Consider the following 57671-nt stretch of genomic DNA (forward strand, 5'->3'; position numbering starts at 1 on the left):
CAAGCACTTTTTATCTTTTCTTATAAATAATTTATTATATGTGGAAAAGAAGCTACATAATTTGGCACGTCTATTCAACGAACTCCATTTCAGTCGTTATTATAATTTGGATTCATATGCAGATTGATTTGTGATGTCTTCAAATACTTGACTCCCAATAATGTAGTATCCATGAAGTGCAGCCTCTTTCGAAGCGTCTACCATACGGAAAGAAGAAATTTCACCTTGCATTTTTTCAATTCGTTTTTTGTGGAGATCTACTATTCCTCCTGTCCAAATAATAGTATCATACTGTTCTAACTTAAATTGTTCTTGTAATACACGCATGACGTCTTGGAAATGTGCATCCAACTCTTTTTGAATCAAAGTATGAACCTGACTTGTCTCATGATTTTCTTCTCGACATTCATATCCTTTTTCTAATATGTTTGGCATGTCGTTAATATGCAATTGATTACTTTCATCCGTATGATTCTGCACGATATTCTTAATATTTTTCAAAGGCTTGCTACATCCTAGTTCCGTCTCATAATGATTTAAAATGAGATTCTGTTTCATATCTGTCATTTCTAATGTACGAAATCCGCCATCAATAATTAAGATGCGATCTCGTTCCTGAATGATTCCCTCTTTTAAGAAATAGGCATGTAAAGCGACCGGTTGCTGAAGAATCAAAGCATTTTCCACCGTAATATTAATAAATTTCCCATCAATTTGCACGGAAGTTTCTTTTTTTAGTGCACGTTGTAATTGCTCCTGCTGACTACCAAAACAAGTGATGGGAAGCCCGGTAACAACTAGAGGTAACACGACATTTTCTTTATAATCCTTTGCAATGCAACCAAATATTTGTTGTTTAAATCGTTCGCTTTCATAATAATTTTCTATTTCTTCGTCAAATGGAGGAAGAAACGAAGCGTCAGATTGATGTGCTTCATTTCCCATATAGTATGCAAAATCTAAGTCTATAAAACTTACCTTTGTTAAATCTTCACTTTCAGCATGATTAGGTACAGGGGCTAGTGTGGAAGCTTCACTCTTGATCGTCATCTCAGAATCTACATCCTGTCGATATGCCCTTTTGGTAAAGCCAATTCCTACATCAATTGCATACAGAGATTTCATACTTTTTTCCTCACTTTCTATTTTTAGAGTTACATCTAGGCACTCTCTTCTTTCCCTTCTTTCACATATTTCTTTTCATTTTTCGTTTTTTCCCCATCTAAGTTCTTACTATTTTCATTTATTTCGTAATCCTTTTCATCTGTTTTCTTTTTGTTATTTTCGTTCTCTGTTAAGTCTTTAATGGTAGAAATGACAACTGGTGTGGCTGTAAGCAATTGTGGTAATGATTGTTTTGCAACATTAGCTGCAGTTGCAGAGAATTGTTTACTTGTCTCAGTTACCTTCTCTAATGTTTCCTTTATGTTTCCTTCTTGTAGTTTTTCTTTTATGCTTTTTCCTTTTGTTTGTATAGCTTTCCGATTTTCTTTTTTTAATAGGGAGACTATGACTCCGGTCGTAATCCCAATCACAGCATACTTAAATATTGTATGTTTCATTTTTCTCACCCTTCTCTACTTTTATTTTCTTCCATGCTACAACCTAAAACAATTAACTTATCTATTTATCAGATGTTGCAAGCTATTAGAGAGAATGATAGTTTTGCAGCTGCCTATCACTCGCCGTTGGTGTTTCAGCTGTTACTAGGAGTAAAATCTTCCCTTGATCTAATTTTTCTTCATATAAATTAGCTTCCTCCTTCGACAACCCCATTTCTTCCATTTGATTTCGAAGTTCGTCTCCTTTTTTGGAGAAAAAATTGATAATACTTGTGCCCAATCCTTGTTCTTTTACTCCAATCGTATTTGTGTTTGTATCATCTGCAATCTTTTTTGTTATATGTTTTTCATGTGTTAAGACGTAAATGTCATCTTGGTGAATCCCTTGCAATTCTAGCTCTTTTACTTTCATAACTACTTCCTGTTCATTTTGATATTCATAAACCACCGGTTTTCTTTCATTCTTATACATGGTATCTTTCCTCCTTTAGATTTTTTTATTTAGTTGTTATGTAATATGTAATACACCTATTTTAAAGATGTTAAACCTAAATTTTCAAAAAACTTCATACAATAGGTTATTAATGCTTTTGAATATCATAGAAATGTCACGAACACTTTGCTTTGATAACAGTGTTACAAATAACGCTTTGTTTGGAAGGTAAGCCCATTGTTTTATAGAAAATTTCTATTTAAAAAACGTTACAAAAGGAGTACAACATATTTTTTTTCGTTAATTAAATCAAAGGAAAATAAAAAAACACTCTTTTAAAAAGAGTGCTAAAAAACATATAATCTAATAATGTTTCTAGTTTGATGACAGAAAGAAAGTCTTTATTAAAACATATAGTTACTAATTTAATTGCGATTTTCCTTGCACCCAAGCAGCAATATCATTTATAACATACTCAGGAATATTAGCAGGACTATAATATTCATCTGGTTTACTTATTTCTCCATCACCTTCTGTAAAGAAATGATTTAACTTTGGATATAGCTGATAATCAACGTTATCTCGTTCTTTTAATTGTTCTTTCCAAAGAGGAATTTCGATTTTTGATTGAACTTGATAGTCTCTTTCTCCTTGAATAATAAGAAGTGGTGTCTTTTGTTCTTTTGACATTTCTGCTGCTTTAATTTTCCGAATAGAATCCCAAAATACTGCTGATCCTAAGTAAAAATCTTTTGGGGGATTCTGCCCAGAGAAATTGGGATCATTTAATAATTCAAATTGCGATTTGTAGAATTTATATTGATCCAGGTTCATTGCTCCAATAGAAAAAAGATACTCAAATTGATCTAAAACAACGTCTTGGATTGTACGAGCTGGCCCTCCCATTACAATTGCTCCAGCAATATTTTTATTTTGGTCTTTTTCAATCATTTTCGGAAGCATCATTCCACCTTGACTATGACCAAGAATATATATTTGATTCTTATTTATTAGAGGCTCATTTTTAAGAAATTGAGTTACAAGAAGAGCATCATCTGTTGTCTCTTTATCAACTGTATAAAAGGGACTGAATTGTGTTTTCAACCCATGTTCATACGTTCGTTTATTATAGCGAAGGACAGCAATTCCCTTCGATGCAAGACCTTCAGCTAAATCGCGAAATGGTTTTAAAGCAAACGCTGTTTCATCCTGATCAGTTGCTCCTGATCCTTGAACAAGAATAACCGCTGGAAAAGGACCATTTCCTTTTGGAACCGACAATGTTCCTGGTAATGGAAATGCACCACTTCCAACTACTACTTCTTTATCAACAAATGATTCAGGCTTACTATATGATGGACGCTCTGCAACAGGACTAAACGACATGCTGAGTTGAAAATCGTCTATTTTTCCAGATGGATCTAGTTTAATTAGTAAAGGTACAGTCATTTTTTCAAAAACTAATTGAATCTCCACATTTGTATGAACAGGATTTGTCTCTTTTTGTGTAACCTCTCCAATTTCTATAAAAGAACCTGCTTGTAATTGCACTGGGAGTCCCTCCCAATAGCTCTTCAGCCATTCTTTGGATATTATTTTCTGTAATGACCTTGAGGTTAAATCAAATGCAGATTTATAATCTTCACTATTCATATGGCGAATAAATGAAAGAGTAGTAGATATAATAGGATTTTCATCATCTCTTTTGTCTACTTTTTTTATAGTTGTGTTTGCTTCCTTTAATTTCGAAATAAATTGTTGGTTAAACGGATAATTATATGTATCAGGATATAAGCTTGTTTTCAATACTGTCGTATTCCGTCCCTCATACAAATTTGAAGAACTCTTAAAATTTTCAGGTGAAATTACTTCCTCCGCATATGAAACTGAGGGAATTGCTATTGTAAAAATTGCACCGACAAGTAATAACTTATTACTTATTCTTCTTTTCTTACCCATACTTATTGATTCTCCTTTCAAAATTTAAAATTTCTAATACAGTATGCCAACTATAAGGAAAATAAAAATTATCAAAGAGATTAATAATCTATTTTACGATCCCCCCTAACTAATTAAAAATCTATCATTAACAAACTTCAATAAAAAATGCCTTCCCCCTCTTTTTTATCATTGAATTTTCCAAGGACTTAGAAGCACAGCACTAAATTACATGTAACCGACCCATGAGATTCTCTGTTTCAAAAGAAAAAAGCACCCCACTAGATGTTTTCTTTAATTGTTCTCACTATCATTTATTTAGATAATTCTCTTATTACTGTAAGATACATTTATTCTAAATACTAAAACTCACTTATTTCTTGATAGGTTCTTAAGAAATATCAAAAAATAAAGAAAACAAGTTATTTGGTTATTCATTCCGTAAGCTTAATGCTCTATTTAGTTTTTTTCACAAGGTGAAACTTTATTAAAAAAACTTTAAGGAATTTCCCTCTATATTTATAAGAATTTTTTTCTATACTGAATGATGTAAATGAACAAGAGGAGAAACGATAATGAGAAAATTTGTAATTTGCATATTAGGAATAGGCCTCCCTATATACTTACTACCTTTCATATTACGCGGGGATTTAGACAGATTTAATCCGATTGCTGAAGAAAAAAATGTATACGCCGTTGCGAAAGGATATGGTGTTCCAGATTATCATCATAAAGGACGAGCTATGTACACCATAAAAGGTGTTGATGAATCAGGGAATGAGAAAAAATATACAGTAGGAACTAGCACCCCTAATGATTTTATAAGAAAAACTTACTTAAAAATTCATGTGAAAGGAAAGTATGTGTATTCTTACGATATTATTTCTAAAGAGGATATTCCGGAGAAAATAAGGGGACAATTGGAGATAGCAAATAAATAAAAGAGCCAATTCGTACGTTTTGGCTCTTTATTATCTCTCCCATCTACCGTCGGGAAAATTCTTTCGGTAGATTTATTAAATTTGTTATCATTGTTTCAATAACCATTCTTCAATTACTTTCACTGTTTCATCTCGTTGTGCTTTTGACGTAATTAAACTAGCATTATCACCTTTTTGCTCACCATACATGCCAAAATGAGCATGATTGCCCCCTTTTATCATGTGCATAGTTTTATTTTTCGACATTAACTTTTTATTGTTCTCTATTTTTTCTACAGTTGCTAAAGCATCTACTTCCCCATAAATTGATAACATTGGAATCGATTTTGTAGAAAAGTCATCTGCAGGATACGAACCTAAGAAAATGATCCCGTCTACCTTGTCTTCATGTTGGAAGGCATACTTAGAAATCATAGCTCCTCCCATTGAATGCCCTGCAACATACCATTTTTGAACTTCCGGATACTTTTCAATTACACTGTCTACCTCATTTATTCCAAGTATCGCTAAATTTAATGGTAACTTAGGCATTACTACAAAGTGCCCATTTTTTGCAAGAGCTTCTCCTAAGTAACTATAAGCCTCAGCTTCTACTTTAGCTCCTTGATAAAAAATAACCCCTACTTTCGCATCTTTCGCTCCAAAAACGATATTATCTTCATCTTTTTTATCATCTACTAACGACAAAGCCTCTTTCGTCGGTTTATAAGTAAACTGAGACCAAGTCAAAAAAGTAATACTTCCTATAATTAAAATAGCTAGTAAAGAGTACAGCGTAATTTTTATCCATTTCTTCACAAGGATGACCTCCCTAAGATGTATATATTCCATATTTTAGATTATCATTAACACACATAAAAACTCGAGCATTTTTATTATGCTCAAGTTTTTAGTTCCGTCTTTAATTTATACTATAAATTGTCCAAGATAAATATGTAGCAAATGCAGACCATAAAAAATACGGAATTAGCAACCATGTCGATACTTTAGATAATTTGGAAGAAACCGCTATGAGAAGTAACGTAGTAATAGCGACAAGTAAACAATCTACTGTTGCTAAAAACAAATTCTTTTGACTGAATTGAAAATAGCTGAACGCTTGATTGCACATATAATTTAAAAGGAATATAAACCAAAATGTTTTTGGCTTAAATCCATATTTGTTGTAAATAATTGCAACTGATAATGCAATGAGTCCATATAATACAGCCCAAACTATGCCGATTGTCATACCAGGAGGTGTCCAAGACGGCTTTTCTAACGCATCATACCAAGCACGATCAATAGGAAATAAAATACTAGAAACATAAAACAAACCATATGTTAGTAAAAATACTATAATACTAGATTTTTTCATAAACATTCTCCTTTTTTAATAGAAGGTTTTAGAAACTCTATTTGATTCGTGTGCTCTTTCAATGAATAAAACTTTAATGTGTAAATAGATATTCCTATACTTTGCATTGTAACCTTTACATATGAAATTTATATTGATTCATTTATTTTATACAAGTTCTTTCATACTTTTATATGCACAAAGTGCTCTCTCCCGTGCTGCCTTATGATCAACAACTGGCAAAGGATATGTATGACCAAGTTTTATATTGGCTTTTTGCAAAATATGCTCAGGTGCTTCCCAAGGTTTATGTATATACTTATTCGGTATATCTCTTAATTCTGGTACCCATTTTCTTATATACTCTCCATTTTTATCAAACTTTTCTCCTTGTGTGATAGGATTAAAAATACGAAAGTACGGTGATGCATCTGCTCCACTTCCAGCAACCCATTGCCATCCCATTGTATTATTTGCAATATCCGCATCTAGTAGTGTATCCATAAACCATTTTGCTCCTTCCTGCCACGAAATTAACAAATGCTTTACAAGAAAAGAGGCTACAGCCATTCTTGCCCGATTATGCATAAAACCTGTTTGCCAAAGCTCCCGCATTCCCGCATCAATAAACGGATAACCAGTTTCACCTCTCTGCCATACTCTTAATAACTCCTCTTCCTTATTCCATGGAAAATGTTCAAAGTTTTTATTAAGAGGTTTATATACTGTAAACGGATAGTGATATAGCAAATAATAAGAAAACTCTCTCCAAATTAATTGGCGTATAAAACTAATCACTTGTTTTTCAAAAAGACTACATTGTCTTTCGGTACTTTTATTTATTAAGTAGTGATACATTAACTTCACTGGTATTTGGCCAAATGAAAGATATGGCGCCAACATCGAATGAGCATTTTGATTTGGAAAATCTCTTCCTTCACTATAAAAGGCTAATTTGCTAGAGAAAAATTTCTTAAATACTTTATATGCCCCTTCTTCTGTCGGATCCCATATTGCTTCCATATGAGATGTCCACGGTATAGTCGGCAACAAGTGTAATTCTGAAACAGATAAGCTTGCTGGTAAAGAGCTTCCCCACTTTATACTCTGCACTTTGCTAGTAGGTTTAGGTATTACCTGCTTTTGAAATGCATTGTAAAAAGGTGTAAACACCTTATATTCAGTGTTATCCTTCTTTTTTATAATCCACGGTTCTAATAATAAATGCGAATTAAATTCCTTACAAATAATACCTTTATCTTCTAATATCATTTTCATTTTTTGATTAGATTTTAACCTGTCTGGATCATAACAACTATTCCAATATACAGCCGTTATATCTAATTGTTTTATGAGAGAAAGTATTTCTTCCTGTGTATTTCCTTTGCGGATTATTAAAGTAGAACCCAATGCCTCAAGTTGCTTCTTTATATCTATTATAGCATGGTGCAACCACCACTTTGCCGCACTTCCTATTGAAAAAGTTTCATCTTGTATATATATAGGAAGAACCTCACCAGACTGAACAGCTTCAAATAGAGCTGGGTTATCATATAAGCGAAAATCTTTTTGAAACATAACGATAATTTTATTTTGCATGGCTATCCTTTCTTACTCTTAAAACATAATAGATTCTTTATGTGAATAATCTTCTTTTTTGCTTTTGCATTATTATATTAATAATTCTTTGTAATCATAAACAAACGTTTCCATGGTTATTGGACTTCTATCTAGTAAATTCGATAAATCTGATGTGACTTTTTTAGCTAACCCTAATTTTGCAGTTGTATATATTCCAATCATAACCCAAATAAAGTCACTGTTAAGTCCCTTTTGAATCATTCTTTTTCTAAATTTAAATATACTTGGATTTGTATAAGTAATATCTTTATTTATTATTTTTGAAATAATAGCAGCAACTTCATAATATGTTAATGCCTCATTTCCCGTTAAAGAATAGGCTTTAAATTCATGTCCCTCTTCGGTTAATATTTTAGCTGCAACTTCTCCAATATCCCGTACATCTATAAAACTTGTTTCCCCTTTACCAGCAGGTACTTCAATTATTTTTTCATTTCTTAATTCATCACCATGTTGTGATAATAAATTTTGCATAAAAAAACTCGGTCTTAGGAATGTGTAAGGGATCCCAGAAGACTTTATCATAGCTTCAATTTTAGCATGAGGTACTATCGGATTTTTTTCTACACCTAATAAAGATAAAAATACAATGTGTTTTATACCTATTTCTTTTGCAGCATCTACAACAGGCTGGAAATACTTTTTTGCATCAGCTAGATGTGGTGGTCTTACTAGAAAGACTTTAGTAACACCTGTTAAAGCCACCTTTACAGATGAGGGGTTTTCAAAATCAAAATACACTCCTTCAGTTTCTCTACTGCGCGTTGTGACTTTGAAAGTAGCATTTCTTTTTATTAGGCATTTTACAACCTCTTTTCCTACATTCCCTGTAGCACCTGTTACTAAAATCATTTTAATCACCCTTTATTTTTTTGTAAATTTTGAATCATACTTTGCAAAACTCGAACTGTATTTTCTACTTCCTCTTTAGGAATACTAGCTGTAGCATTTTTTATAACTTCATCGCTTACATTTTCTATCTCCTGTATTAATGCCTTAGTTTCATCTGTTAAAAATATTAAATGTGACCGTTTATCTTTAGGATTATGTTTTATAAGAATCCATTCTTTTTGCAATAATCTTTGTATAATTCCGGTTACTGTTGGACGGTCTGCTAAGAGCCTTTCAGCAATCATAGCCGGGGTGGTTCCATTTGGATAAAGAGATATATCCTTTAACACAGACCATTGCTGAGCTGTTATTTTATATTCTTTTAATTGATTTGATAATTCTGTTTTCGTCATTATACTTACCTTGTGTAATAAATAGCCTAAATTATTCATATAACCTCCAATATAGTTAGTACACTAATTATATAGTTAGTATACTAACTATAATGTGTAATTACAAACTTCAATTAATAGTTTATATATAAAAGATATATCAAATTCTTATTTTGTACTATTTCATATTATATTTAAAATCTTCTTTAATCCTGTTTTGCATGTATTGTACACTCTATATAAAAAGGTTATTCCTTGCTGTTACTTTAAATAAGCATTTACAATTGTATCTAGCATAGGTATTTCTTATTGTACGATTAGTCATATTTATTCTTAATTCTGCAAAATAAAAAAGAAAATGGAGCGAAAGATGAGAAAACAATTTGATACACAATCAAACTTAAATACATTTATTGATTCAACAATCCTATGGACTTTTCAAAACCAAAATGCTATAAATACACTTTTGAATGAAGATAAGCTTATAGCCAATCCTATGTTTGTTAGTAAAGAAGATATCACAGCATATAAATACATTGTAAGACATATGAAACAGAATAGTATTAACTTTATTATAGATTTACCCATTTGGGCATGGCATTCATGCAATGGTTACCAAAAGAAGCCTACTTTTGAAACTGCAAGGGAATTACTATCAGATATTCAATTAGAGAAAGAAATATACCTCATCGAATTCACATGTCCTAATTTTTTATTTATGTTAACAAACTATAGCGGATGGTGCGACATTTATTTTAAACTTAGTGGCAATCCTAAAGCAAGTGTAACAAATGATGAAGAAAAATACTTATTTAACCTTTATCCTACCATTGAGGAAGAATGGGAATATCATAATATCCAAGCAACTCTACCCTACCTAAAAAAAGAATGGATTATACAAATAACAGAACTTAGTAAGATGAATGGATTTAACAAATAATATTGTTTATGAATGCTTTATTTAAGCATTCATAAACATAACAAATAGTCACATTAAACTAATGCATTTAAAATAGCGCTTTTTATATGGTACCCTAAATACTATGATTTTGCATACGTGCAGCTTACTCATTTAGTTTTGGTCTAGTTTGTAAATATAAATTCAAATCCGGACTTGAACCGCTAATAATTACATCTCGAACAATTTTAGAAAGTACCATACTATATACTAATCCATTATCTCCATATGCATAGATAAAGTGACAATTTGGAAACTCTTCATACATTCCAATTATAGGTAAACCATCATGAGTACCACCATAAAAAGCACTTAAATAAAATTCAGGTTCAACTGTTATATTTGGAAAGAGCTTATTAAATTCATTTACTAATTTCTCTTTTTTATGAATTAATTTTGAATCTCTTTCTTGAGCAATGTTTGTATCTTCATCTAATCCACCTATAATAATCCTGTTATCTGCAGTAGTTCTCATATAAATATATGGTCTCGCAGTTTCCCAAATAAGAGTACGCTTATACCAAGAAGATAAATCTTCCACAGGATTAGTCACAATTGCATATGAGCTAATCAGTGTAGCGTTCTTCTCCTTTTTAAATTCCAAACCTTCATATCCTGCAGCCACAATTACTTTGTTGGCAGTAATAGAATTGCCCCCTTTTGTATAAAAAACAGCACATTCTTTCTCTAACTTTTTGCCAACAATCTCTGTATCTTCATAAATCTGAACTCCTTTATTAGAAGCTTGTTTTAATAAACTATGTGTAAATTTATAAGGATTTATTTCACCATCATTATACGTATAAATAGCTGCACGTTTTTTAAATGGATATCTCTGTCCAATTTGTTCCTCTGATAGCCAAGTCGCTTTAAAATCATGCTTATGTAAATAATACAGTTCTTTTTCTAATTTCTTTATATCCTCTTCATAACTTGCATAATATAAACTGTCACGTCGTTTAAAATCAGAGCAATAAGGCAAGTTTTGATCAGCATATTCAATATCATTAATAGCTTGTTCACATAATTTCATATGCTTAACTGCATACTCTTCTCCAAATGTATTTACAAGTTCAAAAAACATCTTATCTCCTAAATATTGAATAAGTGCTGTATTTGTAAGGTTACTTCCATGTCCTACCTTTCTTTTATCAACGATAACAATATTTAAATCTGATTCACTCAAATAGTATGCTGATTGAGCACCTGAACTTCCTGCTCCTATTATTAGTACGTCACATTTTATATCTTCGTCCAAACGAGGATACGAAGGTGTATTAGAAAAAGTTGTGTTCCAATAGAATTTCCCTTTCTGTAAATCCATTTTAAGTGCACCATCCTAAATAAAATAGTTATATCCCCATCTGTATCTCCAAATCATTCTAACTATATACTTCTTATCAAAATTATTCTTATATCATTTTAGTTTTTAACTGTTTTATTCTCATAACAAAAGAATCTCCATTCTTTTTCATAATAACCTTAAAATAAAGTGAAACTTTAATCAGCCCTCACCAATAGGGCTGCCCGTTAAAGCGGGATAAATCACAATATACACTTCTATTTTACTATTAACTTTATTATCACCTGCTAATCCGCATTTAAATTTTCATGCAAAAATTTATATATTTTTATTTTGTTATGTATTAAGTGTCTCGTATAAAACACATTAAAAATCCAAACAAAAAAAGCAAAAGATCTCCATTTATAGAAGATTTCTTTTGCTCTTTGTAAAGGACACAAGTCCAAATAAAAGTTGCTTATCTATCGATAACTTACACATAAGAATGCATTTGTTTCACTACTTTATTAGCAGAAACTTTAACAACCGTTTCTTTTTCACCCGTTCTATCAATTATGAAACCATGAACTTCAATATCAGAAGGTACTAATGGATGATGACGAATCATATCTATACTCTTTTCAATATTTTCACTAACATTTTTTTGTCCACTCAGCCATTGATTAAGGCTACCACTTAAAAATTCAGGCATGCAATTTTTAAAGAGATAGTCTAATTCTATATTATCTTTTATGAAATCACGTTGAGTTTGTAGATTAACTGAAGACGTTTCTTTATCCTCTATTCCGACAACAAAAATTTCTTTAACATTTTCTTGATAAATAGCAATAATAATAGATCTCATTATATCTCCATAAGGATGTACAATTACAGAATCATAGCTGTGTATAGTCAACATGTTTTCTTGGTGAATGTTAGTTACTTGTTGTATACTAGGCTCTATTCCGTGTTCAATGTCTGTTAATAATAAAACTTTTTTATTCTTTGAATTCATATGGAGCACTCCTTCTTCATTATTGTATTTATGAAACTTTTAAGCTAGTAACAATAATAATTGTTACCAGTTTTTCCAGCGTCCCTCTGGATCAACACTTGCAAGTCTAACCCATCCATTTTGAACTTTTTCTCGAAATGTGAAATCATTATTTAACAAACGTTCTATATATTCAATAGGTGCTTGAATGACAATTAGTAACCGAAGTGGTGAATGATACGTCTCACTATCTGACTGCATAACAGATTGCCAAGGTAAGCCTGGCAACAGGTCACTAGCATTCCCTTGCATAACACCGAGACCCGCCGTTACGGTTTGGGTTGTTTTATTTCCACTACCATAATAATGAGGAGCTACAGTTGATGCGTAATATTGTAGATTTATCCACTGCGCAACTGTTCCTGGTCCTGCAATAATGTTAGCTAATATATCGCCACTTTCATCCTGTTTCCAATCATAATTATGAAGGAAAGCCCTGCCTTCTAAGTCACAATCTTGAGTTAATTCACGCTGTCCGATAATAAAAGATGCATTACGAGCTAATCCCCATTCTGGACGTATTTCACTCCAATCTTCTGCAAATCGATGTGCCTCTTTACTAGGATTGTTTATTTCCGTTTTAAAATTAGGTAATTGCATTAAACGCTCTCTATTTGCATGTTGGCTCACATTTGGCATAATTGACTCAATACAATCAAATGCTTCTTGCGCAGTTTCCGAAAGTTCTGGGACGTAAATCCATTCCAATTCGTCCACTGTTGTTTTATGTTCAGCTGCTGCAAAAATGGTATCCTCAGGAATTTTAATGCCTTCAGCAGACAACGCCTCTCTTACTTCTGGAAGATTACATAAAGTAGCGAAAACTCTTGCATTGAATCCTCCTGCTGCTCCTCCACAAGCACCACACTCAAGTGCTGCAGCATAAGGATTGTTCGTACTTTGACTACTATGTCCGCACATTACAACTAAAGGAGCAAATTTTTCTGTCAGTCCCACCATTTTTAAAGCTTGACGCACATAGTTCACTTTTTCTTCTTTCGTAAAACCGATAGGTATCTCGCCCTTTGTGTCATGAACATGATTAAGCGAGAATGTTGTATCAGGTTTTTGTAACATAGTTTTACGAAGGTTACGAATGAAACCACCAACTCCTCTTGGGACAAAGCTTCTTGTCACCATCTGTAGACCAAGTAAAGGACCACTTAACTCAGGTAGCGCCATACTTGTCAGTACGTTCTGTTTCATCGTTTTAAATGTATAACGCACCGAACTGCCTACCCTCTTACGTTGCTCATAAGATTTAAATTCGTTTTCATCTGTGAGCTCTTTTATTTGATGCTTCGGTTTTAATATAACTGGCAAAGAAGGATGGCTGTCATTACTACCTAGTTCACTAGTCGCAATTGGTAATCCAAAGAAACCAGCTATTCCAAACGTTTCAAACGGACCTAGTTTTTCTAAGTGGCGACGAAACGGTTCTGAACGTACATCAATACAAAATGCTAATTGAGCTAATACATGCTTTTTATCATTAGTTACACGCTGTTTAGAAGAAATCTTCTCCCTTAATTGCTCTGCATGCGTCTGTTCCCAAGCTTCGAGCCAAAGTTTTCTGCGAATATTTTCATCAAAACGATATGCAAATGCTAACAATTCGCTTTGTTCAGCAGCAGGCATTTGTAACCATTCCCGTGTTGAAATATCTCCCCAATAGATCCAAGAAGCTATAAGCGGGACGAGTGCAACTTTTTTCTCAACCTTTTGATGTTTTAAAGGTAAATAAGGTTTTGCAATAGCCAGCTCCATAGAAATTCGAACTGCTAAATATTCTATTAGGAGTTCCTGTTCCTGAATTGATTGTTGTGAGCGCCATCGTATCATTCCTGCCCACCCAGGCAAAGAAAGTAAGTGCCCTTCAAGGTAAGCTTGTATGTTAGATTCAGAAATTCCTAGTTCAAATAATGCTCTCGCTAAAGCTACTTGGGCATCTTGTGGCCAATCTTTTAAAACTTTACGCTCATTTTTACTGAGCGCTGGATCAAATTTAATAAGGTTTTGCCATGCACGATAAAAACCTTTCTCTCGATTTGGCATCGTCCAACTTGATCCGGAGTCATCAAGATATAATTTACACCATTTAATGATATGATAATTAAGAATATCAGATAGGTTTTCACTATTGTGATTCTCTATAAGCGAACTTATTGGCTGCATAACAGAGGCTTTCATACTCCCTGTATTTATATAACTCATTTCGTCTGCCAGTTTATTTAATTCTGGCGATGATAATAGACTAGAAGGTAATTTCTCTAACTTTAAAGCTGCTTGGCAAAATCGCTCTGCTTTCTCTCGCGGAATATGAAAAGATTGTGAATCCAGCCAACGAGACAAACTACTTTGTAAAAATGATTCCTCAATCTCACCTTTCGCTTTTGCCGAATGAATCATGGAGGCACTAGGATAAATATCCACATTACGAGCTTCTTTTAACCAATTTGCGACTTGTTCAAATGATTGCTTTTCAAGTCCCATCCAAGGGTGGTGAGCTGCAAACGTAGAGATAGGCCAAAGTGGTGCAATCACTCGGCTAGCAGATGCAACTAAATCATTTATATTATTTTCTTGCATATCAATGTTTGTATTTTTCTTTAATATTGACGTTATGCTCATCACGAATTACCTCCCTTTGATACATAATGTTTCAGATAGCTTGGGTGACTTTCTACTGACTTTCTTCTCGCCTCACCTACTCGAACTAACCAAAGATAAAGTACAGCGAATAAAGTAGAAGATTGATTACGAGTAACGAAAGTACTAATAGCACTACTAAATAGTAAAATACATATAACAAAGATAACGGCTGGAACTGAAGGTTGAACACTTTGATAAATGTCAGTATGCAACCATTTATAAAGAGAATTATGAACAGTAAAGTAAATGAGAGAAAATCCAATCAAAACAATTAAGCCAGCAATTCGTCCCATTCTTCCCTCTCCAAAAACAACAAGCTGTTTCCATGAAAAGTAAAGTGACCAGCCTAAGATTAACGCACTAACTAGTTGATATCCCTCTCCAGAAGTCATAAACCAGAAAGTAATTGCTATAAATAATCCTAAAACACGCCCGAATATAATCCATAAATTGGGCATTTTTTCATTAGACTGATTCACTACCCCAAAACGTTGCACTGAAGAACCAGCTTGTAAAAACAGTGTAGCTTTAAACAAACCATGTAAAATTAAATGAATAACAGCCGCTAAATAGGCGCCTAATGCACATTGAATAAGCATAAATCCCATTTGCGCAATAGTTGAACCTACTAGCTGACGTTTATAATCAACTTGGACTAAACTAATTCCTGTTCCGATTAAGACAGAAATACTAGAGAAAATAAGTAAAATGATTTGTGCAATATCATCATGAAAAAGAGGCGAAAATCTAGTTAACATGATACCACCAGCATTTACTAAACCCGCATGCATAATAGCAGAAACAGGAGTTGGAGCAACAGCAGACTCAATTAACCATCTTTGAAAAGGCCATTGTGCTGCTGGAATCATTACCGCTAATATAATTAATAAGTTAATTCCTGTTCCCTCCAATGTTCCATGTAGCGCTACATTTTCATTCGTTAAAACTGATGTTAATTGCCACTGTCCTGTTACTTGAAAAAGCCAAATGATAGCTGATAGCAACGCAATCCAACTTATTGTAAATAAATAGCCAGAGATTTTTGTTGCTTCGCTAACTACTTTCCACCCTTTATTTAGCCCTATGAGTAGAACCAATCCTATAAGCGTTGCTCCCCAAAAAATGAGCATTAAGCGAAGATCATCACTTAACCATGCAACCGAAGATACACCTGTAGTAAATGTAAAAAGTACAAAGTATTTTCGATATGAGCGGTCTCCCATTAAGTAACGTACAGAAAAACGCTGAATGATTAAACCAATTGTAAGAACAAAGAAAGCCATTAACCAAGCTAAAGTATCTAGATGCCAAGGCCCTACAACTCTATCTCCATTGTTATTAACAAGTGCGAGTAAAGAAATCAATGAAGGCAAAGCAGCGATACCAATATGGATATGAACAAAACGTAAAGGCATCCTTGCATTTAAAAACAATAATCCACTTAGCCAAGAAGCACTAAGCGCCATAAAAAATAATGTTAACAGTGTTGATGAACTCAGCGAAATTAACATGTTAAATACTCCCTTCTAAGCGAAAATAACCTATAAAAATTCCTTTTAATTAAGATAATTTTTTAAATTTCAATTTTCATTCACTCTTTTTAGTGAATCGTTTTTTCCCATAAAAAAAACCGACAACTTCCATAATTCAATGATTTTATATCATCATTGAATTATGGAGATTGTCGGTTTCACTTCAACTAACTTCAATAAAGTTTTTTGAAGAGCTCCCATTTTATAGAGGATAGTAATGTATGTATTACTCCTATTAAAAATAACAGTATATCTCTGATCTCCTAGATTATGCAATCAATATATCAATTTATGTTATGCGCTATCTTTCAATTAAGAAACTTTTTCATTTAGTCAATATTACATATTAAAAAAATGCTAAAGCCTTAATTATAGCAAACAGTTAAAATAAGCATCTATTAATTTTTTAAAACAATTATAAGATAAACTATATTAAGCAGTTTGTCAATTTATTTATTAATTTTTTAGAGTAATTCGAGTTAAGCTTTATTACATTTAAATAACTTAATTTTTATTATTAGCATGTTAATAAAGTTAAATAAAGCGCAAAACTTGTAGACTTCTGAATCCTCCCGCTACATTTTCAGTTTATTCCCCCCTAATCTTAAGCTGTTTTTTATTTTTAAAACTTTTCCTCAAGATTATTAAACAATTTAAAAATCATTACTCGTTCACCTGTACGGGAGCTTATATCCGTATGAAAGCTTTTCACTTTTTCTCCAGTTAATTCTAGAATAATCTCTTTCAAATCTTCAATTCCAGATTCAACTAGCTCCGAACGATTTTTCTTTATCGTTAGCATACCGTCTTTTGTTTCGCAAACAGTATATTCAGCCGGCGTTAAAATACCTTGTAAATTTACGATAATCATATCCCGCAATATATCTGTCTTAACGGATATAGATCCGCGTCCTAGGTAGTCCTTTTCCCAGTGAGTAATTGCTTTGCTTATCTCTGATTCAATCGAGCCTTTTGAGTTTTTCATCTATGTATCCTCCTTCAATAAAATGTAATTACATTTATAATTACAATAACAATATAATAATCTGGATTGATTTTATTTTCAATTATTGAGAAGAATTTATACGAATCGTTGTCATGTATCCTTTAGTATTAAAGTGAATTTTTATATTGCGATATGCGTTTTTTGATTATCCCCAACAAGATACTCTTACTATAAAGGCTCTGTTGCATAGATTTCTAAAAAAGACATTCCGAAGAAAATAAGGAAACTCTTGTAACGTAATATACAAACAAAAAACCCTACACTTATGAGTAGGATTTTTCTCTTTTTATATTATTCAAAAACCTAAAAGTATACCTGCCCTCCAAACATATTACCGATTGGGTTTATGCATATTTCCTTCGAATTTTGCCAACCACCAATAACAGTAAAGGAATCCCTAGCTCATAAATAGGAAATGCAATTGGAATTACGAAAAATATGTAGTAATAATGGGTAAATGTCTGGATATTTTTAACTGACACAGCTATGATAAACGAAATAGGAGCAAGAACTAACGCTACTTTTCGCCAATCCTTCAAATGAAATATTTGTGCTGTTCCATAACAAGCGATAAACATGTATAACGCCAATTTCACAAAAATACTAAAAAACCAAATAATAACTATCAAAATATCCACATTTTGAATGAACTCCATGACAGATATGTATCGGCTCAAATCGTAAACCGGATACAAAAAACTTGAAGATAAATTCGGACCGAATGTTAAAATGACCGCTAATGTTCCGATTGTTACCATGAAAACGGCTAATCCTACCCCCAACATCGCCCTTGATGACGCTTGCTCTGGTTTATCCATAAAAAAAACGAACATCATCATCATAACAGCCTCTCCAAAAAATGCGGCTACAGGGGTATAGGAACCTTTAAGGATGGGAAGCCAGCCAGAATCGTGATAAATAGGCCGCATATAATCCCAATTCATATTGCCAACATTCAAAATGATTACAAACGTTATCATTAAAAGTACAATTGGCCCTATGATTTCACTTAAACGTCCAATACCTTCCACCCCTCCTTGGTAAATGATAAAAATGAGCAATAACATCGCAGTAAAGACAATGACCCACAAAGGTGTATTATGAAACAAAGCGATAATAATGAATTCACCAAATTCACGGACGGTTATCCAAATTATCATGTACCACCCAAAGAAGTAAGGAATCATCAGTAGCTTTCCTAGCCATTTACCAAGAATAGTTTGACTAAATTCAATGAGAGTTTGTTTCGGATAAAGCGAACCAAGTGTAGTTGCCAAAAAAGTAAGAGCAACCCCTATCACTCCTGCAATCAAAATCGAGATCCACGCATCTTGTTTGACAGTACGAATCGTCGCTGGAATAACTAGAAGGAGTGATTGTCCCACTTCAAATGTGAACATCATCCAAAAGATTTGCCTGCCAGAGATTTTCATCGAATTTCTCACACTCTATATTCCTCCTTATTTTTTCATTTCATTTTTCTTCAACTGCAACGGTGGTCCAGTCAGTCCTACTCGCCGAATAGTAAGCTTTGTATGAACAGAAACCTCCACTTTTCGAAATTGTTTACTCCAATTCTTTTTTAACCCTTTCCATTCGGATGGATATTTTTGATGAATGGCTTCTCCAAATCCAAAGATATCGGTTCCGTATTGTTTTTGAACCTTTTTAATAGTTTGGAGAGCTTCCTTATCGGACTGTTTTTCCAATACATGTTCTAAAAGAGTAAGATTTTTTGGCTTCGAAAGATCTAAATTCGTATTGTTCTCCTGAATTGTTCCTTCACCAGAAAAAACAATGTCACACTTAATTGTGTCCCCTTGTATAGTAGGTATGATTTTTCTATTGATCTTTGTCATATATAAACTTGCACTACCATTTCCTTTAGAGGCCGTTGCTGTAACTGTCTGTTTACTTAAACGATTCACTATCCAAAGAGTAGTTAACCATTCCTGCATGTTCAAGTATCCTACCAATTTGAAATCGTTGTTAAATATAGCACCGCCTACAATTTGAAACCCTTTGACCACGGTTTTACCTTTTTTAGGAGACACATTTAGTTTAATAACGGGCAAAATCGGGGTGATTCCATCACTCGTACCAGCAATAAGAAAATTTAACAAAGACATATCTCCCGCTGCCTCTATTTGCATATGCTCTTTAAGTGCCCCAAGTGCCGGAATAGACTCTAAAGGGATGGATGCTTTCAGAAAATCTTTTGCAGTATTCCCTTTTATGACGAACACACCTACTCGTAATCGAATATCAGGATCGCGGCTATATGCATCTAAAACTGGAGCAAGACCACTTTTAGCCATTTTTTCTCCAATCAATATTACACGCTGGTGCCCTCGAAAAATTTCTCTCGACATTTTTGTTTGCATCATTTGTATAGCTTCATGTGTATCCTTTCCCGTTCCCGATTCTGTAAAAAACGCTTTTCCTGCATTACTTCTTCCGCTCTGTCCCATTCCCATTTTTGATGGAATAATAAACTGAGCACTAATTTCAATCTTATTGTTCTTCGCTTGATCAAGTCCCCATCCTAATTCTATTGCCAAATCATTTAATTCTGTCCGATCCCAACATCCCGTCAAGAAGCATAAAGAAATGACCAGTATCATACAGAGTGCCTTGTGCAGGCTCATTCTGTTTCCCCTCCCCGTTTCTCATCTGGCTTTTGTCCACCTGGAAAACGGACTTTCTCTTCACCAGATACCATTATTGGGCGGTGGGTCATATTCCAACGAGGTGTTCGGAGAAAAACATCCTTTAAATCACGAGGAGTCTGAGGTGCAACTGGACTTAAATACGGAATGCCAAAAGAACGAATGTTAGTTAAATGAATCAAAATCGCAAGGGTACTTATTGCAACACCGTATAGCCCGAGCATTCCTGCCAATAACAGCATAGGAAAGCGTAACATCCGGTAAGCCGTTCCTAAGTTGTAGCGTGGGAACGCAAATGACGCAATACCGGTCGTCGCCACAACAATGACCAAAGGTGCCGAAATAATACCTGCTTGCACAGCAGCTTGCCCGATAACAAGTGCTCCGACAATACTAACTGCGGATCCAACAGGTTTTGGTAACCGAACCCCCGCTTCCCTCAAACCTTCAAATAAAAACTCCATCATTAGCGCTTCTATGACAGCCGGGAAAGGAATGCCTTCTCTCGCAGCTGCAATACTAATAAGCAAATTTGTCGGAATTAATTTAGGATGAAAGGTTGTAATAGCAACATAGAGAGAGGGAAGAAATAATGAAATATTAATTAATATTAAACGTATCCATCGAACAAAAGTTGTGTAGATGGAGCGTTCATAATAATCCTCCGCTGCTTGCAGACCTGTCCAAAATGTCATAGGAACAATCAAAACGAAAGGTGTGTTATCGACTAAAATAGCGACTTTCCCCTCTAATAAACTTGCACAAACCGCATCTGGCCGCTCAGTATTTTGAATTTGTGGAAAGGGCGAAAAGGGTTGGTCCTCAATAAACTCTTCAATGAAAGCTGACTCCAACACTCCATCAATTTGAATTCGCTTTACCCTTTGGCGAACTTCATCCAAAACCAAATCAGGTGCAATGCCCTCAATATAGGCAATTACCACATCTGTCTGTGACAATTCCCCAATCGAATAAGGTTCCATTTTTAGTTTTTGGCTTCGAATTCTTCGGCGAATCAGGCTCGTATTGACCCTTATCGTTTCCGTAAACCCGTCCCGAGGGCCACGAACAGAGATCTCGGCCGTCAGCTCTTCAATACCTCGTTTTTCAAAACCTTTTAAATCAGCGACTAGAGCTTGACTCTCTCTTTCTGTTAAAATAACGATATTCGCTTTCAATACCGCTTCTATAACCTCACGAACTTTTGAAATTGTCTTTACTTGAGAAACCGCAATTAGCTGATTTTGTATAATTTCTCCTACCGAATCCACACTCTTTACTCCACTAGGCAGACCTTCGAACATCATTGGTTTCAAAACAACTTGTTCCACAACTTTAGTGTCAATTAATCCATCTATATAAATAAAAAGAATTTTATTTTGACTATCTATGATTATTGGACGAAAAACAATATCGGAACAATTTTCAAAAACTTGTCTCAAAACTTCTTCATTCGCAGATACACTCTGCTTGAGTTCGCACTCTTGATCATTTTGGAGTAGCATACTTGCACTCTCAAGTTCCTGAATATCTTTTCTCAAACGCTTTCTACTAAGTTTTTTCATCATACTACCCCATTTATCGAATGGTTTATGTTTTTATACTTGAACTTTAGTGTTAGGATTTCTTGACAGAAACGCTTTAGAAACCGTTCCACTATAATGTTTTGGGTAAGTAATCATTTATCTAGAAAACAAAAGGAAAATATCTCCTCTATATCCTTCTTAAAATCTCCTTACACATGAAAATTATTCAATTTTTTCTATAAGTTAGTTATTTTAAAATGAGGTATCCATAAAGTAACTTGTAACTGATGCTTTGTTAAATTGGTAATAATGAGGTTATAGAAACAAGCAAAAAAAGCATGTCCTGAAGAAAGATGAATCAGAACATGCTCTTAATTTATTTATTTGATACTATAGACGTTGATCTTTCTGGAAATTTAGTTGAAAATGATCCGCTTCATTGTATACCCCGAATTCATACCCTTTTTCCTTATAAAATTTAATAATTTCCGGAAGCGCTTGTAATGTCTGTGGTTTTTCATGCATTAGAACTACTTCCACATCTTCTGTTGTTGTACGCTTTACATTTTCTATAATTTGCTGTGGGTTACCTTTTAGTTTCCAATCATTTGAATCTATTGTCCAATCCCAAACTTTTATTGCTGCTTCTACAATTTGATTACGAATTTCCTCACCCTTTAATCCCGGTGCAGATCCATATGGCGGACGAACTAGTTTAGGAGTTGTACCCGTAATATTATGGATCAGAGCTAACGTTTCTTTCATCTCCGGTACAAATTGTCCCTTTTTGTATAGCTTATCACTATTATGTGTCATACTATGAGCACCAATATAATGTCCTTCTTTTACCGCTCTTTTTACATTTTCCTGAAAACCTGTATTTTGTAAATTGCTACCTTGCATAAAAAATGTCGAGGCAACATTTTGTTCTTTTAGTACATCTAAAAATTTCCCAGTTAATTCACTAGGACCGTCATCGAATGTTAAATACACAACCTTTCCTACCGGTTTTCCATCAGGTCTTTTCTGTTTTGCCAGTGATGTGTCCTCTTTCTTTTTTTGTTGTTGCGTATTAGCTAGCTTAATACTTTCATTAGCTACTCCTTTCGCTGGAATAGAGTTCCATTTTCCTATTAAAAAGAACGTGAAAAAGGTCGTTGCTAAAACAACTCCTAGAGATAGTATTGCCTTAGTTCCTACATTTGTTTTTTTCTTATTTTGTGATTCTTTCATTATGTTTCGATCCTTTCCCTACTAATTTTCATATTCATTATTTATACAGCTAAGCATTAACTCCAGTTGATATTTACAATAAGTAGATTAATAGAGGAAGGTGAAGATAAAATGCAGATAATGTCGAAATTAGTTAAAGAATAACTTATTGCATCCACTCTTTAGAAAAATATTGTTTTCTCTAATACAGTTAAATTTGAAAACTGGATATACATCCAAAATAAAAAATACTACTCTTTCTAAACAAAATTTTTATATCAAGATAATAGCATGCTGTTATAAAGATAAAATACTGAGTTAGCCATACTATTGAAATTCTATTATAATTTTGTAATTGGAATTAATTTGAATCAAATAAAGAACTAGAAGAAATATTATTATGTGGAGGTGCTCCGATGAATCTTTTAATTAGAGAGTTAGAAAAAAATGATTTAGACAATTTCCCGAAGATCGATGACAGTTTTATAGTAAATGCTCGGTTAATTCTTTCTCTTTCCAAAGTAAATAGACGTATAGAATATACAGTAGAAGACGTTCCGAGTTATGAAAAAAGTTATTTACAAAATCAAGATGATAATGAAGAACTGGCTTACAATGAATATATAAATAAACCTAATCAAGTAATTTACATAGCACTGTTACATAACCAAATCATCGGATTAATAGTATTGAAAAAGAATTGGAACCACTATGCTTACATAGAAGATATAACAGTGGATAAAAAATATCGTTCACTCGGAGTTGGTAAAAGATTAGTTGATCAAGCAAAGCAGTGGGCAAAAAAAGGCAATATGCCAGGTATCATGCTTGAAACGCAAAATAATAATGTCACAGCATGTAAATTTTATGAAAAATGTGGATTTGTAATTGGTGGGTTTGATTTTCTTGTTTATAAAGGTTTGGATATTGAAAATGATGAAGTTGCAATTTATTGGTATTTTCATTTCAAATAAAACTGTTTTTAACATTAAACAAAGTCAAAATAAAAACCCCAATCTCTCTATATTAAAATTGAGAAATTGGGGTTAAGCTATTTAACAATATTTTTCATTTAAAACAAATAACTAATTAATAATCCTGCTGATAATAAGAAGCCAAAAATCGTATTTGTCATCGCTGTTGATTTCATTGCCATGCGCATATACCCAGGATCCTTTGCTCCTTTTTGGAAACTTTGAATCGCAGAAATTGGCTTTCTCAAACCTAGGAACATAACTAATGCCCAAGGGCTTATATAACCCATTAATACAATTACGGCAATCCATAAATACGCAATGAAAAAGGCTACCGCTAGTGTTACTACAGCTTTCTCTCTCCCAAGGAGGATTACTAATGTCTTTCTTCCACCTTTAATATCTTCTTCGATATCTCGGATGTTATTCGACATATTGATTGCACCTACTAAAATTCCAATTGGAATGGAAATCAATACACTTTCAATCGTTACAGTATTCGTTTGAATAAAGAAAGCAATGAGTACAAAACATGTCCCCATTAACAATCCAGAAACTAATTCTCCAAACGGGGTGTACGCAATTGGTAATGGACCGCCTGTATATAAATAGCCAACTGCCATCCCAATTAAACCAATGACAACTAACCACCAGCTGCTATTCATACAAATATAAATGCCAATAAAAGCTGCTACTACATATAATAAAAGCGCAACTGTTAACACATTTTTTGGTTTCAATCCATGACGGACAATTCCGCCACCGATGCCAACGGATTCAGCAGTGTCTAGTCCACGTTTAAAATCATAGTACTCATTAAATAAGTTCGTTGCTATTTGCAGCGCTAAACATGCAAGCATCATCGCAATAAATAAAAGCCAATCAATTTCGGCAACATAAAGTGATGCCACTGTCCCTAAAATTACAGGTGAAAACGTCGCCGTTAATGTATGTGGGCGCGTCATCTTCCATATTAATTTAGCGGAACTAATTTCTTTTTCATTCCCCATAACTCTGTTCAATCTCCCTACATTTTTAGTATAAATTACTAGCAGTATCTTTCTATCTATTTCCTGCTTCGCATCCATTCATTATATCAATAAATGATTATCCTTTCTAACAAATCTACTTTTAATAAAGTAAAAATTATAAAATGAAACTTTAATTATTAGAAGTTTTGTCACCCCCACTGATTATTAGTACATATTCATTGGGATTTTACGGGCAGCCCTCCCTCCCATTCGCTGAATTTTTAAGGAGGGGATCTTATCCGCCCGCAAATATTGGGATAAATAAAAGAGCCAACTCATATGAGCTAGCTCTTTCATCTCTTATTTTATAAAAATTCAATAGTTACGCTACATTGAAAAACAGATAGATCCTACTTTTTTAGCCCATTAATAATGGTATCTATATTCCATTTCATCATTTTTAAGTAAGTATCTCCATCCTCACCTAATTTACCTAGTGAGTCTGTAAAAATTGTCCCTGCAATTGGTACGTTTGTTTCTTTTGAAACAGTTTCCATACTACGTCGATCTACACTTGTTTCAACAAATAAAGCTGGCACTTTGTTTGTTTGAATTAAACTTACAACATCTCGAATTTGATCTGGTGTACCTTGATTTTCTGAGTTGATTTCCCAAATGTATCCCGTCTTAATGCCATATGCTTTTCCAAAATATTTAAAAGCACCTTCACTAGAAATTAAGAAACGTTTTTCTTCAGGGATTTGATGAATTCTGTTTACTGTCTCATCATGTAATTTTTGAAGTTCTGCTACATACTTATCCGCATTTTTAGTATAGAACTCTTTATTTTTAGGATCTTCTTTAATTAATGCTTTCTTCACATTTTCAGCGTATACAATACCATTTTTAATATTCATCCAAGCATGTGGGTCTGGTTCTTTTTCTAATCCTTTTGTTTCTAAATAAATAGCTTCTACACCTTCACTTACTTTATAAACCGGTGCATCTTTCTCTGATTTATTTGCCGTTTTTAATAGTTTTTTAAACCATGCTCCGCCCTCTTCTAAGTTTAGCCCATTGTAAAACACCATATCTGCATCTGTCATTTTCATAACATCTTTCGGTAGTGGATCATATTCATGTGGATTAGCTCCAATTGGAACAAGACTATGAATCTCAACTTTATCTCCACCAATTTGCTTCACCATATCGTATATAATGGAGTATGTTGTTACAACTTTTAATTTTCCACTACCCTCTTCTTTCCCATTTGTGTTACTAGAACACGCTGTTAACGCAAATACGAAAATACAAATTACCGATAATAAAATATTTTTTAATTTCATCATTATCCTCCAATCAATTATGACAACTCTGCTCTATTTTTTCTAATTTTAATAGCTCTCCAAAACAAACCTTGTGACGGTGAGAAAAAGAATGCCAGCGCGAACAAGAATGTTGCAACGAGAACGATTGTTGCACCTGAAGCAAGATTATACGAGAAACTAAAATACAGCCCTACTACAGATGAAAGTGCACCAATTCCTGCCGCTAAATAAATCATGACCCATAAACGATTTGTTAATAAATACGCTGTAGCCGCTGGTGTAATAAGCATGGCAACAACTAGAATAATTCCAACAGTTTGAAGTGAAGCTACTGTAACCATTGTAAGGAGAATCATTAAGCCATAATGAATCCATTTATTCGGTAATCCATAGCTTTGCGCCATCGTTGGATCAAACGTGGATACGAGTAATTCTTTGTAAAACAACATTACAAGACCAATAATGACCACTCCAATAATCAGTGTCATCCACATATCAGAAGAACGAACGGATAAGACATTCCCGAATAAAATATGATACAAATCAGAACTACTCTTCATAAAGGTAATTAAAATAATCCCTACAGCGAAAACAGATGTAAACATAATTCCTATCGCCATATCATGTTTAATACGACTATTTTGACTTACAAATCCGATTCCTACTGCAGTAATAACACCTGTTAAAACCGCTCCTATAAAATAGTTCATTCCAATCATATAAGAAAGCGCTACTCCTGGAAGAACAGCATGTGAAATGGCATCACCCATTAATGCCATACCTCGTAAAATAATAAAACAGCCAATTACGCCGCAAATAACGCCTACCATAACGGAAGTTAATAACGCCTTCTGCAGAAAACTATACTGCGTTAATGCATCTATAAATTCTACAATCTTCATGATGAATGTACCTCCGCTGCATTATTAAACAATATTCCTTGATTCACATACGCTTTTGACATAACAGTTGGTTCTAATACTTGGCGTACTTCTCCGTAATGAATTAAGCTTTTATTCATTAATAGTAATTTATCAAAATACGATTCTGCTTTACTTAAATCATGATGGACAACGACAATCGTTTTTCCTTCTTTACGTAGTTCCCTAAGAATTTTAATGATTGTCTCTTCACTTGTTACATCAATTCCGACAAACGGCTCATCTAAGAAGAATATTTCCGCCTTTTGCGCTAAAGCTCTCGCCAAAAAGACACGTTGTTGTTGTCCACCTGACAGCTCACCGATTTGGCGATTTTTAAACTCTTCCATTCCGACTTTTTTTAAGCAATCAAACGCCCAATCCCAATGCTCTTTCTTCGGTCTTTTCATCATACCTAAAGATGGATACGTTCCAATTAGCACGACATCTAAAACTGTAATCGGAAAGTCCCAATCTATATCACTTCTTTGCGGTACATATGCAACACTCTTTCTAATGCTTCGAATATCCTCTCCAAGGATTTGGACATATCCCTTATCATTTGGAATTAAATCTAATACAGCTTTCATTAAAGTAGATTTCCCCGCTCCATTTGGACCAATAATTCCAACGAGCTTCCCTTTCTCAATATCGAAGGAGACATTTTGAACTACTTGATTCCCTTGATACGATACAAACAAATCTTTAACAATTATAGCCTCATCCATTTTTTATGCATTCCCCTTTCTTTTTTTCGTATATATAATTATTTTGCGTAAAGGCAACTTTTAAGCAAAAAAATATAAAGCGAATGTAAATCCACGTTTAAGTTTCCTTAAGGAAACTTTTTTATATGAGTCAAATTATATAAGTTGTACGCAAATTTGTAAACTAAATTTTACTAATTTATAAATATATAATGAAAATAATTATCAATGTGGAACAAAATATATTATCTATTTTATGATTTTTTGAAAAAGATATTACTGTGAAAAATAAGCAATATAGTATATAAATGAAAGAACCTACTCGTATGAGTTGACTCTTTCTCTTTTACAATATTTGATACGCTCTGCAGCAAAAAATATAATTAAATTACTTCCAAACAACACCTCGCCGCTCATATTCCATTCTATATTCAACAGCGGCTGCAATTTTAGGACTTGCGAACTTTTCGATAACCCAAAGAGCTAAATCAATTCCTGAAGTAACTCCTCTTACAGTAATAATATCGCCTTGATCTACAATTCTGTAAGGAAGAAACTCTGCTCCATATTCACTCATTTCACTCTGCGCCAAATGATGCATTGTCGCCTTTTTATCATTTAATATACCGGATGCAGCTAGTAACATACCTCCAGTACAAACTCCCGCAACAATCGTTCCTTCATTATGCATCTCTCTAATCGTTTCTGTCAGTGTTCCAAGCTCTGCTTGCTTTCGTGCCCCATGCTCTGCTTTATGATTCCAGCCACCACCAGGTACAATTAATAAATCTGGGCGATTATCCATTCGTAAAAAATCATGTAGTTTCACCGTAATTCCAAATGAAGTAGTAACTTCTTGTTTCTGTACACTTGATACGAGTTCAACCGTAAATGGAGCCCCTTCTTCTATCGCTCTTTTCAATACTTCAAAAGGTGCAAAGGAGACAAGTTCTCCAAAACCATCAAACAATACAATTTGTATTTTCATTTTTTGAACACCCCATATGCTTTCTTTTTCGCATCCAAAATTAGAATAATAAATGTTATCTACCAATTAACAATGACGACAGTCTTTCTCCTCTTCCTTTATAAACTCTCAAATGTTCTACTAATGCACTCTCGTCACCCATTAGGTTCATCGTCTTTTTAACAAAGTTCCAATTTAAACTACCTGATAACCATAGCAACGAAGAAAGTCTTTCATACTCATTTAAAGTTAAAATGTTATTAGCTCCATACCCTTCTAAAAATGCTCTAGCAACTTTCGGACATACTACATGTGACTCCATTCCTTCTGTCCGGGAATACCACTTTATTAAAAAGGCTAACCCTTCAACGCGGTCAACATAACTAATAGATTCAAAATCCACAATTCCTTTTACCTTTTGACTTGATCCCCATAAAACATTCAAAGGATTTAAATCGGTTTGTACAATAAACTCCAAATTATTCGTATATGCACATTCTATATGACACTTAGCGAGCTCTATATACCCCCGCAATTCCTTACATGTACCACCTTTATTTTCTAATAGCTTTATAAACTCACCATATCCATCTAAATGCGATTTCTTTTGAAAAGTCGAGTTTTGAAATGTACTAGAAATATCATGTATATTTCTTGCTTCCTTTCCAAAAATCTCTGCCATTGTTTCTGTACAATGAGTAATATGCTCCCCTTCAATCCAAGTAGACAATACAAACCGGTACTGTTCATCATTCCAAGTAACAAATGTAAATGACCCTCCCGCCCGATTCTCCTTAATCTGCATAAATGGGATTCCATGCTCTCGTAAATAATACGTAAATCGTACTTGCTCTTTCAATTGTTCATTTGATAATGTCCCAAAAGCTGGATTAGTTGTTCGATCGCTATTCATAAACCGTGCGGAATACCGGTCTCCATTTACGATGATTTTATAATGTAAATCTGTATGCCAACTGTTCTTATGTAATTCTGCTTCCACTATTAGTGGATGAATTTCTTTAAAATAATTTATTACTACATTTCTTATTATGCGTTTCACCCTATTCCCCTTTCATGCAAAAATTCATTCTTGTACTTCCGAATAAAAACCTTTTAAAGTGAGGATTTTTAAGATACACCTAATGTATTCAAATAAAGAATTCTATCCTACTGTGGAGTAATAATAAAGTTATGTAATTTTGCCGCCAAAATTACAATAGCCTTCTATATATGTAGATGAAAGAAGGCTACTAAATCTTTTTAAAAATCTAGTTATTTCATAGTGAATGTATTATTGATTAAATAATACATTTGTTTAATACAAGTACTAAATAAGAAAAATGAAGCGTCATAATGCAATTAACAAATTGAGGATTTTCATTTAAACTTTATAAAACTCAAATGTATTTTTTTCTAAACATATTGTTTCATCAGAGGTTTTGATAATGATATCAAAACGCTGACTATACGAATGCATAAATACTTCATATTGAATCCGGCGTTCTTCATGAGACTGCCTTAAATAATTTATATCGGCTCCCCTTTCAGCTATATCCCGGCTTGATCTTCTCATTAGTTCCGTTTCGCCATCTGTATAAAAATAAATTTTCAAATCAAATAAATCAGGATTAATAAATGCGGCGCTCATTCCTTCCACAATCGTTACTTTATTTTCCGAAGAAATCAACTTACTTTTCATATAATGCGTATCTATCGTATAAAAATCTAGCCCCGCTCTAACCATATGAATATCTCTTTCTAAAGCTGCCAAATGGTGCGCCGCTGGATGACAAGCTGTCATTTTATAACGATGATTTTCATTTTGATATGTATAGTGAATCACTGCATGCTTGCGGATATCTGAACTAACAATGTAAGGATCTGTATTAATATAATTTACTTCATTTTGATTTAGTAGCTTTACGAGTCTATTAGTAAACGTTGTTTTTCCAGCTGCACCATGTCCTGAAATACCGATAACAATTTGTTCATCTCTCATCTTTAACCAATTTATAATTTCTTGTAACAACTTATCCATCATTCTCCCCCTTGCGCTAATATACTACCCTTTATTTATATATCCAAAAATCCTTTCATTTAATTATACTTAACAAAGGAAAGGTAGTGTGATTATTCATCATACCACCTCTAATTCTAAACAACTTTATTATCTTTTATATGACTTTATTATTTATGAACACCTACATGATTAAATATATTTCTAACTTTATAAACCCAACAGAATATCCTCTGCTTTTCGGTAATTTATGCGAACCAATGCAGTCATAACTATGTACAATAAAAAAAGAGCCAATCCCTATAAAATAGAAGATTGGCTCTTTCCTTTATTTACTCCCCTGTATCAGAAAATCTCTTTATACGTTCTCCAATTTCATCGCGAACACGTTGAAATTCAGACCATTCTTTTCCTGCTGGGTCATCAAATCCCCAGTGAACACGATTTACGTGGGGAGGTGTCGAAGGACAAACAGAATCTGCATGACTACAAAGGGTAACGACTAAATCAGCATTATTTAAAATATTTATATCAATCATATCCGAAGTTTGATTTGTTATATCAATATTTACTTCATTCATTGCTTTAATTGCGTTTGGATTTACTCCATGTGCTTCAATTCCTGCAGAATATACATTCCACTTATCACCTAAATATTGTTTGCCCCACGCTTCTGCCATTTGGCTTCGGCATGAATTTCCTGTGCATAAGAAATAGATTGTCTTTTTGTTTTCCATGTTGTTTTCCACCTTTGTTTTTAAATTATACTGGTTGATCATTAAAATATTTACGCTTAAACCAAAAAGCGACGTTTACAAGTGCAATCATTACAGGTACTTCCACTAACGGCCCGATAACAGCTGCAAATGCTGCGCCCGAATGAATACCAAACACACCAACTGCTACAGCAATCGCTAACTCAAAGTTATTACTACCTGCTGTAAATGCTAACGTTGTCGTCACCGGATAGTTTGCACCAATTTTTCTTCCCATAAAGAAAGAAACAAAAAACATTACAATAAAATAGATTAATAACGGAATCGCTATTCTTACTACATCTAATGGTACGCTAACAATCATTTCCCCTTTTAAAGAGAACATAACGATGATTGTAAATAGTAATGCAAGTAATGTAAGTGGACTAATCTTCGGTATAAATACCTTTTCATACCACTGTCTACCTTTTAACTTAACGAGTACAAATCGCGTCAACATACCTGCTATAAAAGGAATTCCCAAATAGATAAACACGGATTTCGCTACTTCTACCATTGTAATATCGACAATAGCCCCTTCAATTCCTAACCATTCTGGAATGACTGTTACAAACACGTATGCATAAACGGAGAAGAATAGCATTTGGAATACTGAGTTAAAAGCCACTAAACCTGCTGCATACTCTTTATCCCCATCTGCAAGATCGTTCCAAACAATGACCATCGCAATACAACGTGCTAACCCAATCATAATGAGACCAACCATATATTCTGGCTTATCAGGAAGAAAAATAATTGCTAAAACAAACATAAGTACAGGTCCGATAATCCAGTTTTGTACTAAAGATAAAACCAATACTTTTACATCTTTAAATACTCGGCCCATTTCCTCGTAACGAACCTTTGCTAATGGTGGATACATCATGACAATTAAACCAACAGCAAGCGGGATAGACGTCGTTCCAACTTGTAATGTATTTAGTCCGTCTACTACACTAGGAAATACATACCCTAAACCAATCCCAACAGCCATAGCTAGAAAAATCCATAGTGTTAAATATCGATCTAGAAAAGATAAACGTTTCATTTTATTTTCCATCTCCTATTAACAACAAGAATTTTGTTCTACTACGTTAGAAGTCGTGCAACAAGATGACTCTTCTATTTTGTGAACATCACTCTGTGCTTTTGTATAAAAGAATTCCCACTCGTTCCCATCAGGATCCGTTACCCAAAACTTATCTTGAACCGCATAGCAACAAGTTGTATCCATCTCATCACGTGCAAAGAAACCTTCTTTTTCTAACCTTTCTTTATGTAACATAATTTCTTCAGCTGTATCCACTTGGAAACCGAAATGATTTACTTGATTTCCCTTCACTTCATCTCTTACGTTCAGTGTAAAATTAAGTCCTGGCGTCTCTAATAAAAATTTTGCATAATCTACTTTCACCTTAACTGGTGACATACCAAATACCTTTTCGTAGAATTCGATAGACTTCTCTAAATCCGTAACATTTATACCAACATGAACATATCTCATAGCTTATTCCTCCTCTTTATATGTTATTAATCAATTTTTTTTGATTAATACTACAAAATTTTAACAGCAACTACCTTTGCCTGTTTTTCTAAAAATGCAGCACAATTCTTCTGATAATAAATTATTTACTTCCGCATCATTTAAATCATAATAACTCCACGTACCTTTTGTTTCTTTTACAATTAAACCTGCATCTAATAAAATCTTTAAATGATAGGACAACTTAGATTGCGTCATTTCAAAAATCTCTGCTAAATCACATACACAAGTCTGGCCTCGCTGGCAAAGTTCATACATAATCTCTAAACGCTTTTGATCCGCTAATGCTTTAAATTTTTTCTCATAGAGCTGAAAATCTTGTGCCATTTTAGTCCCCTCTCCCTTCATCAAATTTTTTTGATGTTTATAGTATATATGTAGTTTAGCTCTTTATGCAACTAATTAATCAATTTTTTTTGATTAATATATTCTTCTCTTCTTTCCCTTAACAGAACTTTTAAGTTATCAAATTACAAAATGCCCTGCATAACAGGGCTATTTTGTAGAATTATGTATGTTTGTATTTGAAATCATACGAAATACTTTCACATAGAAAACTGCACTAACAAGGGTACAAAGTAATATAATTCCGAACACAACAATTGGAGATAGCCATGTAGAAAATACAATCATTATTGGTGCAATAAAACGCCCAATGGTAAATTGTAAATTAGATGCTGCCATATACTGTCCTCTAGAATTTTCAGGTGCATATCTACTGACAAAACTATGTACAACTGGCGAACGAATCAATTCCCCAATAGTTAATATTGCCATAAAGCCAAATAGTAGCCATATATTCGTTGTTAACCCTATTAAAAACATACCCATTCCAAATAATATATTAGAGACAATTAAAACGTTTCGGTCGCTCCAATTCTCAAAATATTTTGCAACAGGTAAAGAACATAAAACAAACAAAATGCCATTTAACCCCATCATCCATCCGAAAATTTCAGTATTACTCAAAGAGAATGAACCAGTACTCCATGAGAAAAGAGATTGAGTTGGTACAAATTCCTTTACATATAATGCAAGATAAAGATCTAGCTGCATGAAAGCTATCATAATCAAAACTCCCGCAAATATGTAAAGAGAGAAAATTTTATCACTAAAAATTTTCATATAATTATTCCATTGTTCTTTAAAGATTTTTGATATTGGATTGTTATCTCCATCATTTTTAGAAGCTTCGGGAAGCGTTTCTCTAATTATGAAATAGATTGCTATAAAATAAATAAATGTAACAATTGTACAAGTCCATAACAATTCACTTCGATAATGAAAGAAGAAAAATGAACCTAACACTGGTCCAAATACAGCACCAATATTATTTGCTGTAACAAAAGTGGCAAAGACCACCCTTCTATCCTTTTCTGGCACTATATCAGCTATCATTGCAGAACTTGCTGGACTGTATATTGCCCCGCTAATTCCAATACCGATATAGGCTAAATAATTAATCCAATGTGAATGAGATAAAGCAAAAACTGCAAACATTGCTACTTGTATGATTGTGCCTAATAGCATGACAGGTCGACGCCCTAATCGATCAGCTAAATATCCACCTAACAAATTACCTATTATGCCTACAAGAGGTATAATTGCCATTAAAATTCCGCCAATTGCTTTACCAAAAGCATCGCTATAGTATATTGCCATAAACGGAAAATACATCCAAAACAATGTATTGAACATAGTTTCGCCAATCAATCTAGTTTTTAAATTTCTGTCCCAAGATAACCATTTCAACGTAATACATCCCCTATTTTAACTTTTCAAATATTCACTATACATTCTATAAACTGTCAGTCCAAGGGAAATATAATAACATAAAGTGAATTTATTTTACAAATTAATATAGAAATATAAATTTTAATTACAACACATTCTCTAGTTATTATCCTTTAATGCAATTCGAACTCACAGATCACCGTTACTATTAAACTAGACTAGACCAGATTCAAGATATCACTAAAGAAATAAATGATTCATAAATAGAAAAGAACATTGATTTTTCAATGTTCTTTTCTATTATTTCTGCATATGAATTAGATTTATATTCGAAAAAGCGCCTTACCCCTGATTCCTCTGTGCCTCTCTAAACTCCTCCTTCACCTTCTCTAACAACCCTTCTTCCGTAATTAATCGATACGCCGTATTTGCTAATGCTTTTGCCGATGTAATTAATGCTTTATCTCCAAGTTCTGAACGTGCTGCTTCTCTAAATTCATTCGTATGTGCAATTAAATCATCTGGTCCGATTTTAATGTACGGATGAATTGTCGGTACGACTTGACTTACGTTTCCTGCGTCGGTTGAACCGATCCCTACTCTTTCTTTACGGTTTACATCTTCACCTAATAGTTCTAGTTCTTCCGCTACGATATCGTTATATGTTTTTGTTACGAGTAATTCATCGATTTCATTTTGGAATTGATGGATTTTTACTTTTGCACCTGTTGCTAACGCTGCTCCCTCAGCAATGTTTCTTACTTTTTCTGTTACTTCCGCGCATCTTTTTCGCGTTGCTGCACGGATGAAGAACCTTGCTGAGGCGTAGTCAGGAATAATGTTAGGTGCTTTTCCGCCTTCTGTAATAACGCCATGAATTTTCACATCTGACGGAAGTTGTTGGCGAAGTGCGTTAATACCGTTATAGAGCTGAATAACCGCATCTAATGCGTTAATTCCTTCTTCTGGTGAAGCTGCGGCGTGAGCTGTTTTTCCGTAAAAATGAAAATCAAGTGGATCGACTGCTAGTGAAGGGCTTGTTGTCGCTGTTTTTCCGCTCGGATGAATCATAAGTGCCGCATCAATGTCTTTAAATAAACCAGCTTTTACATAACTCGCTTTCGCACTACCGTTTGGCCCTCCTTCTTCAGCTGGTGTTCCAAACACGACAACTTCCCCGCCAATTTCTTCAAGCGTTTCTGATAATGCGATCGCTGCCGCAACGCTAATTGTGCCAATTAAATTGTGACCACACGCATGACCGAGTCCTGGTAAAGCATCATACTCAGCTAAAAATGCGATAACTGGTCCTTGTTTTCCTGAACTTTTTCGCGCGATAAATCCTGTTTCATGTCCAGCTATATTGTGCTGCAACTGAAACCCTGCGCTCCCTAGCAATAAACTTAACGTTCTCGATGCGTAGAACTCTTGGTTACCAATCTCCGGATTCGCATGAATATCATGACTTGTGTCTATGTACTTTTCCTTATTTCTTTCGATACTCTCTTTAATTGTTTTTCTTTGTGACGCTACTCCTGTCGCTCCCATTGTTCTTCCTCCTTTTATTTTCACATAAAAAAGCCTCTTTCTAAAAGATAGAAAGAGGCTTCTGTATATACAGTCAAAATGAGCTTCTTTCTTATCTTTCAAGTTACCTTGCTGGAATTGGCACAGTATTCATAACGAATCCGCTGCCGAGGTGTCATAGGGCCAGTCCCTCAACCTCTCGTGATAAGAATTTTCATAAAATTATATTAAATTACATTCATTCTAAGTTCATTCCGATTAAAAGTCAAGGAATTCCTATCCGAATTTACCGAATATCTAAAAATCCTTTTAATACACCAATTGTTTCTGGTGCTTGCAGTCTTGCACATACGTACGGAAATTCCGTACTACCTTCAAACATCATTTGAGATGTAAGCGGTGCACCTGTCCAGAAGATTTCATCATCAATTACTAAGAATGGGAATGCTTTATTTTGTCTTTGTAACTTTACATTTTTCAGTGGAACTGGTCCATCACTATACACTGTTATTTGCGCATTTGTACGCATTAACGCTTGCCATACTCGCTTATCCACTTGTTTTGTACTTGGAAGTGAAATAATAATTTTTCGTTTTGCGGCTAAAATATCTTTTAATAACCCTTTCGGCTCTTCAAGATTCATTCCCATAAACCAGCGTAAACGTTTCGAAATTTTCCGTTCCCACAATTGTCTTGATGTCGTGCGATCATACACATCTCCGTGACGTTCTATATGAGCTGTTAATTGTGATAATGCTTGTTTTCTCGAAAGGTTTTTACGCATATAATGGCAATCTGATAATTGAATGAACTTCCCTCTCGCCCTTGTCACTGCTACATTGACGAGGCGATGGTTTTTGTGATCAAAGAATAATACGCCAGGTCGTTCTTGCGGATAACTGTCAACCGTATCAAAGATCATCATATCTCTTTCAGAACCTTGGAACTTATGAACTGTTGCCGCTAATACTGGTATGTTTTGATATTTCGTTCTCTGCAACATTTCTCTAATACACGTCGATAAAAAGCGTGACTGCGCCCTGTAAGGTGTCACAACACCAATCGATTGAACACCATCTAACAATCCGATTAACATCATTTGCATTGCTACTAAACCAGACATAATGTTAAAACGTGAACCAGATGCAGCGTCTTTTAAAGAAAAGGCTCCCATTAAGCTCGTATCGAATAAAACACTCGCCTCATTTGCGAACGGCTGCAATTGCGCAAGTTCTTTACGCTCTGAAACAGACGGATGATCGTATACTCTATTTTTATAAATAAACGAATTTGTAAACTTCGATATATCCGCATGCATACGTCTTTGTTCCTGCAACATAAATAGGTTCGGATGTGCTTCTGATTTATTAACAGACTCAACAATCCCAGCATGGTAAAACATATCTTCCCCGAGCCATTTGCGAACAAGTTCATGGTTCGCCATCGCAATTGGAGGTAATTGTAAAAAGTCGCCACAAACGACGATACGTTTTCCAAGTGAAGCAGCTAATGCGATTTGCGGAACATATGCCATACTCACTTCATCTACGACAACTAAATCAAATGTACGCTCATAAATCAGTGAATCAATGGCACATTTCGATAAAGTCGCGCCGATTACTTTCGCATTTTCAATGTATTCTTTTTCTACTTCTTTAATTTTTGCTTTTTGCTTTCGAAGATCACTTTCAATCTCTTGTATACGCTTCTTATCAGCAGAAGTCGCTTTATATGATAAAATCTTTTCTCGAAGATCTTGTCGTGTTTCCTCTAAATAGAGTCTTTCTTCTCCCCAAGATCCGTTCGTCGTTTCAACTAACTTCGACGCAAGTAACGTTTCATGATTTCGTATATGTTCATGTTGGCTATAACCGTAACGAACAATTTCGCCAGGTGTCCATTTCTTTTTCTTCTCAATTTGCTTCGTGACTTCACTCATTAATACGTCTACTGCCGCATTACTATGAGCTAATACAAGTACCGATTTTCCTTTTTGATAATGTGCCGAAATAATACGTGATAAATTGTAAGACTTCCCTGTTCCAGGCGGTCCCCACACGTACGTTGTCGGATTGTAAAATGAACGATACGCCAATTCATTTTTCGGATTTTTCATCTTCTCAATATGCTTCGGACTACTCGTCCCGTCAACAAGACGCTTTATACGATTACGTTTTAACTTATCTTTACGCGCTTCTTTCAATCGCTCTTGCAGTTGCTCTAACAATTGCCACGGTTCACTGTATAAAACAGCTTCTCGTATTTCACCTTGTATATAATCATTTAATTTCAATTCTATTTCTAATCCATGTACAGATAATACTTCTCCTGTCGCTTCCTCACCATCGAACTCAATTCGAATTGGTGAACCTTCCGGTAAACTTACTTCCGAAATAAGCTGAAATACATATACTGTACTTTCATAATCTGTATATAAAAAACGACCGTTCATGATAGAAATTTTACTACCACCTATCGTTTTCCAATGCTTAATTTCATACGCTAATGCATAATGCCACTCTTTCATCGTTTCCGATAATGAAGGAGTTTGAGTAGGTGTATTCATCGTATAATCTCCTTCCTTCTCCCCAAACATACTTTCTCACTATACCATATAACACGCTAAAATTTGTAAGGTTTTTATCTTGCTTATTTTCTTAATTTTCAATAATATATTGTATATAATTTTCAGAAAGAAGGAATCTACATGTCAGTTAGAAGAATTGAACACGTCGGACTTATGGTCGCAAACTTAGAAACATCTATTTCATTTTATGAAGAAGTAGTTGGCTTACAGCTCATTAAACGTATGGGACACCCGAATCCAGACTTAAAACTCGCTTTTTTAGGTGTGGAAGAATCAAAGGAAACGATACTAGAACTCATTGAAGGTTATAACTCTTCTCTTCCGGCAGAAGGAAAAGTACATCACATTTGCTTTAAAGTAGATTCATTAGAGAATGAAATCGAAAGAATACAGAAACATAAAGTAACCTTTTTACTAGGAGAAGAAATCGAAACATTACCAGATGGAACACGTTACTTATTCTTCGCTGGTCCTGATGGAGAATGGATTGAGTTTTTTGAAACCGAGAGATAAAGCAAACCTTTATTTTGCGGAATAGAAAAGGAGCCGGAATTACGGTCCTTGTTTTTAACCAGTAACAATGAAACATACCTCCAACCTAAGAATTTACCAAGATTAAAAATACAATCATTTTGTTAGGAGGAGAGAATGGGAAATACAGTCTTTATTCTTGTTTTTTGGATACTGATACTATTTCCAATCCTTTATGTCATCAAGATAAAGGATTGGAATATAAAAACAGCTGCCTTATTTGTTGGAAGGATTCTATTAAGTATTGTCTATTTTATAAATGGAATGGTATTAGGTCTGCAACGAAATTGGGTAGAACCTCCCTATGAAACAGAATGGGATTTCTTTGTAAAGTCTTTACTAAACGGAAAAACTGATGCACTTATACACTTGTTACTTCTAATTATTATCATTACTTTGGATCTATCCATTACATTTTATTATATTAATAAAAAGAAATAGGATATTCTCTCCTATTTCTTTTTTATGAGTAGCGCCATATCGCTATCAAACTAATGTTTTACGCTGCCCCTAAACAATAATTTTTTACATTTTTACTCTGGGGATGTCAATTTTACTATTTTTGGGGTATTTTTTTTACTAGCTTGATGGACATGGGGTTGATTTATTTTCTTAGGCTGATAGGCATGTGGTCCTATCCCATTGCTATTAAGGTAAGAATTTAAGTGTAATATCATTTAAGGTAATACTTAAGATACAAATAAAATATCTTTTCCATGTCGCACTGTTTTATTGAAGTCTATCCCGAGTTGTAGCTAGTTCAATGCGACTGTAAATTCGGAGTTCGGTGCGCCAGCAAATACAACCGTTCCGTTTTCTGGTAGTTTCACTTTGTTATTATCACTAACGACGGTAAAATTAACGCATACTCCATTCTCATCATACACCGCGAATGAACTTCCTGATGACAACTCCACATTCATCGTTTTCCCTGCTGCCTCTTGCGGGACCGTAAACCATTTCGCATGCCCATTTTTTTGCAATGTAACTTTCGATAATTGACCTGTATCAAGGGGTTTTACGTTAGATTCACTGACGTATAAAAAGCTGGACATCTCCATATATTCAGTACCATCCTCTGTATAGAAATGGGCTTCCTTTGTATCCCGCCCATTCATCACAGGAATTTGAATTTGATGCGTCGCCGTATTCGGACCTGTAATTTTTTTGCCGTCCCAATATCCATCCTTGATCGTAATTTGTGTGTTAAGAGGCATTAGTTGTCCTAGATAGTTCATAGAATTAAATTTTTCGTTAACGAGATAGAACTTGCCACCCTCGCGCTTCGCCCATGCAGCAGCTGTTTTCTTCGGTAACACATTGTTTTCTAATTTCTGGGCTAAATAGTGAGTCAGCACATTTTGCCCCAATCCCGGTGATAATTCATATGTGCTCTCTCTCAAATAAACTTTTCCATTCTTCTCTGTGACGAAGTTAAGCTTGGAAGTACCCTTCTCATTTATAAAGCTTCCATCCGCCGTATATACATATTTTTCTTCCGGTTTAGTTGGTAAAAACAGTTCTCCCTTCTTCGTAATTTCTATTTTGAAATGGCTATAGCTATTTCCATAAAATCCTGCTTTTTTTACCACGTCTTGAGGCACTTTGGCCTTGTCGGGCTTGCCGAAGGATTTATCTGGCTTTATATCCTTAATTGTCCCTTTCTCTTTAAGCCTAGCTAGCAGTAATTTATTTGCCAACAGTTGATTTGTCATGCTGCTGCCGCCGGAGGACAATACAGCTGCTGCCATCTTCTGTTCTGGAAGCACGACCAATGTAGCATGTTGCAGTATCGTATCCCCACCCTTAGTCAACGCTTTTATCCCATATTCACTGAATGGGTATAGTTTCACACTATCCCAGCCAAGTCCATAGTTGAACACATTTCCGCTATCTTCCGGCCACATTCCTTTTTTATATTCTTCTTGTTCCATCGCCTTGACTGCTTTATTAGAGAGAATTTCTTTCCCCTGTCCCATAAATATTTGTGAGAATCGCACCACATCTTCTGCAGTAGAAGAGATTCCTCCCGTACCAATTAGATTCACCATTTCACTTGGTAGCTGTCCCTGGTATGTCGGAGAATACAGTCCAGCCCGCTTTTCGTCTTCCCATTTGTCTTGCGATGTTATCGTATGATTCAGTTTTAATGGCTCTGTAAACTTTTGATGTAGAAATTCAGTAAAACTCATACCGCTGACTCTTTCTACCAAGATCTCAGCCAGTGTAAAACCGTCATTACAGTATACTGAGAACGCACCAGGGTCTGCCTTCAAGTTTTGGTTGGACAATTGTTGCAACAAGATATCATGGGCATAAGCATCATTATCTTTAAATAAAAATGCATTATTGAACGTCGAACCTTGCAAACCCGAGGAGTGATTCAACAGCATACGCGGTGTAATACGCTTATATCGTTTATCTTTCATTTTGAAATCAGGAATATAGCGGGCAACAGGAGCATCCAAATCAACTTTTCCTTCGTCTACCAGTTTCATAACAGCCGCAGCTGTATATACTTTACTGGTTGAACCAATTCCGTATAGAGTATCTTTAGTTAGTGGCTCTTTCCCTTCTATGTCGTTCTTACCTGTCTGACCCGACAAAATAAGTTTACCATTATCAATCAGCGCATACTGTACACTAGTCGTCTCATAGGACTTCGTGAGCAGTGCAGCGTTCTCTGCAGCAATCTTCTCCAAATCTTTGCTAGCAACTTCTTGGCTAGATACAACCGGAGTCTTACTGCTAGAAGACGCTATCGCTCCTGTTGGTAGACTCATCGTTAGAGCTAAGGTAGCGGCTAACACTCCAGATAATTTATTTTCCATAAGAAAAATTCCTCCTTAGATAAATGATCGATTTCATCTTTTATTTGTTCAATTACAAACATCACATAAACTACTATTCTGGCTTTATCCCTACTGTCTATATTCAACAAGTAAAATACTTTTAAAAAGCCCAGTATTCTCGGCTCTACCCATACTGTTCAAATTGCCGTCAACATATGCCCCTCCAGCAAAAGTATCAAATCCTAGAATAACATCTGTATGTTCCCATATCGGGACACCGTTAGGAAATATAATTTCATAGATTCCTAGACCATATCCATTGATTCTTCCCTTTCCTGTAGGAACTGTAGTGAGTATTCTGTTCTTTCAGTAATTGCCACCAATAGAATGCTCTTATTACTAGTTTGTTTTTCGTATAAATGTATCCTATTTACCCTCCCTCTTTTACGCTTCTCTATATTTGTATCCTACACAATAAAAATTTCTTTTTTCTTATGCATTTCTTACAATTTCCTTACGTTCAAATCACTTCTATAATTAGGTAGATTTTATTTTAAAATCTCCAGGATAATAAATGCTTATATAATCCCACAATTTCATAGAAGTTGGATTCATAACCCTGCGCCAAATCATCATGCACATCTCTCATATTTCCTTGGATGCCTCCCTCAACCTTTACCACAGTTCCAACTGGCATCAACACTTCTTCACATTCTTATAAGTGGAAGTCATTATTTCATATTCATCATTGTAAAAAGATAAAACGAGAACTGAAACACCCCCTAATATAATTGACGTTGTATGAGCTTAGATTGATAGCGACGGGGTACCGCCAGTATTTCGGAAAAAACCACACTAAGGGTATACAAGGTTTTATACAGTTTTTCAGTTAATCCAATAACAGACAAGAACCCTAAAACCGCACCAGGATAGGAAAGTATAAAAAATGCATAGATCCATAGAACAAAAAAAAGACGATTCCCTTGTAAAATTAGGGAACCGTCTTTTTCTTCGCTATCGATAACAAAAATCAAGTACGTAATATTTTATTTGTCGATATTTTTTCAATCTTCATTATCGATTTCTATTGTACCCGTTCTAGCACTAACCTTTAAAATACTTAACAGATTATTAGGTGTCTTAATTTCCACTTCATATTCAAATTTTGATTGTGCTAAGTTGTCATCTTCTAATTCAAATTCTTTTTTCACATTAATAATTTCTCCATTTGTATGAGCTAAAGAAATTTCACGAACTTGTTTCTCTGTGTAGTTTTCATTCTTTTTTGCATAATTGTAACCCATACCATAATATCCACCAATAATAGCAATACCACTTACTAAAATAGCAATTACACTTATAATTATTTTCTTTTTATGTTTTAACATTTTCATCCACTCCTTATTGATTAATCCTCTATTCCAAATCTTGCTTCAAGTGCCTTTTCTGCTTGTTCTAATTGATCTTCCAGTATATCGTATTCTTTTTCTTGCGCTTTATATTGTTCAATCGTTATCGTTCCAGCGTGATAATCTGCTTCTAGCCGATTATCAGATAGATCTATCTTGTCATCCAATTGGTCAATTTCTTTTTTTACTGCTAAGTACGTATTTAATTTTTCTTCTTTTGCTCCAACTGGTTTCGTGTTATTGGCCTTTTCTACAATAGATGTGACTTCGTTTTTGAAATCTTGTGTTTGCTTCGTATCATTCGTAGCGGGCCCTATTTTGTTTGGTTCTTGTTGTAGTTGAGCAACTTCTTTTTGTAATTTATCATTTTCCACTTTCAGTTGTTGCACTTCTGTATTGTTATCAGCTTGAGTAGAACAAGCTGTTAACAATACACAAGATATCGCTCCAATCAGCATCCATTTTCGCATTCTGTTTTCCTCCCTTTACATGTGCACCTTATCCTTGCCTTTATATTACTGAACAAACATTAAAGGAAGATTAATGTACAAAAAATAAAGTGAAGACTTTTACGGGTAGCCCGACTTCCCCTAACTCCCTCGCATTCGCCGAATTTTGAAGGAGGAGTCTTACTGTCCGTTAATGCTGGATAAAATGATATAATTAAATCGTTTCTAATCTTTCTTTAATGTTTTTGAATTATAGTGATACATATTAATAAGAAGAAAAGGAGAATGTTAATGCGAGTTCTTATTGTCGAAGATGAACAAGACTTACAAAATATATTGGTGAAACGATTAAATGCAGAACATTATAGTGTCGATGCATGTGGGAATGGAGAAGATGCCTTGGATTATATAAACATGGCTACCTACGATTTGATTGTCCTTGACATTATGATTCCCGGAATAGATGGTTTACGCGTATTACAAAGATTACGCGCGGACAATAATGCAACTCCTGTCTTGCTTCTTACAGCTAAAGATACAATTGATGATCGCGTAACAGGACTCGACTTAGGTGCGGATGATTATTTAGTAAAGCCGTTTGCTTTTGATGAACTGTTAGCAAGAATTCGAGTGTTAATGCGAAGAAAAACAGGAAATACATCTAATGTGTTTGAAATCGCTGACCTAGTGGTAGATTGCAATATGCATAAAGTAACAAGAGGAGACCAAGTTATCACTCTTTCCAGTAAAGAATTTGCTATTTTAGAATATATGATTCGTAATAAAGAAGTTGTGCTGACACGAGATAAAATTGAGCAACATGTGTGGAATTACGATTATGAAGGTGGCTCGAATATTATTGATGTTTACGTCCGCTATCTTCGTAAAAAAATTGATAGCCAGTTTGAAACGAAGTTAATTCATACAGTGCGAGGAACTGGTTACGTATTGCGAGTAGAATCATGAAAAGACTATCAATAAAAATGAGAGTAACCCTGTGGTATACGGGGTTAATTGTAATTATTATGGCACTCGTGTTAGCTTTTATTTTAACTTCTTCAGATAAAGTTTTGCTTTTTAATATGAAAGATAAATTGAAGAGCACAGTAAAAGAAAGCATGGAAGATATCGAATATAAGCATGGACACTTAAAGATGGACGATGATTTTGAAGCCTTAGAAGATGGCGTAAATATAAGTATTTATAATAAACAAGGTGAGCTGCTAGCAGGAAATAGTCCTACAAACTTTAATAAAAAGGTATCGCTTAAATCCGATGAAATACAAACCATTAAAGACGGTAATAAAGAATGGATTGTATATGATTTTCTCCATAATGGAGGCGACGATGAGCAAGTCTGGATTCGTGGAATAATGACCATGAGCCAATTATCTTCAACGATGAATACACTTATTGTCATAACACTCATCTCATTCCCATTACTTATTCTCATTGCGGCAGCGGGAGGATATTTTATTACGCAAAGAGCGTTTCGACCTGTGCAACAAATGAGTGATTCAGCTAGTAAAATTGGTGATGGTAAAGACCTTTCGAAAAGAATTCATTTACAAGGTTCACCAAAAGATGAAATGTATCATTTAGCCCAAACCTTTGACAAAATGTTCGAGCGATTGGAGACATCATTTGAAAGTGAAAAACAATTTACATCTGACGCATCTCATGAATTAAGAACACCAACATCTGTTATTATTTCGCAATGCGAATACGCTTTATCACAGAGGAATAATCCGAAAGAAATGGAAGAATCGTTAGAAGTCATTTTGAAGCAATCACGTAAAATGTCCGCTCTACTCTCCCAACTCTTATTATTAGCAAGAGCTGACCAAGGAAAACATAATACTTTCCAATTTGAATGTATCAATATGAGTGAATTAACGGAAATCGTCGTAGAAGAGCTCTCATTAATGGTGCAAGAGGCTTCGATTGATATAACAACTAATATAGAGGAAAACCTGTTTATAAAAGCAGATCAAACATTGATGATGCGTTTATTAATGAATTTACTAACGAATGCAATTGCATATAGCAAAGCGAGTGGAACTGTGAATATGCAACTATTCCGTGATGAAACCAACATAATAGGTAAAGTCTCTGATAATGGTATAGGCATCAGCGAGCAACATATTACTAAAATATGGGACCGCTTCTATCGAGTTGACGCAGCACGAACATCTTCAAACATCGGAAACACAGGTTTAGGATTGTCTATGGTAAAATGGATTGTCGAACTACACGGAGGAGAAATTACAGTTGAAAGTGAATTAGGAGAAGGCAGTACTTTTACATTTAAACTACCAATTGAAAAAAGAGCATAATTCATGCGCGTCTGTCGCTTCAAAATAAAGATTGATATTTAAAGGCTCTCTACAATCCTTATGTAAAAATAACTGACGCATTTTAAACATCATCGATTTTATCATTTTGGACAACCTATTCTGTTAAATTGATATACATGCGAAAAAACTATCGAAATAAAACCCCAGAAATCCAACGGTCTCTGGGGCTCCATTATATATTTAGCTCTTTTTGCTTTTTGTTTTGTTTATGTCTATACAGCAATTTTCGGCTTATTAGAGAAATCACTAATAAGGTCAGAATTAATAAGATAAGTTGCATAAATGATAGATCAAAATATTTAGCACCTGTAACGATTAAAAGTGTAGAAATTGTGCCTTTTACAACGAAAAAAATAATAACCCATAATCCGCCTTTTTTCCAGTTCATTTTATATTACCCTTTCCTACATTTAAATTCTTAAAAGATTTAATGATAGTTCTTACATGTGACAACTTAATAGAAATCTATTATATTAACAAAAAATTCATGTCTAATTAAATGCGACGATTCTATATTAAGTGAAAATGATATTCATTGTCAATTTTATTGACTATTTGAATACTTATTCTTAACCTCTTCCTACTTTGTTTCTTATAAGAAATACACTCTTGTATTCAAACAAAAACACCTCCATTGCATTTGCACACTTAGTATGCGAATGCAAGAGGTGTTTTTTCATATACCATCAGGTAAGATTTCCTGCTTTGTTTATTTCTTGATACGTAGCTATTTTTTAGTACACGATAACTGGATCATAAGTGTTCAAACTATCATATACAGTTTTTGCAACATTAGGAAGAAGGTTCACACATCCACCTGATCCTCCTGTTAAATAAGCGTTATTTCCCCAGTCTTTTCGCCAGCCAGCATCGTGGAATCCTTGACCACTATTTGTGAATGGAACCCAGTAATCTACTTTAACCGCATAATCAGCTTTTCCTACTGCGCTACCTCTTAGCGTGTATGGTGTTCGTTTATATAGAACGTACCACACACCTGGTGATGTATCTTCACCAGTACTATGTTTACCAGTTACTACATTTGTTGTAACAACTAATTTTCCATCTTTGTAAATCCAAATTTGTTGCTCTGCAATTGAAACTTCTGCATACGTGTCTCCGATGCCATTATTCGATGTTGTTTTATAACCGATACCTTCCTTCTCCCAACCATTTCCGTGAATATTAGAAGCAGAAAGCGATTTTTCGCCTTTCTCAAAGGCTTGTTGAACTTGTTTAGTTTCTTTTTCAACATCTAGTGCCCAGCCGTATCCTTGTCCTTTTACTGATATGACTGAACCGGAATGAGTTTTAAATGAGAAATCTTTATTTAATGTTGATTTGGCATTATTAATTTCAGTAATTTTCTTCTTAATGTCACTCGCATCAATTGTAACTTTCATATCCTTTGACATAGAGGCATTTTGAATTAAATCTTTCGCTTTTAAAGGATAAACTTCATCCTGCACTTTATACTCAACAGACTGCCCAAGAAGATTCTGTAGTGCTTTCTCCTCTTTTTTGACAATCGGATCGTCTTCTTTAATAGGTTTTATGTATGCAGACTTCAGATGAATTTCGCTTTTATATTTTTGCTTATCATAATCTTTCAGTAGACTAGTAACATCATACTGTTTTCCTTCCACACTTTTCGAAATAACAATTTTCCCTTGTTCTAGCTTCGCCATAGCATCTTGAGGCGCTTTTAATTTCTCATTCATAGAGATGAGCTTTTCTTCCACAAGTTTTTTCATCGTTTCACTACGATACTGATCTGCCTTCTCTGGTAGCAATGAATAATTTTTCCCCTTTGAAGAGGGGAAAAATGTCCACTGGCTTTTTAATAGTTTCTTAATTTGAGGCAAATCTTTTTCCGTAAGTTCCGTTTTTGTATCTTTTTCATCTAAAATTTGTTGTTGATCAACATAGACTTTGTTTGCTAGTCCAGATGTCTTTAATTTTTGTATTGCTTGATCAGCGCTCAGACCACCAACTTTTGTGTCATTAATTGTAACATTCGAATTGAAGTGAGTTGCCTGGTAATAACTCATTCCCCCAATAAGAAGTGCAATTACACCAATACCCGCTGCGATAAACTTCCAATTTGTATAACGTTTGTTTGATCTTACTCGTTTTTGATCAATTTCTTCAACTGATTCATTTGTTGTATTGTTGTTCATCAATCTTTCCCCCGTATGTATTAACGTCAAACGATTTTCAATTAAAATCATAGACTAGTGTACCTTATTTTTCCTAAAATTTCATTATTTCCGACCACATTTTATCGCAATTTAATGATTAAATTTAGATTTTTTAATAGTACGATGCATTGCACAGCCCTTTACAAGTTATAAAATGAAATTTCAATCAATCGTTATACATCAAGAAAATTAGCTAAATCTTATTCGGAAAATTTTTCCTCTTTACGTAAAATACGAATTATATTCTCCATTTTATGAACATCACCCCCTAATTTTGTCAAAAAAATAAACGATAGTCCTTCTACATCTTAGATAGAAAGAATACCGTTTTTTCAGTTAGAGTATTTGTATAATCGCTTAACTTTTTACTTCCTGAAGGTCAAACGTGATGAAGATGATGAAATTTCATCTCATAGCCTTAAAATGAAAACATTATGTTTTTTATGGCAACCAACTTTATTTTCTTAGCTTGATGACGATGGGGTATCACCACATGTCCAACAGCCTAAGATTAAGTAAGAGTCCGTTCAACTAGATTTTTTCTAATATTTTTAGGAGCATCTTATTTCTCCTTGGCATATTGCACCAATTTTATTTAAAACACATCCGTATGCTATTTAGTAAAATTTACGATTCGAGACATAATTATTGCAGTAGCCAAGATAATAATAGCGGTTATCAAGCCAGATTCTCCAATCCAAATCTCAGTTTGATATCCTGTACTTGCACGTGCAAAAGGTCCTTGAATAATGGCATTCCAAGTAGTATGGATGATAACCTAAGGCCAAACGCTACCTGTGATAAGTCGTAAATAAGCTGTAATGTAACTGAATGGCACAATACAAAAATAGATGCCAAGTACTGAAAGAAAGACAGATGTTCCCTCTACATATAGACCAGCGATAACAATTGGAACATGCCACGTTGCCCAAATCAATCCACTAATAAGGATAGGCCGTGAAAACTCTGCATCGATTAGCCTTGTGAGCATATAACCTCGCCAGCCCATTTCTTCTCCTAAAACTGGGATTAAGTTAAGCAAGCTTCCTAAAACGCCGCTCAATACTACTAGATAAATGAAACTGATTGGTTCCGGTAGATACTGAAGTCCAAGTATATTGTAGATCGGTTCTAACATACCACCTTCGGGATGCTGAAACCCCGCAATTCCGCTCAACCAGGAGATAGAATAAGTAATTCCACAAATAATCATAGGTATTAGCAGAGCAAAACCAATCCCCTTCCATACCTTTAAGTTACCGAGACTAAAAGATACATCTTTAAACCCTTCTTTCAGTATTATGCGAGTCAAAATAGAAGAAAATGCTGGGGTAAACATATATACCACAATAAGCGGCATACTGTTAGTAACCATTACTACTACATTTAGGATAATGGAAGTAATGGTTAAGATACTTAGAAAGAGTTGAAGTCCTATTTTAGCACGTTGGATTTTATCTTTATTATGCAATGCTTCTCCGTGTAACAACATTGTAATCCGCCCTTCCCCTTTTATTCATTTGTTTATTAAATTTACTTCCTGTCATTTCAACAGCTACAACTTAGAATAAAAATATTTTGGCATACAGATTCATTCATCTTTACAATCCCTCCCAAATTCATAATCTAATCTTACTTGCGGCTCAACAATGTAATTATTATTTATAAGGTGTCATAGCCGATAGTACAAAAGTGTAATGATTAGCCTATGACTTGTGTCAATTAACCTTATGACAATATGTAACTAGAAAATATGATATGGAATAAATAACAATTGAATTAAGGCAATTAATTCGTGTAAGTACATGAATCAATCTTGCTTTTACAAATAATTCAATTGAGGTGAGCAAAAATGAATAAGAAAAAAATGATTGCAATGGTTAGTACAGCTTTATTAGTCACAGGATGTGGGGAAGTAGGAAACGCTCAAACTGTAGCAGTCGAAAACTCAGGTCAATCACTCCAAAAAAATATAGTTAAATCAATACAATCACAGGCTAACCCATTAAAAACGATAGAACCGTCAAAACCATTTGAAGATTTAAAACCACTTAAGAAAATGATTGGGAGCGCACAATATGTAGGATTAGGAGAGAATACTCATGGAAGCTCTGAAATTTTCACTATGAAGTTTCGCCTTGTGAAATATTTGGTTACTGAGATGGGCTTTACAAATTTCACAATGGAAGAAGATTGGGGAAACGGCTTAAAGCTAAATGAATATATCCAAACAGGAAAAGGAAACCCTAGGGAATTTTTAAATTTGTTATATCCTACTGATGAAATTATAGCCATGATTGAGTGGATGAAAGATTATAATGCTAATCCATCCAATAAAAAGAAGATCCAATTTATTGGAATCGACTTAAAAACGTTGGACCAAGGTAGCTTTAATAAAGTAATTGATTATGTAAGGGTACATCGACCAAATTTGCTTGCAGAAGTAGAAGAAAATTATAAAGAATTATCGTCTTTTACTGGAAGTATACAAGAATATATGAAACTTACTCCTGAATTGAAAGAGAAGTTCAAAGCAAACGCTGAGAGAGTAGCCCGATTACTAAATGATGAGAATGAGCAAGCCAACACAGAAATAGTTTCACCTGAGTACATGTGGGTAAAAGCAACGGCAAGTGCAATAGAGAAATTTACCACAATGCTACTTCCTAACGACTATCCAAGTATAATAAAGCTACATGAGCAATACTTGGCCGATCATGCAATGTGGGCACAAGAGACATTTGGTGGTAAAACGATGGTATGGGGACACAATATTCATATAGCTAAAGGAATTATCGATGAACAATTATACCCTGATGTTGCGGGGCAGTTTTTAAAGGAACGTTTAGACAATAATTATGTCACAATTGGTAGTACAACTACGGAGGGGAATTTCACCTTATATAGCGAATATAATCCTTCCACCGGAGGTAAGATTACAACAGACGCTATTCCACAAGATGTAAAAAGTTTCAATTATACTCTCGGAAAAGTGCCCTATAAAATGTTTTTATTGGATAACCGTCACCTTAAAGGACAAGCAGAGAAATGGGTTAAAGCAAAAAGACCATTACTAAGTATAGGAGGACAAATCCTCCCGAACAGTTCGGTATACTTTGATACTTCATTGCTTGAGCAATTTGATATTATTTTTCATATTCGAAAAACAAGTCCATCTCATATTAAATAAAAGTACAAAAAAACCGTTCTTGCAGATGCAAAAACGGTTTTTTTGTGGAGGATTAATAAAGTGAAACTTTAATCAGTCGGGATTTTATTCATCCCCCACCTAACTTATTTGCTTCCACTGAATTTTGAGGTGGGGGTCTTACTGCCCGGCAAATAGCGGGATAAAAGGATCTTTTTTAACTAGAAGTAAGCTGTTCTCCCCCCTTTTCAATCTCATTTAAAACTGTCATATGACACTTTTACACTAGTGAGAATGACAAAAAAAGCAGTATGATTCGGTTATTACATAGATAGGAGCGATGAACTTTATGAAATCAAGATTCATCCAGAATGGTTATTTTTTATTGCTAACTTTCGTTACAGGATTATTTTATTTTTGTTTTTATCTAATAGCTCTGCTATTCAGTTTTACCCTTTCATTTACGGTAATTGGGATTCCACTAGTTATACGCGTACTACAGACTACGACACCTTTTATCCAATTCGAGCGCATACAGACGAAAATTTATACTGATATTTCGACCGACTCTTACGATAAAAGTATAAAAATGGCTACATCAAACTGGACTCAGGTGAAATTAGTGCTTACAGATCGTCGCACTTGGTCTGCTGTCTTTTGGTTAATGCAGAAATTAGTGATTGGCATTTTCAGTCTCATTAGTGCAATCATTTTTTATGTAATGCCACTTATGTTCCTGTTGGCACCACTACTGTATCGATACATCGATATGAATATTATATTCATACAGATAGATACTTTTGCCAAATCACTCTTTGTAATGTTTATGGGTATAGTATTTACCGCCATAAGTATTAGAATAGTAGATGGTTTGACAAAGAAAATCGGGGGCTATACACGTAGTATGATTCGGCAACTAAATCAATAGAGGTTTACAGTCTGTGAGTAGTATCACAGTTTTAAATTAAAAAGTATAATAAGACATGAAAGATTAAATTATAATATAGGAAGTAAAAAGGCAGGCTATTTAGGGGGTAAATGACTTGTTAGATATGGTTAAGTATTGGTTTTGGTATGATTGGATTATGTTAGGGATTCGTCTACTTACTAGTGTATCTATCATCCTAGCTACATTAAATTTTCAAAATGGTTTAACATTACCACTTTGGATTATTATTCTTTGGGAAATTATTGCCTTCTCAATTCCATGGGTAGCCTTACTATTCAATTATAAATATTATTTGTTCACAGAAATACTGCTATATGGTGGACTATGTATATATTTAACCTCATTATTTCCGGAAGCTTACAACACATTTCTTATATCGGTGTTTCTAATTGCTGCAAATAGTAAGCATTTGTCCTATTATTGGACAGCTCCAATAACAGTTTTTATAACGACTGGAATTTTCTATGCGGTTGCGCCAAGTAATAGCTATTGGGTTATGGTCACCTATTATGGATTCGCATATGTAATGGGCTTCGCTTTTCATTTATTAATCGTCAATCATAAGCAAAATGAATCAATTCGTAAACAAAACGCGGTACTTGAGCAATATATGTCTCAGATTGAACGCATTACACTGGCGGAAGAACGAAACAGACTGTCGAGTGAGCTTCATGATACAGTTGGTCACGCTTATACTTCTATTATTATGGGAATGGAAACGTTGCGCACCGAACTTGCTACTGAAATGGGTATACAGAGGCTAGATTCTCTGCTTGAAATGGGACGTAAAAGCATCGAGGACGTGAGAGGTTACCTACATCAAATGGAGTCTCCGTGTCAATCGCCTTCCTTAATTCAATCTCTCCAAAATCTTGGAGTCGAATTTCAGGAGCACGCTCAAGTTAATGTAAGTTTTCGGGCATACGGAGAGGAATATGAATTGTCTCGGCAAGCGAAGATAGCGTTCATTCGTTGCTTACAAGAGTCCCTTACAAATGCAGTACGTCATGGTCAAGGAACTGAAATTATAGTTTCATTACAGTTTGAACAACAATATACGAGATTAGAAGTTCAAGATAATGGAAAAGGAAATGTAGAATGGCAGGAAGGCTTCGGTATGAATGCGATGAAAGAACGAGCAATGAATTTGCAAGGTCAATTGTCTGTATATACAAAGCCGGATGAAGGAATGCTTGTTACATGTACCGTACCGCGACAAACTGAAATAAAAGATGGACTTATTCGTTTGTTAATTGTAGACGACCAGCCGTTTGTTCGAGAAAGTTTGAGGACACTACTCGATAGATATGAAGATTTAAATGTAGTGGGTTTGGCCGAGAATGGCAATCAAGCCATAGATTTGTGCGGGCGCCTTCAACCCCATGTTATCCTTATGGATTTAGATATGCAGCAAATGGATGGAGTCGAAGCAACCAAAAAGATTAAGCAACAATGGACACATATCCGCATATTGATTTTTACAACGTTTCAAGATACCAAACAGGCGTTGGAATCGCTTCGCAACGGTGCGGATGGTTTTTTACTCAAATCTATTGAAACGTTGGAGCTAGCTAATACGATCCGACTTATTCACAAAGGTGGGACACTGATTGATCAGGGAATGTCTCAAAAAATATTTGAGAAGTTTGATAAGCAAAAAGAGACACCACAAGCAACCGCTTATGAGCTAACAGCTAGAGAGATAGAAATATTACAGCTAGTAGCAAAGGGACTTCGATACACTACCATAGCATCAAGGTTATATTTGTCAAATGGTACGGTCAGAAATTATGCTTCTACAGCTTATACAAAGCTAGGAGTCCGTAACAAAGAAGAAGCTGTTCAAAAGGCTCTAGAAATTGGAATTATTGAATAAGAAAAATGTTTTTTGTTTCTCTATAGCAAGGTAAAATGTAATTACAAGATACAGTAAAGGATAAAGTGAAACTTTAATCAGCCCTCACCAATCGGTTTTTTACGGGCAGCCCGCCCCCACCTAACTTCTTTGCTTCCGCTGAATTTTGAGGTGGGGGGGCTTACTGTCCGGCAAATAGCATCATTACATTAATCTTTTTTCGGGAGTACTATTCCTTTATATAATTGAACTGTAGTTAAGTACTAAATCGAGTAAATTACTACAAAAATAACAAGTGGTAACCAAATGCGAGAGTACGGATCGATTAAAAGAGGGCTAAACATGTTCATACCAACTGATATATGAGTAATCCCTATAATTGCTGGGAATAAAAATATGAAGAATAACTCTTTATAGATTGATTTTGTTAATAATTCTCGGCGGACAACAATTTTACGAAGCATTTGATAACGAGCCACATCTTTTGATGCTCCCGACAGAACTTTAAACATTAAGCAACTTGCCATTATTGCTAAAAATGCAATTCCAACGAAGAACACCATAAACATTAATCCGCTAGCAAAATCATGACTCACAATATTGTGACGAAAAACCGGGAAAATAATAATAACTAGTTACTATTATTATTTATTTGTCACTTTTAAAGCATCTAACACTATCTTGGTTGCTTCTGCAATAAGCTTATCATCGTATTTAGCATCCTCTTTATCATGATTAGAAAGTATCGCAAGAACAATTGGCTTTTTATTTGGTGGCCAAATAATTGCGATATCATTTCTGGTTCCATAAGATCCCGATCCCGTCTTATCAGCTACTTCCCATCCTCCTGGAACTCCAGCACGAATTAAGTTGTCTCCCGTAGTATTCCTTTTCATCCAATCTATTAATAAATCCCGTTTCTCAGTTGAAAGTACATCTCCTAGCGTAAAAGCCTGAAGACTAGTAGCTAATGCCTTTGGGGTACTAGTATCATGTACGTCTCCTGGATGTACTTCGTTTAATTCTGGTTCAAAACGTTCAGGATTTGTAACGGTGTCTCCTACTTCTCTTAGTGATTTTTTGAATTCACTAGGTCCACCTAATTGTTTAAGAATAAGATTTTGTGCAGTATTATCACTATATCGAAGAGAAGCATCTGCAAGCTCTTTCAGGGTCATACCACTATCAACATACTTTTCTGTAATTGGATTATAATTAACAAGATCTTCACGGGTATACAAAACTCTTTGATTTAGATCTTCTATTGATTTCTTTTGTAAAAGTACTCCCACAGCTAAAGCTTTGTGGGTAGATGCGTATGCAAACCGTTCATCTGATTGATAAGTAACGGTTTGATTCGTATCAGTGTCCAATGCATAAATACCGAGTTTAGCATCAAATTCTTTTTCAAGTTTAACAAAAGAATCATTACCGGTAGTTTCTTGTTTGGTTTGATTTGTTTGTTTTGTTTGTTTAGATGATTCAGATTGAGTATTACCATCGGAACAGCCTATAAGCGTTGCACATGAAAGAAATACTACAGGTACCATCTTTTTGTAATGTAAAATGTTAAAAAACTTGTTTAAGACTATCATACATTTTCAACCTCTTTCAAGAATATATAGTTTTTCTAGGTGTTATACATACCGACACAATGAAAAAGTCTATCGGATATCACTCTTCTTGCATCTCACTTTCCATAAAGTGAAACTTTAATCAGCCCTCACCAATCGGGCTTTTACGGGCAGCAGGGCCCCCACCTAACTTCTTTACTTTCGCTGAATTTTGTGGTGGGGATCTTACTTCCTGGCAAATAGCGGGATAAAATGAGCGAATTATCATGAACACCTGTTTTATACGTATACTTAATAGACAACTTAAGTAACAAGTTTGTTCCATTTTTATCAGTAGTCGTATCTAGAAACCTAAAAAAGTCCATTTAGAAGATCTAAATGGACTTTTTCACTCATATAATCCTATCTATAGTTAAACGAATAAGATTAAATAAATTTAAATTTTCTTGTTTTATCTACTAAACTGTTTAGGCATTTCTTTAACGTGCTTATCATCATCACGCCAATCATAGGTTTCTTTCTGTGAAATATCTAAAGTTTGATCTCCAATTCTAACAATATTCTTATTTACCCATTCAATATATGGATCGGTATCTGGATAATTCCAATATATATTTTTCTCTGAATCTGTATCAAGGTTAACTAATTCACCCCTAACAGCATCCGCACTTAATGATCCTGCATTATGAAAATAAGTCTTGATGAGATATTTTCCATCTGGAGATTTCACTGTTCGAATGAATTCCCCTTTTGGAACACCTTGCAAACTAAAAAATTTCCAATATCCAAACCCAATTATAATTACTAACATAGTAATTATAGTTAGTAATACTTTTCTTTTTGTTTTTTTAATTTCACCTTTTGTATTTATAATACTCATTCAACTCCATTCCATAGAACTAACACCATATTATACCATTAAATAAATGGTATAATATATCAAAAATAAAAATCCTCCCGTAATAGTATTATAAAAAAGGCATGTGATGGTCTCCCTATTTATAAAGTGAAACTTTAATCACCCTCACTAATCGGGCTACCCGTTAATGCGGGATAATCATGAAAATTCCCCTTTAAGAAAAATATAAAAAATCAGACAGTATACTTGAATTGCTCTTCGCAAGAGAATATACTAATAAAGCAGGCTATGACGTTCCTTCCTTCTAACTTCTTTGGCGAAATAGGGATGTTACTTTCCTGCTAAACACATAGGCTATGACAATTCTTCCTTCTTTGTAGAAATTTCAAATTGTTTTAGAGTTGTCAATTCCCTATGAAAAATAATTAGACTATAAAACCTCTTTCTTCTTTGGGATTGCATAAACTTTAGTTTATCAACCATTGATGTAGAGGTTTTCTTTTCTTAATTAACAAATTACCACTTAACAACTAAATGTTATACCCCTAATTT

General features: G+C 34.4%; 49 protein-coding genes, 3 pseudogenes and 1 riboswitch. Of the genes and pseudogenes, 11 read left to right on the forward strand and 41 right to left on the reverse strand.

Going from position 1 to position 57671, the window contains the following annotated elements; genetic code table 11:
- Positions 1-99 precede the first annotated feature (99 nt).
- The 3 genes from MR143_RS09655 to MR143_RS09665 form a co-directional block, all read right to left on the reverse strand.
- Entirely contained in the window at positions 100-1125 is a 1026-nt protein-coding gene (locus MR143_RS09655; protein WP_000839438.1) for a ParM/StbA family protein, read from the reverse strand.
- A gap of 35 nt (positions 1126-1160) precedes the next feature.
- Positions 1161-1562, reverse strand: coding sequence for a hypothetical protein (locus tag MR143_RS09660; RefSeq protein WP_000683207.1), 402 nt, complete (start codon positions 1560-1562; stop codon positions 1161-1163).
- An 85-nt stretch (positions 1563-1647) separates the two neighbouring features.
- On the reverse strand, positions 1648-2034 hold the full coding sequence (locus MR143_RS09665; RefSeq protein WP_000277579.1) for a YflT domain-containing protein: 387 nt from the start codon (positions 2032-2034) through the stop codon (positions 1648-1650).
- A 112-nt stretch (positions 2035-2146) separates the two neighbouring features.
- Between MR143_RS09665 and MR143_RS09670 the strand changes: the two are divergent.
- Positions 2147-2299 (forward strand): annotated as a pseudogene (locus tag MR143_RS09670) (acyl dehydratase).
- Between the two features lie 116 nt (positions 2300-2415).
- On the opposite strand, the gene MR143_RS09675 reads toward MR143_RS09670, so the two are convergent.
- Positions 2416-3954 (reverse strand): alpha/beta hydrolase, encoded by a 1539-nt coding sequence (locus tag MR143_RS09675; RefSeq protein ID WP_000516855.1) that lies wholly within the window; start codon positions 3952-3954, stop codon positions 2416-2418.
- 554 nt (positions 3955-4508) lie between these two features.
- Between MR143_RS09675 and MR143_RS09680 the strand changes: the two genes are divergently transcribed.
- The gene (locus MR143_RS09680; RefSeq protein WP_061884351.1) at positions 4509-4874 is read left to right on the forward strand and encodes a YxeA family protein; all 366 of its coding nucleotides are present in this window, start codon (positions 4509-4511) and stop codon (positions 4872-4874) included.
- Positions 4875-4961: 87 nt separating this feature from the next.
- On the opposite strand, the gene MR143_RS09685 is transcribed toward MR143_RS09680, so the two are convergent.
- From MR143_RS09685 to MR143_RS09705, 5 genes are all read right to left on the reverse strand, one after another.
- On the reverse strand, positions 4962-5672 hold the full coding sequence (locus MR143_RS09685; protein WP_000758823.1) for an alpha/beta hydrolase: 711 nt from the start codon (positions 5670-5672) through the stop codon (positions 4962-4964).
- A gap of 103 nt (positions 5673-5775) precedes the next feature.
- Entirely contained in the window at positions 5776-6231 is a 456-nt protein-coding gene (locus MR143_RS09690) for a TspO/MBR family protein (RefSeq protein ID WP_000749728.1), read from the reverse strand.
- Positions 6232-6378: 147 nt separating this feature from the next.
- Entirely contained in the window at positions 6379-7809 is a 1431-nt protein-coding gene (locus MR143_RS09695; protein ID WP_001179964.1) for a cryptochrome/photolyase family protein, read from the reverse strand.
- 72 nt (positions 7810-7881) lie between these two features.
- The gene (locus tag MR143_RS09700; protein WP_000604776.1) at positions 7882-8703 is read right to left on the reverse strand and encodes an SDR family oxidoreductase; all 822 of its coding nucleotides are present in this window, start codon (positions 8701-8703) and stop codon (positions 7882-7884) included.
- 5 nt (positions 8704-8708) lie between these two features.
- Positions 8709-9134 (reverse strand): MarR family winged helix-turn-helix transcriptional regulator, encoded by a 426-nt coding sequence (locus MR143_RS09705; RefSeq protein WP_001061039.1) that lies wholly within the window; start codon positions 9132-9134, stop codon positions 8709-8711.
- 310 nt (positions 9135-9444) lie between these two features.
- On the opposite strand from MR143_RS09705, the gene MR143_RS09710 reads away from it, so the two are divergent.
- Positions 9445-10014 (forward strand): DUF3841 domain-containing protein, encoded by a 570-nt coding sequence (locus MR143_RS09710; RefSeq protein ID WP_001231208.1) that lies wholly within the window; start codon positions 9445-9447, stop codon positions 10012-10014.
- 124 nt (positions 10015-10138) lie between these two features.
- On the opposite strand, the gene MR143_RS09715 is transcribed toward MR143_RS09710, so the two are convergent.
- From MR143_RS09715 to MR143_RS09755, 9 genes are all read right to left on the reverse strand, one after another.
- Positions 10139-11356, reverse strand: coding sequence for an NAD(P)/FAD-dependent oxidoreductase (locus tag MR143_RS09715; RefSeq protein ID WP_000365626.1), 1218 nt, complete (start codon positions 11354-11356; stop codon positions 10139-10141).
- A 451-nt stretch (positions 11357-11807) separates the two neighbouring features.
- Positions 11808-12329, reverse strand: coding sequence for a carbonic anhydrase (locus MR143_RS09720; protein ID WP_001086240.1), 522 nt, complete (start codon positions 12327-12329; stop codon positions 11808-11810).
- A gap of 63 nt (positions 12330-12392) precedes the next feature.
- Positions 12393-14999: a DUF2309 domain-containing protein gene (locus MR143_RS09725; RefSeq protein ID WP_000029060.1), complete on the reverse strand. Its 2607-nt coding sequence runs from the start codon at positions 14997-14999 to the stop codon at positions 12393-12395.
- Entirely contained in the window at positions 14999-16531 is a 1533-nt protein-coding gene (locus tag MR143_RS09730; protein WP_000908947.1) for an NADH dehydrogenase subunit 5, read from the reverse strand. Before MR143_RS09730 ends, MR143_RS09725 begins: the two co-directional genes overlap by 1 nt.
- A 643-nt stretch (positions 16532-17174) precedes the next feature.
- Positions 17175-17537, reverse strand: a complete 363-nt coding sequence (locus tag MR143_RS09735) for a Na-translocating system protein MpsC family protein (protein ID WP_000798164.1) — start codon at positions 17535-17537, stop codon at positions 17175-17177.
- Between the two features lie 365 nt (positions 17538-17902).
- Complete coding sequence (locus tag MR143_RS09740) at positions 17903-18991, reverse strand: GerAB/ArcD/ProY family transporter (RefSeq protein WP_033690224.1); 1089 nt, start codon at positions 18989-18991, stop codon at positions 17903-17905.
- A gap of 27 nt (positions 18992-19018) precedes the next feature.
- Positions 19019-20206: a Ger(x)C family spore germination protein gene (locus MR143_RS09745; protein ID WP_000052108.1), complete on the reverse strand. Its 1188-nt coding sequence runs from the start codon at positions 20204-20206 to the stop codon at positions 19019-19021.
- A complete protein-coding gene (locus MR143_RS09750) occupies positions 20203-21795 on the reverse strand; it encodes a spore germination protein (RefSeq protein WP_242280724.1) in 1593 nt (530 codons plus the stop codon). The genes MR143_RS09745 and MR143_RS09750 overlap by 4 nt, the downstream gene beginning before the upstream one ends.
- Before the next feature lie 348 nt (positions 21796-22143).
- A complete protein-coding gene (locus MR143_RS09755) occupies positions 22144-22986 on the reverse strand; it encodes a polysaccharide deacetylase family protein (RefSeq protein WP_000665155.1) in 843 nt (280 codons plus the stop codon).
- Positions 22987-23381: 395 nt separating this feature from the next.
- Between MR143_RS09755 and satA the strand changes: the two genes are divergently transcribed.
- Positions 23382-23939 (forward strand): streptothricin N-acetyltransferase SatA, encoded by a 558-nt coding sequence (gene satA, locus MR143_RS09760; RefSeq protein ID WP_001050463.1) that lies wholly within the window; start codon positions 23382-23384, stop codon positions 23937-23939.
- Between the two features lie 98 nt (positions 23940-24037).
- On the opposite strand, the gene menA is transcribed toward satA, so the two are convergent.
- The 14 genes from menA to MR143_RS09830 form a co-directional block, all read right to left on the reverse strand.
- Positions 24038-24949: a 1,4-dihydroxy-2-naphthoate polyprenyltransferase gene (gene menA, locus MR143_RS09765; protein WP_000526084.1), complete on the reverse strand. Its 912-nt coding sequence runs from the start codon at positions 24947-24949 to the stop codon at positions 24038-24040.
- A 371-nt stretch (positions 24950-25320) separates the two neighbouring features.
- Positions 25321-26256: a manganese ABC transporter substrate-binding protein/adhesin MntA gene (gene mntA / locus MR143_RS09770; protein ID WP_000769183.1), complete on the reverse strand. Its 936-nt coding sequence runs from the start codon at positions 26254-26256 to the stop codon at positions 25321-25323.
- Positions 26257-26273: 17 nt separating this feature from the next.
- Positions 26274-27140 (reverse strand): metal ABC transporter permease, encoded by an 867-nt coding sequence (locus tag MR143_RS09775; RefSeq protein WP_000706185.1) that lies wholly within the window; start codon positions 27138-27140, stop codon positions 26274-26276.
- A complete protein-coding gene (locus tag MR143_RS09780; RefSeq protein WP_000343001.1) occupies positions 27137-27886 on the reverse strand; it encodes a metal ABC transporter ATP-binding protein in 750 nt (249 codons plus the stop codon). The genes MR143_RS09775 and MR143_RS09780 overlap by 4 nt, the downstream gene beginning before the upstream one ends.
- 367 nt (positions 27887-28253) lie before the next feature.
- A complete protein-coding gene (locus MR143_RS09785; RefSeq protein WP_033673062.1) occupies positions 28254-28853 on the reverse strand; it encodes a DJ-1/PfpI family protein in 600 nt (199 codons plus the stop codon).
- A gap of 55 nt (positions 28854-28908) precedes the next feature.
- On the reverse strand, positions 28909-29892 hold the full coding sequence (locus tag MR143_RS09790; protein ID WP_000821333.1) for a phosphotransferase enzyme family protein: 984 nt from the start codon (positions 29890-29892) through the stop codon (positions 28909-28911).
- 321 nt (positions 29893-30213) lie between these two features.
- The gene (locus tag MR143_RS09795; protein WP_000359528.1) at positions 30214-30870 is read right to left on the reverse strand and encodes a uridine kinase family protein; all 657 of its coding nucleotides are present in this window, start codon (positions 30868-30870) and stop codon (positions 30214-30216) included.
- Between the two features lie 311 nt (positions 30871-31181).
- The gene (gene arsC / locus MR143_RS09800) at positions 31182-31586 is read right to left on the reverse strand and encodes an arsenate reductase (thioredoxin) (protein WP_000428359.1); all 405 of its coding nucleotides are present in this window, start codon (positions 31584-31586) and stop codon (positions 31182-31184) included.
- A gap of 25 nt (positions 31587-31611) precedes the next feature.
- The gene (arsB, locus tag MR143_RS09805; RefSeq protein ID WP_000826587.1) at positions 31612-32652 is read right to left on the reverse strand and encodes an ACR3 family arsenite efflux transporter; all 1041 of its coding nucleotides are present in this window, start codon (positions 32650-32652) and stop codon (positions 31612-31614) included.
- Positions 32653-32670: 18 nt separating this feature from the next.
- Complete coding sequence (locus tag MR143_RS09810; protein WP_001270989.1) at positions 32671-33108, reverse strand: ArsI/CadI family heavy metal resistance metalloenzyme; 438 nt, start codon at positions 33106-33108, stop codon at positions 32671-32673.
- A gap of 60 nt (positions 33109-33168) precedes the next feature.
- On the reverse strand, positions 33169-33474 hold the full coding sequence (gene arsR / locus MR143_RS09815; RefSeq protein ID WP_000046013.1) for an arsenical resistance operon transcriptional regulator ArsR: 306 nt from the start codon (positions 33472-33474) through the stop codon (positions 33169-33171).
- 168 nt (positions 33475-33642) lie between these two features.
- Positions 33643-34899: an MDR family MFS transporter gene (locus MR143_RS09820; protein ID WP_000871752.1), complete on the reverse strand. Its 1257-nt coding sequence runs from the start codon at positions 34897-34899 to the stop codon at positions 33643-33645.
- 324 nt (positions 34900-35223) lie between these two features.
- Positions 35224-36429 carry a M20 family metallopeptidase gene (locus tag MR143_RS09825; protein ID WP_000501360.1) on the reverse strand — a complete coding sequence of 402 codons (1206 nt, stop codon included), beginning with the start codon at positions 36427-36429 and terminating at the stop codon, positions 35224-35226.
- A gap of 88 nt (positions 36430-36517) precedes the next feature.
- A riboswitch (SAM riboswitch) is annotated at positions 36518-36619 on the reverse strand.
- Between the two features lie 75 nt (positions 36620-36694).
- The gene (locus tag MR143_RS09830; protein WP_002181394.1) at positions 36695-39004 is read right to left on the reverse strand and encodes an AAA domain-containing protein; all 2310 of its coding nucleotides are present in this window, start codon (positions 39002-39004) and stop codon (positions 36695-36697) included.
- 111 nt (positions 39005-39115) lie between these two features.
- On the opposite strand from MR143_RS09830, the gene MR143_RS09835 reads away from it, so the two are divergent.
- Both MR143_RS09835 and MR143_RS09840 read left to right on the forward strand, forming a co-directional pair.
- Entirely contained in the window at positions 39116-39508 is a 393-nt protein-coding gene (locus tag MR143_RS09835; protein WP_000116338.1) for a VOC family protein, read from the forward strand.
- A gap of 135 nt (positions 39509-39643) precedes the next feature.
- On the forward strand, positions 39644-39967 hold the full coding sequence (locus MR143_RS09840; protein WP_242280725.1) for a hypothetical protein: 324 nt from the start codon (positions 39644-39646) through the stop codon (positions 39965-39967).
- 314 nt (positions 39968-40281) lie between these two features.
- Here MR143_RS09840 and MR143_RS09845 read toward each other — a convergent pair whose 3' ends face one another.
- The 3 genes from MR143_RS09845 to MR143_RS09855 form a co-directional block, all read right to left on the reverse strand.
- Positions 40282-42357 carry a serine hydrolase domain-containing protein gene (locus MR143_RS09845; protein WP_000428441.1) on the reverse strand — a complete coding sequence of 692 codons (2076 nt, stop codon included), beginning with the start codon at positions 42355-42357 and terminating at the stop codon, positions 40282-40284.
- 1025 nt (positions 42358-43382) lie between these two features.
- Entirely contained in the window at positions 43383-43706 is a 324-nt protein-coding gene (locus tag MR143_RS09850) for a PepSY domain-containing protein (RefSeq protein ID WP_000912127.1), read from the reverse strand.
- A 20-nt stretch (positions 43707-43726) separates the two neighbouring features.
- Entirely contained in the window at positions 43727-44197 is a 471-nt protein-coding gene (locus MR143_RS09855; protein WP_001233661.1) for a SadB/YajI family lipoprotein, read from the reverse strand.
- A 270-nt stretch (positions 44198-44467) separates the two neighbouring features.
- On the opposite strand from MR143_RS09855, the gene MR143_RS09860 reads away from it, so the two are divergent.
- Complete coding sequence (locus tag MR143_RS09860; protein ID WP_001264528.1) at positions 44468-45142, forward strand: response regulator transcription factor; 675 nt, start codon at positions 44468-44470, stop codon at positions 45140-45142.
- Positions 45139-46512: a sensor histidine kinase gene (locus MR143_RS09865; protein WP_002164094.1), complete on the forward strand. Its 1374-nt coding sequence runs from the start codon at positions 45139-45141 to the stop codon at positions 46510-46512. Before MR143_RS09860 ends, MR143_RS09865 begins: the two co-directional genes overlap by 4 nt.
- 193 nt (positions 46513-46705) lie before the next feature.
- Here the strand turns inward: MR143_RS09865 and MR143_RS09870 are convergent, their stop codons facing one another.
- The 3 genes and pseudogenes from MR143_RS09870 to MR143_RS09880 form a co-directional block, all read right to left on the reverse strand.
- Positions 46706-46921, reverse strand: a complete 216-nt coding sequence (locus tag MR143_RS09870; RefSeq protein WP_001104104.1) for a hypothetical protein — start codon at positions 46919-46921, stop codon at positions 46706-46708.
- 346 nt (positions 46922-47267) lie between these two features.
- Positions 47268-48713 (reverse strand): L,D-transpeptidase family protein, encoded by a 1446-nt coding sequence (locus tag MR143_RS09875; protein ID WP_001064078.1) that lies wholly within the window; start codon positions 48711-48713, stop codon positions 47268-47270.
- Between the two features lie 634 nt (positions 48714-49347).
- A pseudogene (locus MR143_RS09880) lies at positions 49348-50226 on the reverse strand (CPBP family intramembrane glutamic endopeptidase).
- A 360-nt stretch (positions 50227-50586) separates the two neighbouring features.
- Here MR143_RS09880 and MR143_RS09885 point away from each other — a divergent pair.
- The 3 genes from MR143_RS09885 (at position 50587) to MR143_RS09895 (ending at position 54707) form a co-directional block, all read left to right on the forward strand.
- The gene (locus MR143_RS09885) at positions 50587-51924 is read left to right on the forward strand and encodes an erythromycin esterase family protein (RefSeq protein ID WP_199717633.1); all 1338 of its coding nucleotides are present in this window, start codon (positions 50587-50589) and stop codon (positions 51922-51924) included.
- A 307-nt stretch (positions 51925-52231) separates the two neighbouring features.
- Positions 52232-52810: a sensor domain-containing protein gene (locus MR143_RS09890; RefSeq protein ID WP_002181390.1), complete on the forward strand. Its 579-nt coding sequence runs from the start codon at positions 52232-52234 to the stop codon at positions 52808-52810.
- 115 nt (positions 52811-52925) lie between these two features.
- Positions 52926-54707, forward strand: coding sequence for a response regulator (locus MR143_RS09895; RefSeq protein WP_242280726.1), 1782 nt, complete (start codon positions 52926-52928; stop codon positions 54705-54707).
- A gap of 242 nt (positions 54708-54949) precedes the next feature.
- Here MR143_RS09895 and MR143_RS09900 read toward each other — a convergent pair.
- From MR143_RS09900 to MR143_RS09910, 3 genes and pseudogenes are all read right to left on the reverse strand, one after another.
- A pseudogene (locus tag MR143_RS09900) lies at positions 54950-55285 on the reverse strand (ABC transporter permease); the annotation flags it as partial.
- A gap of 45 nt (positions 55286-55330) precedes the next feature.
- Positions 55331-56281 carry a class A beta-lactamase gene (bla, locus tag MR143_RS09905; RefSeq protein ID WP_000636470.1) on the reverse strand — a complete coding sequence of 317 codons (951 nt, stop codon included), beginning with the start codon at positions 56279-56281 and terminating at the stop codon, positions 55331-55333.
- Positions 56282-56711: 430 nt separating this feature from the next.
- Entirely contained in the window at positions 56712-57140 is a 429-nt protein-coding gene (locus MR143_RS09910; RefSeq protein ID WP_000022535.1) for a DUF5412 domain-containing protein, read from the reverse strand.
- Positions 57141-57671 lie beyond the last annotated feature (531 nt).

It is taken from the genome of Bacillus cereus group sp. BfR-BA-01347 (genome assembly GCF_022663835.1).
Lineage (GTDB): Bacteria > Bacillota > Bacilli > Bacillales > Bacillaceae_G > Bacillus_A > Bacillus_A thuringiensis_K.

Bases quoted from the DNA above. Each gene is read 5' to 3' on its own strand.
- MR143_RS09655 (WP_000839438.1), bottom strand. From the start codon at position 1,125: ATGAAATCTCTGTATGCAATTGATGTAGGAATTGGCTTTACCAAAAGG.
- MR143_RS09660 (WP_000683207.1), bottom strand. From the start codon at position 1,562: ATGAAACATACAATATTTAAGTATGCTGTGATTGGGATTACGACCGGA.
- MR143_RS09665 (WP_000277579.1), bottom strand. From the start codon at position 2,034: ATGTATAAGAATGAAAGAAAACCGGTGGTTTATGAATATCAAAATGAA.
- MR143_RS09675 (WP_000516855.1), bottom strand. From the start codon at position 3,954: ATGGGTAAGAAAAGAAGAATAAGTAATAAGTTATTACTTGTCGGTGCA.
- MR143_RS09680 (WP_061884351.1), top strand. From the start codon at position 4,509: ATGAGAAAATTTGTAATTTGCATATTAGGAATAGGCCTCCCTATATAC.
- MR143_RS09690 (WP_000749728.1), bottom strand. From the start codon at position 6,231: ATGAAAAAATCTAGTATTATAGTATTTTTACTAACATATGGTTTGTTT.
- MR143_RS09695 (WP_001179964.1), bottom strand. From the start codon at position 7,809: ATGCAAAATAAAATTATCGTTATGTTTCAAAAAGATTTTCGCTTATAT.
- MR143_RS09700 (WP_000604776.1), bottom strand. From the start codon at position 8,703: ATGATTTTAGTAACAGGTGCTACAGGGAATGTAGGAAAAGAGGTTGTA.
- MR143_RS09705 (WP_001061039.1), bottom strand. From the start codon at position 9,134: ATGAATAATTTAGGCTATTTATTACACAAGGTAAGTATAATGACGAAA.
- MR143_RS09710 (WP_001231208.1), top strand. From the start codon at position 9,445: ATGAGAAAACAATTTGATACACAATCAAACTTAAATACATTTATTGAT.
- MR143_RS09715 (WP_000365626.1), bottom strand. From the start codon at position 11,356: ATGGATTTACAGAAAGGGAAATTCTATTGGAACACAACTTTTTCTAAT.
- MR143_RS09720 (WP_001086240.1), bottom strand. From the start codon at position 12,329: ATGAATTCAAAGAATAAAAAAGTTTTATTATTAACAGACATTGAACAC.
- MR143_RS09725 (WP_000029060.1), bottom strand. From the start codon at position 14,999: ATGAGCATAACGTCAATATTAAAGAAAAATACAAACATTGATATGCAA.
- MR143_RS09730 (WP_000908947.1), bottom strand. From the start codon at position 16,531: ATGTTAATTTCGCTGAGTTCATCAACACTGTTAACATTATTTTTTATG.
- MR143_RS09735 (WP_000798164.1), bottom strand. From the start codon at position 17,537: ATGAAAAACTCAAAAGGCTCGATTGAATCAGAGATAAGCAAAGCAATT.
- MR143_RS09740 (WP_033690224.1), bottom strand. From the start codon at position 18,991: ATGAAAATCTCTGGCAGGCAAATCTTTTGGATGATGTTCACATTTGAA.
- MR143_RS09745 (WP_000052108.1), bottom strand. From the start codon at position 20,206: ATGAGCCTGCACAAGGCACTCTGTATGATACTGGTCATTTCTTTATGC.
- MR143_RS09750 (WP_242280724.1), bottom strand. From the start codon at position 21,795: ATGATGAAAAAACTTAGTAGAAAGCGTTTGAGAAAAGATATTCAGGAA.
- MR143_RS09755 (WP_000665155.1), bottom strand. From the start codon at position 22,986: ATGAAAGAATCACAAAATAAGAAAAAAACAAATGTAGGAACTAAGGCA.
- satA (WP_001050463.1), top strand. From the start codon at position 23,382: ATGAATCTTTTAATTAGAGAGTTAGAAAAAAATGATTTAGACAATTTC.
- menA (WP_000526084.1), bottom strand. From the start codon at position 24,949: ATGGGGAATGAAAAAGAAATTAGTTCCGCTAAATTAATATGGAAGATG.
- mntA (WP_000769183.1), bottom strand. From the start codon at position 26,256: ATGAAATTAAAAAATATTTTATTATCGGTAATTTGTATTTTCGTATTT.
- MR143_RS09775 (WP_000706185.1), bottom strand. From the start codon at position 27,140: ATGAAGATTGTAGAATTTATAGATGCATTAACGCAGTATAGTTTTCTG.
- MR143_RS09780 (WP_000343001.1), bottom strand. From the start codon at position 27,886: ATGGATGAGGCTATAATTGTTAAAGATTTGTTTGTATCGTATCAAGGG.
- MR143_RS09785 (WP_033673062.1), bottom strand. From the start codon at position 28,853: ATGAAAATACAAATTGTATTGTTTGATGGTTTTGGAGAACTTGTCTCC.
- MR143_RS09795 (WP_000359528.1), bottom strand. From the start codon at position 30,870: ATGGATAAGTTGTTACAAGAAATTATAAATTGGTTAAAGATGAGAGAT.
- arsC (WP_000428359.1), bottom strand. From the start codon at position 31,586: ATGGAAAACAAAAAGACAATCTATTTCTTATGCACAGGAAATTCATGC.
- arsB (WP_000826587.1), bottom strand. From the start codon at position 32,652: ATGAAACGTTTATCTTTTCTAGATCGATATTTAACACTATGGATTTTT.
- MR143_RS09810 (WP_001270989.1), bottom strand. From the start codon at position 33,108: ATGAGATATGTTCATGTTGGTATAAATGTTACGGATTTAGAGAAGTCT.
- arsR (WP_000046013.1), bottom strand. From the start codon at position 33,474: ATGGCACAAGATTTTCAGCTCTATGAGAAAAAATTTAAAGCATTAGCG.
- MR143_RS09825 (WP_000501360.1), bottom strand. From the start codon at position 36,429: ATGGGAGCGACAGGAGTAGCGTCACAAAGAAAAACAATTAAAGAGAGT.
- MR143_RS09830 (WP_002181394.1), bottom strand. From the start codon at position 39,004: ATGTTTGGGGAGAAGGAAGGAGATTATACGATGAATACACCTACTCAA.
- MR143_RS09835 (WP_000116338.1), top strand. From the start codon at position 39,116: ATGTCAGTTAGAAGAATTGAACACGTCGGACTTATGGTCGCAAACTTA.
- MR143_RS09840 (WP_242280725.1), top strand. From the start codon at position 39,644: ATGGGAAATACAGTCTTTATTCTTGTTTTTTGGATACTGATACTATTT.
- MR143_RS09845 (WP_000428441.1), bottom strand. From the start codon at position 42,357: ATGGAAAATAAATTATCTGGAGTGTTAGCCGCTACCTTAGCTCTAACG.
- MR143_RS09850 (WP_000912127.1), bottom strand. From the start codon at position 43,706: ATGTTAAAACATAAAAAGAAAATAATTATAAGTGTAATTGCTATTTTA.
- MR143_RS09855 (WP_001233661.1), bottom strand. From the start codon at position 44,197: ATGCGAAAATGGATGCTGATTGGAGCGATATCTTGTGTATTGTTAACA.
- MR143_RS09860 (WP_001264528.1), top strand. From the start codon at position 44,468: ATGCGAGTTCTTATTGTCGAAGATGAACAAGACTTACAAAATATATTG.
- MR143_RS09865 (WP_002164094.1), top strand. From the start codon at position 45,139: ATGAAAAGACTATCAATAAAAATGAGAGTAACCCTGTGGTATACGGGG.
- MR143_RS09870 (WP_001104104.1), bottom strand. From the start codon at position 46,921: ATGAACTGGAAAAAAGGCGGATTATGGGTTATTATTTTTTTCGTTGTA.
- MR143_RS09875 (WP_001064078.1), bottom strand. From the start codon at position 48,713: ATGAACAACAATACAACAAATGAATCAGTTGAAGAAATTGATCAAAAA.
- MR143_RS09885 (WP_199717633.1), top strand. From the start codon at position 50,587: ATGAATAAGAAAAAAATGATTGCAATGGTTAGTACAGCTTTATTAGTC.
- MR143_RS09890 (WP_002181390.1), top strand. From the start codon at position 52,232: ATGAAATCAAGATTCATCCAGAATGGTTATTTTTTATTGCTAACTTTC.
- bla (WP_000636470.1), bottom strand. From the start codon at position 56,281: ATGATAGTCTTAAACAAGTTTTTTAACATTTTACATTACAAAAAGATG.
- MR143_RS09910 (WP_000022535.1), bottom strand. From the start codon at position 57,140: ATGAGTATTATAAATACAAAAGGTGAAATTAAAAAAACAAAAAGAAAA.